This is a genomic window from Nocardia sp. NPDC003693, assembly GCF_053981095.1.
Genome location: NZ_JBSFNO010000004.1, coordinates 56168 through 113838, shown reverse-complemented (window position 1 = coordinate 113838; position 57671 = coordinate 56168). Strand labels below are relative to the sequence as shown.

The window sequence follows — 57671 nt, the reverse complement described above, 5'->3', positions numbered from 1 at the left end:
GGAACCGACTCGGTGACGACCTGTTCGAGTTCGGGCGTCGGCGCCAGCCGCGCCATCCCCTCGGTGCCGGTAATCGGGCCGGGGGCAACGGCGTTCACCCGCACCCCCGCCGCTCCCCACTCCAGCGCGCACACCCTGGTCACCATGTCCACGCCCGCTTTGGCCGCACAGGCGTGCGCCTGCCACTCCATCGCGATACTCGATTGTGGCGCGGAGATGTTGATGACGGCCGCACCGGGTTTGCGCAGATGCTCGTAGGCGGCGCGCAGCACGTTGTAGGTGCCCTTGAGGTCGATATCCACCACGGCCGCGAAGGCCCGCGCCGACATATCCGCGGCGGCGGCGGGAAAGTTCCCGGCCGCCCCGGAGACCAGGACGTCGATGTAGCCGAATTGCTCGCGCGCGGCGGTCAGGGCGGCGGCCACCGCCTCGTAGTCGCGCACGTCCGCGGCGAAACCCATGGCCCAGCCGCCGTGTTCGGCCAACTCCTCCACCGCGGCGTCGACCCTGTCGCGGTTGCGGGACAGCACCGCCACACTCGCTCCGGCGCGGGCGAAGGCCCGCGCCACCTCCAGATTGATGCCGCTGGTGCCACCGGCCACGAAAACAGTGCGGCCCGAGTAGTCGAATAGCTCTGTCATCCAGCCATTTTCCGGCCGGCAAACACACCTCGCGGCGATTCGCCCCGAACCGCTCGAACGAAACGCCCGGACGGGCCCGCCACCCGGCCGCACCGGGAGAACCCGCGATCACGCTCGCCCGCACCGCGCGAAGACCTCCGCACTGTGCGGCGACGGGCCGTCATCCGCACGACGAACGGGTGACGGATACGACGATGGCCCGCGGGAAATCTCCCGCGGGCCATCGTCGATCACCGCTACAGGGACGCGCTGCCGCTCGCCGCGCTGAGCAGGGTCGAAACGATGTTGGCGAGAACCGCGAGCAACTCCATGGAAAAACCTCATCAAGTGGTAGCCGTGTCGTCCCGAAAGTGGGACACCGCACTCTTACCGGCGCGAGTGTCCGGCAGGTGTCGCGGAGATGAAGACGGGCGGTCGATGTGCGCATAGTCGGCAAATGTCCGAAGTGACCGAATTTGTGTAATGCAGGTCACACCTCACTGCTACCGTGGCGATAACCCGCCGCCGGGCGCGCGGCGGAACATCTTCCGGAGGTGGTCCCCATGGCCTCGGTCCTGCACTCCGCACGCGAGCGCGTCACCCATGCCGCCGAGGCGGTGCGCGGACTCGGACGGCTCCGCGAACTGGGGCTGAGCAATCCACGCGATCCGGTGGAGATGCTCCGAACCATCAGGGAGTCAAAGGTTTTCGGCCCGCCCGCGACGGCGGTGCGCCGCGCGGGCCGGCTCTTCCCCGAGCGTCCGGCGGTCGCCGACGAACGCGGGGAGCTGACCTACGGCGAACTCGACCGGCAGTCCGATGCCCTGGCCCGCGGCCTGCAGCGCATGGACGTCAAACCCGGCACCGTGGTCGGCGTCCTGGCCCGCGATCATCGCGGCCTACTGCTGACCATGGCCGCGCTCGGCAAACTGGGCGCGCGGCTGGCCCTGATGAACACCGGATTCGCCAAGCCGCAGTTCGCGGCGGTATGCGAACGCGAGAACGTCAAGGTCGTGCTGCACGACTCCGAGTTCCTGGGCCTGCTCGACGCCCTGCCGCCGGAGCTGCCGCGGGTGCTGACCTGGGTCGACGAGGGTGACGAAATCCCCTCGGGGGCAACCACTCTCGACGCACTGATCGGCGCCAACGCGCAGACGCCGCTGCCCGCGCCCAAGAAGCCCGGCGGCTTCATCATCCTCACCAGCGGCACCACCGGCCTGCCCAAGGGCGCCCCGCGCGATCGCACCGGGCCGCTGTCCACCGTGCAGATGGTCGACCGGATCGACTTCCCGCAGGGCGGGACCATGATCATCGTCTCGCCCATCTTCCACTCCACCGGCTTCGGGACCTGGCTGGTCGGGGTGGCCTTCGGGAACAAGGTGGTCACCAGCCGCCGCTTCGACGCCGAGCGCACGCTGCGCCTGATCGCCGAACATCGGGCCGACTTCATGGTCGCGGTGCCGACCATGCTCCATCGCATGGTGGAACTCGATCCCGCGATTCGCGCGAAGTACGACACCTCCTCGCTGAAAGGCATCGTCATCGCGGGGTCCGCGCTGTCCCCGGAGCTGAGCGTGCGCACCGCCGAGGTGTTCGGCCCGGTGCTCTACAACCTGTACGGGTCCACCGAATGCGCGGTCGCCACCGTCGCGCGCCCGGAGGAATTGGCCGTGGCGCCGGGCACCGCGGGGCGCTCCCCCACCACCTGCGAGGTGGTGCTCTTCGACGACGCGGGCAAGCGCGTGCTGGCCAAGAATGTCAAGGGCCGCATATTCATTCGCTCCGGATCACCGTTCAAGGGTTATACCGACGGGCGGCACAAGGAGATCATAGACGGCTATATGTCCAGCGGGGACGTCGGGCATTTCGACGACAACGGCCTGCTGTTCGTGGACGGGCGCGACGACGACATGATCGTGTCCGGCGGCGAGAACGTCTTCCCCCAGGAAGTGGAGAATCTGCTGCTGGAGCGCGCCGATGTCTTCGACGCGGCGGTGGTCGGGGTCGACGACGTGGAATTCGGCAAGCGGCTGCGCGCGTTCATCGTTCCGGAGCCGGGCGAGAAACCCGACGCCGACGAGATCAAGCTGCACGTCAAGAACACCCTGGCTCGCTACAAGGTGCCCAGGGACGTGGTTTTTCTCGATGAACTGCCGCGCAATGCCACCGGCAAACTGCTGCGCAAGACATTGATCGAGTACCAGATCTGAATCCGGCGATCACGCTCACGGCGTAATCCCGGCCACGGTCCCGGGCAGAATATTCGATACCTTAAGTAACAGAGACCTCGGACACATCGAGACGCTCACTGCTTGCTAGGGTTAGCACGTACTGGATATCGAGGTTGCGCTCCGACTGCCGACTCGTCCGGCAGGGGATCGCGGAAGGTTGTACCCATGTCATCAGCCCTATCGGCAGGCACGGTTTTCCGGAAGGCGGGGGACGCGGCGCTGAGCATCAACGCCATGGTCCGCGGCGGATTGGTCAATCCATTGCGCCTGGATCACGCGGTGAAATCGGCCCTCAATATCGCCAAGTTCGGACCCTTCGCCGGTGCGCTGATCCACGGCGCGACGACCAACCCGAAGTCCGCGGCGATCGTCGACGAGCGCGGGGAGATGACCTTCGAGCAGCTGGACAAGCAGTCCAGCGCGATCGCCCGCGGCCTGGCCGCGCGCGGCATCGAGCCCGGCGACGTGATCGGCGTGCTGGCTCGTGATCACCGCGGCATGGTGCTGACCCTGGTCGCCGCCGGCAAGCTGGGCGTGCGCACGGTGCTCATGAACACCGGTTTCGCCAAGCCGCAGTTCGCCGACGTGACCGCGCGCGAGAAGGTCAAGGCGGTGCTGCACGACAGCGAGTTCTTCGACCTCATGAGCGCGATTCCGGAGGAGATCCCGCGCGTCCTGACCTGGGTCGACGAGAAGGACAACGCCGATCCCGCCATTCCGACCCTGGAGTCGCTGGCGCAGGGGCAGTCCACCGCGCCGCTGACCCCGCCCGAGAAGCCGGGCGGCATGGTCATTCTGACCTCCGGCACCACCGGCACCCCCAAGGGCGCGCCGCGTGACAAGGTGAGCCCGTTCATCACCGCGCAGTTCCTGGACCGGATTCCGCTGCCGCGCAACAGCACCGTCGTCATGGCCGCGCCGATCTTCCACGCCACCGGCCTGTCGCAGTTCACCATCTCCATCGCCCTGGGTAACCGAGTGGTGTTCCAGCAGCGGCGTTTCGACCCCGAGGCCACGCTGGCCAACATCCAGAAGTACCGCGCCCAGGGTCTGACCGTGGTGCCGACCATGATCCAGCGCATCCTGGACCTGCCGCCGGAGACCCTCGCCAAGTACAAGCCGTCCGAGACCCTGCGCGTGCTGTTCGCCGCCGGCTCCTCCATCCCGCCGGACGTGGTGACCCGCGCGCTGGACTACTTCGGCGACTCGCTCTACAACCTGTACGGCTCCACCGAGTGCGCGGTCATCACCGTGGCCACCCCGAAGGAGCTGCGCAAGAATCCGACCACCGCGGGCCGTTCCCCGGTCGGCATCCGCCTCGCGCTCTACGACGAGAACCGCAAGCGCATCACCGCGCCGAACGTGACCGGCACGATCTTCATCGAGAACAGCCACTCGTTCAAGCAGTACACCGACGGCCGCACCAAGGAGAGCGTCGACGGGCTCATCTCCAGCGGCGACGTCGGGCATTTCGACGACGAGGGCCTGCTGTTCATCGACGGCCGCGATGACGACATGATCGTCTCCGGCGGCGAGAACGTCTTCCCGCAGGAGGTGGAGAACCTGATCTCCAACCGCCCGGACGTGTTCGAGGCCGCAGTGGTCGGCGTCGACGACCGCGAGTTCGGCAAGCGGTTGCGGGCGATCGTGGTGCCGGGTCCGGATTCCACCCGCGACGCCCAGGAGATCAAGGAGTACGTGAAGGCGAACCTGGCGCGCTACAAGGTGCCGCGCGAGGTGATCTTCCTCGATGAGCTGCCGCGCAACGCGACCGGAAAGTTGCTGCGCAAGCCCCTGATCGAAATGTCCGTCCCCGCCGAATGATCTGACCGCCACTCCGCGAATTCGAGCCGGGCTCAGGCGCGACGAAGGTTGCGTCGGCCGCCGGCGGCCGAGCGGTGATTCGGTTGGCCCGTCCCCGACGAGTTACCCGGATCTCGCGAAATCAGTTGCCGCGTCGAGCCCGGGTTGAATCGAACAAAGGCTGGGATTTCGGCGGTCGAGTCTCGGTTATCATCAGCACGTGAGTTTCGTGTCCGGCCGGTCCTCGGCGCATATCCGCAGTGATGCGGCGATGTTGCGCGGTGGATCGGCCGGTTCGATTTCCGGGGCGCTCGCGGTCGCCGCGCACGGCTGGATCTCGGGGGCCGCGCCCCTGGAATCGGGTGCGCTGAGCTTGCTGGTCGCCGCCTCCGCCGCGGTGGGTGCACTGGTCGCCGGGATCGGCGTGCTGCGCACCACGCGGCTCGGGCTCGTCGTGGCGCTGCTGGGCGGGCAACTGCTCGGGCACTTCGCCATGCTGTGGGGTTCGCCGGGTAGCGGCGGGCACCACTCCCATCACCAGGCATCGGTCTGGAGTCCGGCCATGCTGGCCGCGCACCTGAGCGCCGCCTGCGTCGCGGCGGTGGCGATTCTGGGCGCGGAGGCCGCGTACCGGATCGTCAGCACCGTATTGCACTGGGCGCTGCCGGTTCCGATCGCACTGCCCGTGTTGTCCGGACCGGCCGCGCTGCCCATCGCACATCGCGACCGGGTCGTGCTGCGGGTGCTCGCGGCCGATGCCTTCCGCACGCGCGGACCACCCGCCTTCGTTCGAGGCTGATTCCTTTTCCGGGGCTCACCGAGTCCCCGTTCCCCCGTACGCACGGTTCTGTATTCCGTGCGGCGTCGCCGTATTCGGCGACGGCCGGCGTCGTATTCGGCGACCCCGGGGGCTTTCCTCGAACGAAAGACCGCTCGTGACAATCACAGAAAGCGGTGTCGATTCCTCGGCATCGCCACCCTCCCCTGCTCGAAAGCCGGAGGCGGCGGAATCAACGCCGTCGACCGGCTCCACCAAACGCGGCGCGGGCAACGCCTTTCAGGCGCTCATGCTGCGACTGCATTTCTATGCCGGTGTCTTCGTGGCGCCGTTCATTCTGATCGCGGTGATCACCGGTGCGCTGTACGCGATCGCGCCGCAGATCGAGAATTTCGTCGATCGCGGGCTGCTGCACACCGATTCGACCGGTACGCCCAAGCCGCTCGCCGAGCAGATCGCGGCGGCCACCGCGCAGGTTCCGGACCTGTCGCTGGCGGCGGTCGCGCCCGCGCAGAACGTCGGCGACACCACGCGGGTGATCTTCACCGATCCCTCGCTCGGCGAGTCCGAGCGGCGCGCGGTGTTCGTGGATCCGGTGACCGCGCAGCCGCAGGGCGTGAGCGTGGTCTACGGCAGTTCGGGTCAGTTGCCCACGCGCACCTGGATCGACACCCTGCACCGCAATCTGCACCTGGGTGATGTCGGGCGCTACTACAGCGAGATCGCCGCGTCGTGGTTGTGGCTCATCGCGCTGGCCGGTCTGGTGCTCTGGTACCGCCGGGTGCGGGCGCGTCGCGAACGCCGGTCCGCGGGCTGGCTGCTGCGGGTCGACCGCTCCAAGCCGCGGGCGCGCACGCTGAATTGGCACGCGGTCGTGGGGCTCTGGGTCCTGCCGGTGGTGCTGCTGCTCTCGGCGACGGGTATGACCTGGTCCAAGTACGCCGGTGAGAACGTGGGCGATCTCCGCAAGGAACTGAGCTGGATGACGCCGGCGATCGACCAGAAGTTGCCCGGGACAACGGGTCCGGTCGCGGCCGCCGGTGGCGATCACGCCGATCACGGCGGTAAGCCGGCCGCGCCCAAGCCGGCGGCGAACAAGGCCGCGCAGGCCGACACCGCCTACGCGGTGGCGCGGGCCAACGGGCTCGAGGGGCCGTTGGAGATCAGCATTCCGGCGGCGGACAACACCGCGTTCGTGGCCAAGGAACTGCGGCGGCCCTTCGTCTACACGCAGGATTCGGTCGCGGTGAACGGCGAGACCGGCGTGGTCACCGACGTGCTGCGGTTCTCGGACTGGCCGCTCATGGCCCAGGCCACGAACCTCGGCATCGGGCTGCACATGGGCGTCACGTTCGGGCTGATCAATCAGCTGGTGCTGCTGGTGGCCATGCTCGCGCTGCTGACCGTGGTCGTGCGCGGCTACCTCATGTGGTGGCGGCGCCGGCCGACCAAGGAGACCGCGCTGGGCGCCGGTAAGGCGCCGCGGCGCGGGGCCATGCGGCAGACGCCACTGGTCGTGCTGGTTCCGTTCGTGGCCGCGGCCGCGGTCGTGGGCTGGTTCGCGCCGCTGCTCGGCATTCCGCTGCTGGGGTTCCTGGCGCTCGACGTGCTGGTCGGCCTGGCAGCCCGCCGGCGCGCTGCCGCCTGATCCCGTTCCCCTGATCCGCTGCCCGGCAGCGGTTTTCACACACTCACAACCGAATCCGTCCCAGCGACACCGCCTTCCGGCCGTGCCGCCGGATTCGGACGCCCTGTCACGATCCGGCGCGCTGGATCGTCACCACTGCACCGCGGCACCCGACCGCACACGACGCGAGGAATAACCCTGATGAAGATCAAGATGTTCGCCCTGTCCGCCGCCGCCGTCTCGAGCGTGCTGGCCGTCAGCGCGGGCGCCGCGCACGCGGCCCCCGCTGCCGAGGCGAACACGGACGGCGCGATCAACTACGCCGTCACCACCACCGAGACGCACACCGTCATCAACACCGACGCCGGTTCGCTGGTCGTCGAGGACGGCGTGTTCAAGGTCAAGGCCGCCAACGGCGATACCGTCGCGGGCACCGAGTTGAGCGTCCAGGTGGACGATTTCGTCTTCCCGATCGCCGCCGAGATCACCGGCCGCACCGCGACCCTGACCCCCCGGCTCGACATGGCGCACGCGGTCTACAAGCCGGTCGCCCTCCCGTTCGAGAACTCCGCACCCTGGAAGTCCGAGTACGACCGCGAGGTGGCCGCCTGGTCCCGCATGACCAGCACCATCTCCCTCGGCGCCAGCATCGCCACCCTGGTGGGCGGCATCGGCGGCGCGGCCCTGGGCTGCGTGGCCGGCGGTATCGCCGGCGCGGCCCTGACCGGCCCCCTGGCCCTGATGTTCGGCGCCGGCCCCGTAGGCGGCTGCCTGATCGGCGCCGCCGCGACCGGCTTCCTCGGCACCCTGGCCGGCCAGATCTTCATCACCGCTCCCGTGGCGATCCTGGCCGCCGCCCAGTACTTCACCACGATCAACCAGCCCTTCACGGCCCCGGCGAAGTAGGACCCGAAACCCGAAGCGGTGCGGTGGATCCGACGGTCCACCGCCCGGCTCGGGCCTCGACGGATCCGAGCCATTCACGCCCCACGCACGGTTGCTGTCACACCGATCGTGTTACCCGAAGCTGACCGGGCGTCTCCCACTCTCCCTGCACTGGCGTGTCCGACGTCTTCGACGTGTCTCCGCCCCTTGAGGCCTCGGGAGAAGCCCGCAGCTCATCGAACAGTTTGTCAGCCTCGACCTGGGCTCGTTCTCGTGCGACGTTGTGGCACTGCATGATCGCGTTGGCGAGCCGTGCCGGATCCACCGACATCGCGGATGGCGCGATCGTCAGTGCGGTGATCCCGCCATCCAGATCGGACTCCACCACCACTGCGCCGCCCGAGGTTTCGGCCCGTCCTCGAACCCGTGCGACCGCTGCGCGGATTCGATCACTGTGCGCGGCTCTATCACCTGGATCAGAATGCACCGACTGCCCCCCTGGTTCGTATGACGTGCATCATCGATCTTGCCAGACGGACACCCACCACGAGGCCGTCGACGATCGGCGTCAAACCTGGCTCGGCCGAACCGGATTGAAGGCCGCCCATTCCGCAGCTAGCCTTGTGCGGAATCGGACAAACACGCCACATTGGTTGATCGGTGTTCGAGACCGGGGGGATAGATGGTGGGGGAAACGCATGCCGAGCAACAGACTCTGCAGGTCACGCCACCTGAGCTGGTGGCTGCGGCGCAGGTGATACGCGAACTGCTGGAAGGCATTTCCAGGGAGTACCGATCACTAGACGCCGATGCCGACAGCCTCGCGCAGGGGTGGATCGGCTACCAGGGTGGGCTTTTCGCCGAGGGGTGGTCGGACATCCAAGCTGGACTCTCCGATCTCTTCGACGCGCTGGAACAAATGACGACGGCGCTCGACGACGGCGCCGAAAGCTACCTGGAGCAGGAGCAGATCAGCACCGAGGACATCGACTTCCTGCGCCTGTCACTGGAGCTGTGATGCGACATCGAGTTGACCTCGCACAGCTCGACGACTTCGTCGGCCGGGTAGCGAAGTTCGGCGCCTTCCTCTCCGACCAGATCACCGAATTGGACAGCGCTGTAACGTCATTGCAAACCGGCTGGGAAGGCAAAGCCGCAGACGCGCAGGCCACGGCGCATGCCGGCCTGATGAAGGCCGCAGCGGAGATTCGAGACGGTCTGCAGGATATCCACGACGCCGCGCAAGCAGCGCACACTCGCTACACCGAGGCGATGACGACGAACGTCCAGATGTGGCGGGGATGAGCGGTGACCGAACTCGATGTCGACCCGGAACTGTTCTACGAAGCGGCCGGGGCGTACAGCACCGCCAGCACCAAAGCATCCAATGCCCTGACCAAGCTCGACACCGACCTGCGGACCGCCATCGAGATGACGGGAGGAGACGATGGAGGCAGACAGTGGGGCGCAAAGTACTCCTTCGTGGGTCTCGAAGGAACTGTCAGCGCGAGTGTCACCACGCAGGTTCTGTTTCGGATGGCCGCGCTCATCCGGCAGAGCGGAGTGAACCACGATCAGTCCGAGGAGGCGGAGGAATACAACACCCCGGGCGGTCCGCTGCCCGACGCCGATCCCGGTGGCAAGACCTTTTTCGCGCGGCCACTGAAGAATCCCGCGGGCGGTAACCGCGCCGAGCCCTTCGGCTGGAAGATCGTCATGGAGGACGCCGAATGGCCCAATGGCGACACGACCAAACTTCAAGCGGCAGCGGATAGCTGGACTCTCCTGGCCAGCGCATACGGATCGCTGGACAACGATGTGAAGCCGAAGATGGACACGCTCTCCGTCGCGAAGACGACGGAGATGCCCGACATCACTTCGACCAACTCCAGCGTCAAAGATGCCGTGGAGCTACTCGCGGATGCGATGCGTCAGATCTCGGGCGCCCTGAGCGGCTATGCCGACGTCTTGAAGGCCGCGCAGGAGGGAGCCGAATGGGAATTACAGCTACAAGCCGTCACTCAGGCAATCAATACGATCAATGCCGCTACCCTGGGCCGTCCGATTACCAAGGCGATCCGGAAGGTCGCCGAGCTCGAGATCTCGTACAGTCGCGACCGGATCAAAGTGATGTTGGCGGGTCTGGATACCGCTCGAACGGTGACGACGTCGGCTCTCGATGGCGCATCCACCGTTCTGACCACTGCTGTCAACACCAAGCTGAACCCTGTCCTGCAGAAGCAGTTGCTACGTCCACCCGAACCGACGAAATCCCAAACCGCGCGCGAGAACAAGGCCCGCGGCGCGCGGGCCGAAACCCGAGCGGGAATTGATCCGACCACCAAGAAGACCTCGATCCCCTCGACGAACGGCACCGCCAAGCGCCGGATCCCGGACGAGCTCGATACAGGGAATAAGATCCTGACCGAGGTGAAGAACGTCGACTACCAGGCCTACACCGACCAGATCAAGGATTTCGAGGCGTACACCCAGAACAATCACTACACGTTCCGCCTGGTAGTCGATAACCGCACTCAGCTGGCACCGGAGATCCAGACGCTGGCGAGTCAAGGAAAGGTCACGATAGTCAGAATGGATCTGAACAGTTGACGAATAGTCCAGCAGAGCAGTTGATCAGCGACTATCGGGCAGCGGGCGGCTACGCGATGGAACTGGGCGACATCTCACGCGCGGTCAAACAACCCGCCGCCGCCGTCACAATACTCGCGACCTGGCTTTCCGAGCTGGAAACGCGTTGGCCGGGGCCGGAAGACGACGGCCGAGACACGGCGCGGCTGGTCCTCATCCAGGCGCTCAACAGTCGAGAGTCTCGAAAGTCCGCTGCCATCCCCGCCCTCATCGGACAGTTCGACCGGGCCAAACCCATCCTCGACAACGCACGGTGGAGCGCGGGGAACGCCCTGTACGACATCCCGGCCGGCGACGCGTATTTCGACGACCTCGCACACATCGCGGCGAATCGGGAGTTGGGCAGCACTCGGCAGATGGTGGTGAACTGGCTGGGTAAGTCCAAGAGGCCCGAAGCGATCGATGTCGCGGTGAGCCAGCTGGACGACGAAGCCGTGCAGGGCCATGCGCTCGAAGCCTTGGCCAAGCTGCGGGCGCAAGGTGTACGAGCAGCGGTCGAACCCTTCGCGGCCTCGAAGAACAAGTGGCACCGCAGAACCGCCGAGCGAATCCTGCGATACCTCGAAACCTGATTCGACCGAGCCGCGAGAAGTCCGGCTACAGCCAGATTTTGCGATCCACGCCGAACGCTCGCAACGGCTCCGTCGACAGGCGACCGTCGACGATGCGATACGGCTCCATCACGTTGATCGCCGTCCCCTCCGAATGTTCGAGGAACAGATCGGCCGCGTCCCCGCCGCTGCCGGGTATCCGCACGTCGGTGACAACGGCGGCCGCGCGGAACTCGCTTCGACGCTCACGAAGATTCTGATAGATGACGCCTTGCGCGTGCTGAGCCGAATCCGCCATGACAGCGATGACCTCGGTCTGCCCGGCACCATCGATGCCCAATCCGAACGGATAGAACTCACCGCGTTCTGCCAGCCTGCTCTCGGCCAGATCCAGTGCCGCGTCCAGCAGCGCATCGAGATCTGATTGAGCTGTAGCGGAAGCATTCTCGCGCCAAGACGCCACGATTCCCCACATCCTTCCGCCCGAGCGACCGCAGCACCGTGTGCCCGGCCGCCCCGCGAAGATACCGCAGCACCGCGCTCCGGGCAGTGAGCTAGTCGGTCGTTTCCTCGTCGGCGGGGACCGGGGAGCCGGTCAGGGGTTGGACGGGGCGGAGGCGGACCCAGGCGAAGAACAGGACCGCGGCGGCGGTCATTCCTATTCCTGCCCAGAGGTTTATGTCTATGCCGCCGGTCTTCGCTCGCTGGTACTGGGTGTCGTAGCTGAGGGCGACGACTATCAGGATCACGCCGTAGCAGGCGAGCAGCCCGCCGACGATGGTGCGGATATCGAACAGCATTGACGCGCCTTTCCTATCCGATGAAAACGTTGAGGGCGATGACGATTACGAGGGCGATCCCGGCCAGCACGGCCGGGCGCTGGTACCACGGCAGGGTGTCCGCGTCCGGATCGGTGCGGGCCGCGGCGGGGGTCTCGGAGTAGACCAGGCCCACCAGTTCGGCGGCGGGCTTGGGGCGGGTCACCTGGGTGACCGCGACGCTGACGACTATGTCGACGGCGAAGGCCACCCCGGCGGCCACGAAACTCGCGCCCTGGCCGGACAATTCGAAGACGCCCGCCTTGTTCGCGAGGAAGACCGCGATGGCCGCGCCGGTACCGCTCACCAGGCCGATCCAGCCCGCGGCGGGGGTCATCCGCTTCCAGAACATGCCCAGGATGAAGGTGGCGAACAGCGGGGCGTTGAAGAAGCTGAACAGCGTTTGCAGGTAGTCCATCATGTTGGAGAAATTGCCCGCGATGAACGCGGTGCCGATCGCGGCCACGGTCGCGCCGACCGTGGCCAGGCGGCCGACCTTCAGGTAGTAGCCGTCCTCGCGATCCTTGACCGCGTACCGCTGCCACAGGTCGTAGCTGAAGACGGTATTGAACGCCGAGATGTTCGCCGCCATACCGGCCATGAACGCCGCGAGCAGCCCGGCCAGCCCCACCCCGAGCAACCCGTTCGGCAGCACGTCCTTCATGAGATAGAGCAGCGCCTGGTTGTAGGTGACATCGCCCTCGTAGTCGGGATTCGCCGCCACCTGAGCCTTGAACTCCGCGATCTGCGGCACCAGCACCGCGCTGATCATGCCGGGGATGACCACGATGAAGGGGATGAACATCTTCGGGTACGCGCCGATGATCGGCGTACGCCGCGCGGCGGAGATGGAATGCGTGGCCAGCGCCCGCTGCACCTCCACGAAATTGGTTGTCCAGTAACCGAAGGAGAGCACGAACCCGAGCCCGAACACGATCCCGATGACCGAGGCGATGTTGCTGGTGAACCCGGTGAGCTCGTTGCCCGGCCACGCCTGCAACTGCTCGGCCCCGCCCGGACCCTCGATCACCTTGCCGCGCAGCCCATCCCAGCCGCCCACCTTGTGCAGGCCGACCAGCGTGAGCGGCAGCAGCGCCGCCACGATGACGAAGAACTGCAGCACCTCGTTGTAGATGGCCGCCGAGAGCCCGCCCAGGGTGATGTAGGACAGCACGATCACCGCGGCCACCACCACCGACACCCACAAGGGCCAGCCCAGCAGCACGTTCACGATGGAACCGAGCAGATACAGGTTCACCCCGGCGATGAGCACCTGCGCGACCGCGAAACTCAGCGCGTTCACCAGGTGCGCGCCGGGCCCGAACCGCCGCAGCATGAACTCCGGCACGCTGCGCACCTTGGAGCCGTAGTAGAACGGCATCATCACGATGCCCAGGAACAGCATCGCCGGCACCGCGCCGATCCAGAAGTAGTGCATGGTCGGCATGCCGTATTCCGCGCCGTTGGCGGACATACCCATGATCTCGACCGCGCCCAGGTTGGCGGAGATGAACGCCAGGCCCGTCACCCACGCGGGCAGCGAGCGCCCGGACAGGAAGAAGTCCAGGCTCGAGGACACCTGCCGGCGCGCCAGCCAGCCGATGGCCAGCACGAAGCCGAAATACAGTGCGATCAGCGCGTAATCGATCGGGTCGGCATCCAGGCGCAGTCCGCTGCCCGCCGCGGCGACGGCATCGGCGTACGCGTGTACGTCGACGGGCACACTGGCGTCGAACGGCATACGTTCTCCTGTCGAAACACTGCTCGAAATGACGCGGGCACGACTGTGGTCTGACGCGAGCACGACTGTTGCTCGAAGGTCCCCGGCCGACGATCCGGACCGTGACGGGCAATACTAGCGGCGAGTTCGCTATTGCCGGGGAGGATCGCCGACACCATGCAGGGCTATCGGAAAGCGCCTGGTAAACAAGGTAGCCAGGCGTCAAAGATGTAGTTGCTCGCCAGTTTCCGTTGTGAAATGGGTGCGCCGCGCGGCGCCGAACTACGGACAGTCCATGGCTCGCTCGTTCCTGGATCGCGAGTGGATGGTTCCCGTTTCAGGTTAAGCCCTCGCCGCCGCGCACGCGGCCTATTCGAGCCGGTGCGCACCCGGGGCCGGGGTGACCTCGAACGTGCGCGGTGCGTCGAATCCCATGCGCGCGAACGCGTCTCGCACCGAATCGGCGACCACCGCGGACCGCTCCCGATCGACCAGGGCGATCACGCTGCCGCCGAAGCCGCCGCCGACCATGCGCGCACCGTGCGCCCCGCTCCGCAGCGCGGCGTCCACCGCGGTGTCCAGTTCGGGCGTGGAGACCTCGAAATCGTCACGCAGCGAGACGTGCCCGGCCGTCAGGATCGGGCCCGTGACGCGCGGATCGGCGCCACCGCGCAATTTTTCGGCTACCAGCAGTACGCGTGCGTTCTCACTGACCACGTGCCGCGCGCGCCGGCGCAGAAGCGGATCCGCCAGGCGCTCGACCACCGCGAGATCGGTGACGTCCCGCAAAAACCGAACGTCCAGTTCCTCAGCGGCGGCGGCACATTCGGCCCGCCGCGCGGCGTACTCGCCGTCCACCAGCCGGTGCGGGCTCCCGGTATCGAACACCAGCAGTTCGAGCCCGAACCGCTCGAGCTCGAACGGAATCTGTTCGTACCCCTGGGTGCGCACGTCCAGGAAGAGCAGGTGCCCGGCGGTGCACAGCATCGAAGCGGACTGATCGAGCACGCCCGTCGGGACCCCGGCGTAGACGTTCTCGGCGGTGCGCGCGATATCGATGATCTCCGCGGCGGGCACATCGGGCGCGAACAGATCGCGCAGGGTGATGGCCACCGCGCAGGACAGCGCCGCGGAGGAGGACAGCCCCGCGCCCATCGGCACGGTCCCGTCGAGGTCGATCTCGATCCCGCGCACCTCGTGCCCGCGCCGCTCGAACTCGCGGACGACACCGAGCGGATAGTGTGCCCAGGTGGGCAATTCGGACCAGCCCCCGGTACCGAGATCCCCCAGCGTCACATCGATGTCGTCGCACGGCGCCTGACGCGAGCGCAACCGCACCACCCGTTCCGGCAGCAGCGTGGCGGTGCAGGTCACCCCGAGCGGCAGCGCCATCGGCAGGACGTAGCCGTCGTTGTAATCGGTGTGCTCGCCGATGAGATTGACCCGCCCGGGCGCGTGCCACCGCCCCGCCGCTGTCCCCACAGTGCCCTCCGCTCCGCTTCGGGTTGGTCCGGCGGCCCGCGGAGCCGTCCACGGAGTCGTGCAGGCCGTTCGGTTCGATTGGCAGGCAGCATAGCGAGTCTCGCGAACCGCGATCCTGCGGGTTCGGCGGACTCGCCTACAGAGCGCGGGTTTTCGTGTAATGATCGACGCGGTTGCCCAGATCTCGATGGCAGCGCTCCCTCCCCCGTGGACACGGCCGCCGTCGGCTGGCACCTATGCTCGTACAGCACCACTCGGTTATCGGTCGCCGAGGCCCCTCGAGCACCGCTCGGTACGTCCGCGAGCACGCTCGATGAGTTCGACGGTCGTTGCCCTGGTGTGCAAGATGCTGATCTACAGGTGGCACGTTGCTGGGGACGGAGCGGAACGAGGGGGGCTGGTGACACCAGAAGGAGAACCGGCCGGTCAGTCCGGACTGCGGCACCGGATCTGCTGGCGCACGATGGGACTCGGCTGCGGACTGTTGATCCTGCTCCTGCCACTGGTCAGCGACTCCCGGCCCCTCGCGCTCGGGACCCTGTTCGCCTCGGTCACCCTCAGCCTCATCATGATCGGCGCGGGCGTGCACAGATTCAGACCCCGCCACCCGCTGCCCTGGTATCTCCTGTCCGCCTCGGCCGTGCAGTTCACCGTCGGCACCGCGCTGCGCACCCTCACCGACTGGCAGCGGCACCCCTTCGACGATCTGTTCCTGCTCAGCGGCTACTGCCTGATCGGCGCCGCCGCGGTGCTGTGGCTGCGCCCCCGCCAGAACAGCACCGATCACGATCTGCTGCTGGACTCCGGCCTGATCGGCCTGGGCGCGCTGCTGCTGTCGTGGACCTTCCTCATCTCCCCCATCCTGCACGCCGCGGGCGGGCTCACCCTGACCTCGCTCACCGCCTGCGTCTATCCGGTGGTCGACGCGCTGCTGCTCACGGTGGTGGCGCACTCGGTGGCGACCTCCGCGCGCTCGGAAACCTCACTGCGCCTTGTGTATCTGGCCCTGCTCGCGATTCTCGCCGGCGATCTCGGCTACAACCTGGAAGCGGCCGGTTCGGCCGATCCCAGCCGCCAGATGCTGCTCATGCCATTGCAATTGGCCTACACGCTCATCGGCGCGGCGGCGCTGCACCCGAGCATGGTCGTACTGGGCGGCCCGCGCGACATCCACGCCCATCGTTCCCGCCAGCGCGCCAGCATCATCGCCATCACCATGATCGTGGCGGCGCTCGTGCCGGTGGTCGGGTCCAGCCTGGACATGATGGACCGCGTCGTCGTCTCGTCGCTGTTCGCGCTGTTGCTGTCCGGTGTGCTGCTACGCAGTGAACGCGCCATCGAACGCAGCGCCCGGAGCGAACGGCGCGCGCAGTACCAGGCCGATCACGACATGCTGACCGGGCTCCTGAACCGCGCCGCCCTGCTCCGGGCGTTGCATCGTAATCGGGACAGATGGGGTGACCAGCCGCTGGCGTTGCTGTTCATCGATCTGGACGGCTTCAAACGCGTCAACGACAACTGGGGTCACGCGGTCGGCGACGAACTCATCGCCAACGCCGCCGCGCGCATCCGGCGCATCATTCGCCGCGACGACGCCGCCGCCCGGTACGGCGGTGACGAGTTCGTCGTGCTGGCCCCGCTGGGACGCCAGCAGGCACTGCTGCTGGCCGAACGGCTGCTGGCCGCACTGGGCGAACCGTTCGAACTCAGTGCGGCCGAGGTCCGCATCGCCGCCAGCATCGGCATCGCCTGCAGCGGCCCGCGCGGCGCCGACACCACCGTGTACGAGCTTCTGCGCGAAGCGGATTCGGCGATGTACCACGCGAAGGAATACTCGCTGGGGTACGTTTTCCATGCCGATCTCAGGCACGGTCATCCGGAGTCCGGCCCGCGCACCTGGCGCCGGGAGTCCGCGGTCTGACATCGCGATCGCTGTCACCGCACGGATATTCGGGTCAACCATGCACTTTCGCTCATCCACCGCGCGCTCCGCGCGCCCCGGACTCTCGAGGCTCACCGCCGCCCTGGCCTGCGCGACCGCCCTGGCTTGCGCGGGCGCGGGCGGCACGGCGGCCGCGCCGCTGGAGCTCGAAACCCCCACGCTCCCCGCGCAAGTCGCGGCCGGCGCCGGGGATATCGCCGTCGGCACCGGCTCGGCGTCGCTCTCGGCCGATCCGGGGTCCGCGAGCGGGTCGAGCAGAAGCGGTTCGGGCGCAGGCGGTTTCGGCGGACTGCCGCCGGGCACCTGGCCGGGGTCCGGCCCCGGGCCCTACGGCACCGGATCGGGCGGGCGACTCGGCCAGCTGGGACCGAACATCGCCGAGGGCATCGATTCGTTCATGCGCGGCCTGGGATTCCGGCCCGGCAACTACCCGAGTTGCGCCGAGATCGAACGGGCCGGACTGGCCCCGCTGCTGCGCGGCGCACCGGGATTCAGCGACCTGCTCGATCCCGACGGCAACGGCGTCGCCTGTGATTGACGGGCGTCGAGTGTGATCGATCCGGGCGCGTACGAGGCCCGGAAACACGAAATCCCCACCGCGCGCGGCTCGGTCCCGAGCCCCGATCGCGTGATGGGGAATGCGTGCGGCGGAACTCGCTCAGCCGGCTAAATCGTCGAGCAGGCGACGGGCGTTCTCCAGCTCGGCCTGCAGGGCTTCGACCTTGGCGCGCTGGGCCAGCCGGACCGCCTCCAGGATCCCGTCGACCACCTCGGCGACCTCGGGGTGCAGCAGTTTGGCGGCCTGCGAGACCGACGAACTCGGGACCGAGAGGCCCTTGATCGTGCGCTTCTTGCCGTTGACCACGTCGAGGGTCCACTCACCGTCGGCGGTGCCGCTCAGGGTGACCGTCACCTCCGGCGCCTTGGGCTTGCGGGCGGCGGCCGCGCTGCCCGCGGTGTTGCGCGCCGGCTTGGGCGCCGCCGGCTTCTTGGCCTCGGCGCCGGAGCCCGCCGCGGCGGTATCCGCGCCGTCCTGCGGCAGATCGGGTTTCGCGGCGGGCGGCGTGCTCGGAACGCTCTGGACACTCGGAACGCTCGGCGGGGTGGCGGTCGCGCTCACCGTCGACGGCATCGTCACTGTGGGGTCCTTCCTGGTTGCCGTTTTCTGTTTCACACCGGCGGCGGCTTGGGGCCGGGCCGGTTTGGTCAGGGTCACCTCGGTGGGGCCGAAGGACAGCACGTCCTTCGAGCCGGTCGGCTTCACTTGCAGGAAATCTCCCTCGGACGGATCACCGAGCGAGATCACCTTTCCGGAACGGCCTTCCGGTACGCCGACAGCCACCGCCGTGAACCACACCATCGGCGGACGGCCGGCATCGATCTGCTCGCCGATCTGCCGAATCTCGGTCTCCGACAAGGGCTGTGGTTTCGTGCTACGGGACGACATGGGGCTCTCCGGGCGGACGATTGGACATCTGCGTGCACAGAGCATGCCCCATGGCACCGACAAATCCACATCCGGAGAACCCGCACCGCTACCAACGCACCGGTTGGTGAACGTTCAGCAATTGCGATTCGGTCGGCCCACCGAGCATGGCCGGCGGGTCCGATCGTAGGCGCTGTGCGCTGCCCGCGCGCAACTTTCCGCGACGGCGACCCCGGGCGATCGATGGCGCCGCCCCGGTTGTCGCGACCGGTCGTGCGCTGGTCAGAGCTGTTCGACACCGCGCAGGACGCAGCGCAGCGACTGCGGCCTGGTGACCGGATCGAGCCGGGTCTCGGTGATGAGTTCGTGAGTCGCGCCCGCCGGTACGGTGACCTCGGTGCTGGTGCGGTCCAATACCGTCGACTCCGGTGTCATGAAACTGATCACCACGAGATATCGGTGCTCGACCTCGTCCCGGTTGCTCACCACCGCGGTCGCCTGCCAGCCCGCCGACGTGCCACCGCACCCGGTGACGAACGCGCTGCGCTGCATTTCGGATTTATCTCTGTGAGACTCGGGCATATCGGCCACTTCGGCCTCAACCCTCCCCACATCGGTGTGACCGGACCGGGCACAACCCGCCAGGACAGCAGCCAGTCCACACACCACACCGACGAGCCTCAGGCAGGGGGCGATCATGAATCTCCCTTTCCACCGCGCACTTCCGCCCCCCGCACTGCTGTTGCCGCTAATTAGCCGCGCGCAGAGACTACCCCACCGACACAGCGTGTCGTGGAATACAGATCCAGGCGTGTCGTACAGGAAGATTCGTTGTTCACTCTTCCGGCGCGCGCTGTTCAGCGGTATCGCCTCCACCTTTCCACTCACCGTCGGCAGTCCGCCGTCTCCTGTTTCGCAGCACCGAAATCATCCTCCTGTATGCAATCACGACAACGCCCGGCGTGCGTGCGCGTCGTCACAAATCACGGCGGCGGCGGGAGATTCGCGTACCCCGGCCGTGGTGGACAATGGCCGGGGTGACCATGGCCCCGCTGAATCGCCACAACGCGGAGTTCGCGGACGCGACCGCGATTGCCGCCGGGGTGCGGAACGGCGCCGGCACCGCGGTGGCCGCGGTGACGAACGCGCGCGAGTTCGCCGAACTCTCGGGCAACGCCTTCCTCTCCTGCGATTGGGACCGGGCCGTCGCGACGGCGACCGCCATCGATGCCCGCCGAGCGCGCGGCGAACGGCTCGGCGCGCTCGCGGGCGTGCCGCTCGCCGTCGTGGATCTGATCGCGGTGGCGGGACTGCCCGCCACCCTGGGGTCGCGGGCATGGGCCGGTGATCGTGACCGGCCCGGCAACATCCCCACCGTCACCGCGCCCGCGGTGCGGCGGCTGCTGGACGCGGACGCGGTGCCGGTGGGCAAGACCAACTGCCCGGAGTTCGGTTTCGGCGGCATCTGCGCCGGACCGGTCATCGGGGCGACGGAGAACCCCCGGTATCCGGCGGCGACGCCGGGCGACTCGGCCGGCGGCATCGCGGCCGCGCTGGCCGCGGGCAGCGCGGCGCTCGGCCTCGGGGTCGATCTCGGTGGCGAGCTGCGCTGGTCCGCGCAGTGCACGGGCCTGACGGCGCTGCGGACGACGCCGGGGATCGTGCCCGCTCCGGGTCAATTGCCCGGCGCCGCAGGCGATCTGGGTCACACGCCGGGTGCGCGCCCGACCGGGATGCGCGCGCTGCTGCAGACCATCGGGCCGATGGCGCGCTCGGCCCGCGATCTGCGGCTCGCGTTCGATCTGCTGTCCGGGACCGTCGACGACGAGCGCTGCCGGATTCGGGTGCTGCGTTACGCCTGGAGCGACGGCAGCCATCTGGGTCCGGTGTGCTCGGCGACGAAGCTGCTGATGGTCGAGCTCGCCACGCGGCTCCTCCGATGCGGCGGCCAGGTCACGAATACGCCGGGCATCTTCGACCACCTCCCCGACTACGAACGCCTGCGGGCCGCCGACCCGCTGATCGACCACTTGGCCGCCACGGCGGGTGTCGAAGATCTGGTCGAGCCCGGGAGCCTGCGCGTCATCCGGGACTCGCTGCGGACGAGCCCGGCCGCGGTGGCGGCCGCCCGCGGTGCGGCGGAATACGCACGCGCACGGGCACTCCGAGTGTTCGAGGAGTTCGACGTCGTCCTGCTCCCGGTCGCCGCCGGCCCCGCCGCCGACCCGGACGGCCTGCTGCTGGTGGGCGACCGGCTGCTGGAAGCCGACGACCTGCCGAACCACTGCCGCGCGGTCACCATGACCGGCTGCCCGGTCGTGTCCATCCCCGTCGGGCTGTCCGATGACGCACTGCCGCTGTCGATTCAGGTGATCGCCGCACCGGGCAACGAGCGCCTGGCGCTGATGGCGGCCACCGAGGTCGAGGCGGTACTGCAGCGGTAGGGGTCAGCCTTCGGCCAGCGCCTCGAGGACGCGGCGGGCCTGGTAGTCGGCGCCGAGCTGATTGGGATGGAACGGGACCGCGAGACCGAAGGGGCTGCCGGAGAAGGGCACCAGACCCTCCACCCAGCGGGTGCCGACGGGTTGGCAGGCGTCGTGACCGGAGCTGCCCTCGTAGGTGTTCACGAACTGCACATCGGTGGCGGCGGCGACGCGGGCGAGCATGGCGTCGATCTCCAGGAGCTTGGTACCGAGCCAGATCGCGTCCGCGTCCGAGATGGGTATCTCCGGGAAGCAGCCGCCCTCGAGGCCGATGCCTTCGAAGTAGTCGAGCAGCAGGATGCGGGCGTGCGGGGCGCGTTCGCGAATCCCGTGGATGGTGGCCGTGACCCGCGGTTCGGCGGCGGCGATATTGATCGACATCTGGTCGACGCCGTTGACCACCAGGGTGTTCAGGCACGGCGAGACGGCCGGATTCAGGGTGACGCAATCGGTCACGGTCTCGGCCAGCCCGGCGTCGTTGCCGCCGATGCCGATGGTGACCAGGTCGGTGGTGGGGGTCAGCCGGTCGAACTGCGGTGGATTGCCCGACTGCGGGGCGGTCATGTTGTGGGTGGTCGCGCCGCCGCAGGTGGCGTCGCGAAAGACCGGGACGGCCAGCGCGGCGGCGACCTGTTTGGCGTAGTTGCGGGCGCTCTGGACGCAGTTCAACGGCGTGAACACCGTGGTGATCTGACTCAGGGTGGCATCGGCCGCCCACGAATCACCCAGTGCCACATACTCGTTGAAGGCCGGACCGGTCTCGCCCGGCGCGGCGGCGGCTCCCCCCGACGAGAACGGAACCGCCGCGGTGAGCAGAACCGCGAGCAGCGGCACGACGCGTGAGAATTTCATCGGCTGTCTCCCCTGACTGCCCGGCACGAAGCAAACTGGACTTGCGTCCAGCGCCGAACCTAACAGCGGGCCCGCACCCGTGCCCCGCAAAACGCGAAAACAACCGGGGTGGTGCGGCGTTGATCCGCACGCACCACCCCACCGCTACACGTGATCCACGACCTCGCGGCGCTCGTAGCCGAGCTGCACGTCGTGCGCGACCGCGCCGTCCACCACCGTCACCCGGCTGAAGACCGGCGGATACCCGCGCGCCATGATCGTGTACCGGCCGTCGGCCAGGTCGGGCACCACGTAGTGCCCGGTGTCGTCGGTGCGCGTCACAGCGATGAGATCGCCCGCCTCGTCCAGCACGGTGATCTGCGCGTCGGAGATCGACTGCCCGCTCTCGGTGCTGGCCGAGCCCGCCAGCACCGCCCGCGGCAGCAATTCCACGTCGTGGTGCAGCATTCCGCTCTCGGGCACGCTCAGCGTCGCCGCGCACGGGCGCATGTGCTCGGCCACCGCCACCAGCGTGTACGTCCCGGCGAGCACGCCGCGGCAGCCGTACGCGCCGTCGGCTTCGGTGACGTCCGAGCCGACCACGTCGCCGTGGACATCGGTGAGGGTCACCGTCGCGCCCGCGACCGGGCCGCCGCGAACGGCCGAGCGCACGATCCCGCCCACCTCACCGGAACCGGACAGCGCGATGTCGAGCATGTGCGGGCGGCGCCCGACCGTGATGCTCACCGCCGCGGGCTGATATCCGTTCGCGGAGACGATGAGCACGTAGTCCCCCGCGCGCGGCACCCCGATGGCGTAGATGCCGTCCGATTCCCCGATGGCGCGCGAAACCTGATGTCCGCGTTGATTGATCAGCGTCAGTACCGCGTCGGGCACCGCCGGCCCGTCCTCGCGGTGCACACACCCCGAGACCGACAGGAAGCCGGCGGTGCCGATGTGCACCTCGTCCCGCGGTTCGGGTTCGGGCTCGGGCATCGGCAGCGGCTCCGGTTCGGGTTCGGGCTCCGGTTCGGCGACCGGCGCTTCGGCGATTGTCTTCGGCATGTCCTGCAGCGGAACTTCTTTCATGAACATGAGCACCGCGGCCGCCACCACCGCCGCGGCGGCGGCCACGTAGAACACCCCGCCCATGGCGTCGGTGAAGCCGATCAGGATGGGGTCGCGCAGGTGCTCGGGCAGCTCCGCGATCCCGGTGGTGTTGCTCTGGATCTGACCGAGTTGCCCGGCGCCGAACTCCGGCGGCAGCGAACCGCCGAACGCGGCGATGATGCGGTCCGGCAGCAGATTGAAAAGGATCGTCAGGAAGATGGCGACGCCGAGTGTGCCGCCCATCTGCCGGAAGAAGGTGGCGGCGGCGGTGGACACACCCATATCCGCACGCGGAGAAGCGTTCTGGGCCGCGATGATCAGCGTCTGCATGCAGCAGCCGAGCCCGAATCCGATGACGCCGCAGAACACCAGCGGCTGCCACAGCGGGCTGTCGTAGTGCACGAGCGCGAACAGCACCGAGCCCGCGGCGATGATCAGCGAACCCAGGACCGGCAGGAACTTGTAGCGGCCGGTGAATTTGGTGATGAGCCCGGCCAACTGCGCGCCGATCATGATGCCGACCACCAGCGGCAGCATCATGAGTCCGGCCTTGGTCGGCGAATACCCGCGCACCACTTGGAAATACAGCGGCACGAGCACGATCGCGCCGAACATGGCGATGCCGACGATGAAGCCGCCGACGATGGCGATGCTGAAGGTGGCGCTGGAGAACAGGCGCATGGGGATCAGCGCGGCGTCGCGCATGAGCAGTTCCACGATGACGAACAGCAGCAGGCCGACCACGGCGATGCCGTAGCAGAGCAGGGCGCGATCCGAGCCCCAGCCCCATTCGCGGCCCTGTTCGGCGATGAGCAGCAGCGGCACCGTACCCATGGTCAGGGTGATCGCACCCAGCCAGTCGGTGCGCTGCCGCTGTCTGTGAAAGGGGACCTCGAGCACCTTGGCGACCACGAACAGGGCGAGCAGCCCGACGGGCACGTTCACCAGGAAGACCCAGCGCCAGCCCTCCAGCCCCAGCAGCCGATCGGCGTTGGAGAACCAGCCGCCCAGCACCGGGCCCAGCACCGTGGCGATGCCGAAGACCATCATGAAATAGCCCTGGTAGCGCACTCTTTCCCGGACCGGGACGATATCGCCGATGATGGTGAAGGCCAGCGACATCAGACCGCCGGCGCCCAGGCCCTGCACCGCGCGGAAACCCGCGAGCTGGTACATGGTGGTGGCGAAGGTGCAGGCTACCGAGCCGAGGACGAAGATCCCGATGGCGATGAGATAGCAGGGTTTTCGGCCGTAGATGTCGGCCAGTTTGCCGTAGAGCGGTGTGCTGATGGTGGCGGTGATGAGATACGCCGTGGTGGCCCAGGCTTGTTCATCGAAGCCGTGCAGACTATTCGCGATGCGAACGATGGCAACGCTCACAATATTCTGATCCAGGGCAGCCAGGAATACGCCCAATAGCAGACCGGACATAATGGTCAGAATCTGCCTGTGCGACAGCTGCGTTCCCGTATCGGCATCCAAAGACATTGGAGCCGACGAAGACTCGATAGCGGTATTCGTCACGTTTGGGGCCCTTGTCGGATTTCGGGTGCGTAATGTGCCGTGCTACTCGAAAAGACCTCGCCATGAAGCAATTCGGGCAGCTTACCCCGGACCGACCGGACCTATCGCGACTAACCCCGCGATGAGGTAGTTACGCCTCCGCTTGTGCGTAGAGCGGAATTCCGGTGTGGAAGAAACGGATGAGCTGGCCGATGCGAACCGAGTGGTCCATGCAGCGGCCGTAGTGGTGCACCACCATCGCGGCGTCGATGGCCATGGCCGAACCGTGCGCCCAGCCCGGATCGGCCACCGCCTCGGCGATCTCCGCGCGCAGGCGATCGGCGGTCTCGTCCCGTGTCACCAGCACCTGGTCGCGCGGCGGATGCTGGGCCGCGATGACCCCGACGACCGCGTCGGCGACCACCACCGCGCCCCCGGCGACCTCGGTGATCATCGCGATGATCTCCTGCGTGGCAATGGGATTCGGGTACCGCCGCACCGCGACGTCGGCGACGCGACTGAGCGCGTTGCCGACGGCGAGCAGATCGTCGGCGATCTGGATCGCGGTGACCACGTGCCGCAGATCCCGGGCCACCGGAGCCTCGAGCGCCAGCAGGATGACCGAACGGTCCTCACACTTGGCGTGTTCGAGCTGTAGCTTCTCCTCGAGCGCGAACACCTCGTAGGCGGCGGTGAGATCGCTACCCGCCAGCGCCGCCGCGGCGCGTTCGGCCGCCTCCCGGGTCAATCGCGCCATATGCGCCAGCTCATCGGTCAACGCCATGAGCTCGATGGAGAATTTCGTCCGCACCCGCATAGTCTGTCCGCCCACAAGCACCCCTGCACACTATCGCGGCAAAACCCGTCCGGCCGAATGCCTCTCGGCCTGTCGCCGACGCGAAAAACCAACCGCCCAGCCTGTTATTTGGAATTCCGGTGCGTCGCATCGGGCAAACGGGCGCACCCGCGGTGACACTGAGCCGGTGTCCAACCGACCTCCAGCTTCCGAGCCGAGCGATGCATCCGGGGACCCCGCCGACGAGACCACCGACACCGGGCAGGCGCCGGTGCTCGCGCCGCCGGAGAGCCGCATGCCCGGCTGGCTCCCCCGCGCGATGGTGCTGGCACTGCTGCTGTTCGGGCTGTTCCAGCTCGGGGATTGGGCGGCGCACCGGCTGATCGGCATCGGCATCATGCTGGCGGTGGCCTTCTTCGTCTCCCTGGCCATGGAACCCGCCGTCGACTCGCTCGCGGGACGCGGTATCAATCGCGGCATCGCGACCGCCGTGGTGTTCGTGCTCGCCCTGGTGTGCACCGTCGGATTCGTGGCTACGGTGGGCATTCTGCTGGTCAAAACCGTGGGCGACGTGGTCCAGGAATTGCCGCGGGTGCTCGAGGAAACGGTGAACTGGGTCAACCGCACTTTTCATCAGGAATTCACCGTCACCGAACTCCGCGACCGGCTCTTCGCGGACTCCGACGTGATCAGCCAGTACGCCGAGCGCGCGGCCGGAAACGCCTGGGGCGTATCCAATACCGTGCTCGGCGGGTTCGCCAAGGTCGTCACGATCGCCCTGTTCAGCGTCTACATGACCGCCGACGGCCCCAAGCTACGGCGTTCGGTGTGCTCGCTGCTGCCCCCGGCGCGCCAGGGCGCGGTCCTGCACGCCTGGGACCTGGCCATCGAGAAGACCGGGGGCTACCTGTATTCCCGTGCCGTGCTCGCGGTGATCTCCGGCGTGGTGCACGGGCTGTTCCTGTGGCTGCTCGGGCTGCCCAACGCCTTCGCGCTGGGTATCTGGTTCGGCGTGGTGGCCTCGTTCGTGCCGACCATCGGGACCTATCTGGCCGGCATCCTGCCGGTGCTGGTGGCGCTCACCGTTGATCCCCTCGACGCGGTCTGGCTGATCATCTTCGTGGTGGTCTACCAGTGGATCCAGGACTACGTGCTGCAGCCGCGGATCACCGCGCGCACGGTGGACGTGAATCCGGCGGTGGCGCTGCTAGCGGTCATGGTGGGCGCGGCCCTGCTCGGCGCGGTGGGCGCGCTGCTCGCGATACCGGCGACCGCGACCGTGCAGGCGTTCCTGAGCGAATACGTCAAACGCTATGCGGTGAACGAGGATCCGCGCATCGAGCGCACGGGCGGCCGTCGCGCCGTGCCGGGCGCGGCGCCCGGCGGCGGCTAGTCAGTCGAACCACTCCGGATCGCCCTCGGCGATCAACTCGGTCAGCACGGCGGGATCGTGGAACGCGCCGTGCAGCACCGTCCCCAGGCGGCGCAGCGCCGCCACGTCCTGCCCGTAGCCGACGAACATCCCCGCCTCGGGATCGAACTTCACGTGCTCGGCGATCTCGGGCAGCCGATTGCGCACCGCGGACTCGGCCACGCCGGTCCAGCCGTACCCGTTGCCCTCGTACCCCGCCGCCGCGAAGGTCTCCTCCCGCTCCACCATAAAACGGTCCGAAAGCATGAGGCAGTAGTTGCCGGGCCGGTGTTCGTACTCGAACAGGATCAGCGGCGCGTAGGTTTCCCGATCTTCGATCACGCGGCGAACCCTATACGCGCCGTCCGACAGCCGGCGGACACGCCGGAATCACGAGTGACTCGGGACGCGTGCCGGGAGAACTAGAGTCCGGGAACATGCCGATACCGGACGTCGAACCCGCCGAACCGCAGCCGAGCGCGGCGGAAGCCGGGCGCGCCGCGCGCAAGCGGGTGCCGCGATCCGGGCTGGCCGCCTGGGAGCCGGGCCCGGATCGGGCCGACCCGATCGAGATCCTCGAGCGCCAGGCCGCCACCCGGGTGCCCGAGCTGGTACGAATCCGCTACGCGCGCATGGCGGCCGGGCAGTTCCCGTACTACCGGGGCGCGCCCGCCATCATGGCCGCGGACCTGGCGCGGGGGCCGAACACGGGGCTGACCGTGCAACTCTGCGGCGACGCCCACCTGTCCAATTTCGGGCTGTTCGCCTCGCCCGAGCGCACACTCGTGTTCGACCTCAACGATTTCGACGAGACCCTGCCCGGCCCGTTCGAATGGGATGTCAAGCGGCTGGCCGCCAGCGTGGTGGTGGCCGCGCGCGCCAACGGCTGCACCGACGCCGAGGCCGCGGCCGGTGCGGGCGCGGCCGCCCGGGCGTACCGCGAGGCGATGACCCGGCTGGCCGGAATCGGCGAGACCGAGGTCTGGTACGAGAAGGTCGACGCCGACCGGGTGGCCGCACTGGTCGGGCCGGACGCCCGCAAGGCCACCACCAAGGTCATCGACAAGGCCCGCTCGCGCACCAGCCTGCAGGCCCTGGAGAAGCTGACCGAACCCGGCCCGGACGGCGCACCGTGCATCCGCCACGATCCGCCCCTGATCATGCCGATCTCGACGATCGAAGCCGCGCACGTGGATTCGGTGCTGGGCGACTACCGCGCGAGCCTGCCCGAGGAGCGCCGGGTGCTGCTGGACCGCTACTCGCTCCGCGAGGTCGCCATGAAGGTGGTCGGGGTCGGCAGCGTCGGCACGCGCTGTTTCATCGCGCTGTTCATCGGGCGGACGACCGGGGACCCGCTCTTCCTCCAGGTCAAGCAGGCCGAGGAATCGGTGCTGACGCCGCACACGCGCTCCAGCGTCTTCCGGCATCAGGGCCACCGGGTGGTGCACGGCCAGCGCCTGACCCAGACCGCCGGGGACATCTTCCTGGGCTGGGCCACCGGCCCCGACGGCCGCCACTACTACTGGCGGCAGCTGCGCGACATGAAGGGCTCGGCGAGCATCGAGAACATGACCGCACCGGGTCTGCAGCAGTACGCGGCGCTGTGCGGGCACACCCTGGCTCGCGGGCACGCCCGCTCCGGCGACCGGGTCGCGATCGCGTCCTACCTGGGTTCGGGCACCGGATTCGACCGCGCCATCACCGATTTCGCCCTCGCCTACGCCGACCAGACCGCCGCCGACTACGCCACTCTGCTGGCCGCCATCGAGTCCGGGCGCTTGGACGCGGCCGCACCCGAACCCGCCTAGCGCACCCACCGACCCGCGGATGCCACCGATGCGCCGGGGCGGTCCGAATACGCCAAAACCGCTGTCCGCCAACGGCGGCGCGCATCCGCTCACCGCGAAGCGGTAGGGTGCGAGAGGTTTTGCGGTGTGAGGGGTCTGATGGTGCGCGTTGGCGAGGAATTCGCCGGATACCGGATCGAGCGCAAGCTCGGCGGCGGCGGTATGGGGGTGGTGTATCTCGCCCGGCATCCCCGGCTGCCCCGATTGGTCGCGATCAAGGTGCTCGCCCGGGAACTGGCCTCGGACAACCAGACCCGGGCCCGCTTCGAGCGGGAGGCCGAACTGGTGGCCCGGCTCGATCATCCCAACATCGTCACCGTGCACGACCGCGGTGTGGCGGACGGGCGGCTGTGGATCGCCATGCAGTACGTCGACGGCGGGGACGCCGCCGCCCTCGACGCGGCCGCGCTCACGCCCCGGGACGCGGTCCGGGTGATCACCGAAACCGCCAAGGCCCTGGACTACGCGCATTCCATGGGTGTCATCCACCGCGACGTGAAACCGGCGAACATTCTGCTCACCCGCGCCACCCCGGACTGGGAACAGCGAATCCTGCTGACCGACTTCGGGATCGGACGGCTGCGTGACGATTCCGCACAGCTGACCCGGACCGGCATGCTGGCCGCGACCATCACGTACGCCTCGCCGGAACAGCTGTCCGGCGGACCGCTGGACGAGCGCTCGGACCAGTATTCGCTGGCGTGCACGTTCTTCCGGCTGCTGACCGGCGCGACCCCGTTCCAGGCCGAGACCGCCGCCGCGGTGATCGCGGGCCACCTGCACCATCCGCCGCCGCTGGTCACCGACCGCCGCCCCGAACTCCCGGCCGCCCTCGACGAAGTGATCGTGCGCGGTCTGGCCAAGCGGCCCGAGCAGCGGTACGAGTCGTGCCGTGAGTTCGCCGACGCCGCGGCGCAGGCGCTGTCGATGTTCTCCGATTCCGCCGCGCCGCCCATCATCTTCGGCGACGCCGCGCTGGCGGCGTTCGGGCGGGCGAGCGCCGACACCGTGCTCACGACCGACACCGACACCGCGGACCACGCCACCACGGTGCTCCCGGTGCTGCACGACCTGCCGCCGATCACCCCGGACGAACCGCCCGCCGCACCCGCGCGCCGCGGGCGACGAGTCGCGGCCGGGGTCGGCGGTCTGGTCGCCGCCCTCGCGGCCGGTGCGGGAATTCTTTGGGGTGCACAGGATTCCGAGGCCACGGGTGAGCAGGATCCGCCCCCGGCCTCGATCCGCACACCCGCGCCCGTGTATCCCGGCTTCGTCCCGCTCACCCGCATCGACGCACAGGGCCGGCCGGTGGCCGCGCCGGTCTCGGTCCAGGATCCGGCGAACGACGGCAGGCTGCCGTGCGAACCGGTCTCGATCGCGGCGGCGCTGCCGCTCTCGGGCGAGAACGCCGCGCTGGGCCGCACCATCCTGGGCTCGGTGCGACTGGCGGTGGCCGAACTGGTGCGCGGCGGGAACAACACGTGCGCGGTCACCGTGCGCGAGTTCGACACCGCGGGCCAGCAGCGCACGGCCGCGCAGGTGGCGGCGAGCATCGCCCAGGACGAGTCGATCGTGGCGGTGATCGGCCCCGCGCTCTCCGGCGAGGTCATCGCGACCGGCCGGATCTTCGAGGCGGCCGGACTGGCGTTCCTGACCCCGTCCGCGTCCAATCCGGTACTGGCGCAGTCCGGTTGGACCGGCTTCTTCCGCGGCCTGGCCAACGACAACGCCCAGGGGCCGGCGGTGGGCCGGTACCTGGCGGGCACCGCGGGCTACTCCCGGGTATGTGTGGTTCGGGACAGCGGCGGCGGGTTCGGCGACGAACTCGCCGACATGGTGACCGAGGGCCTGGGCGCGGCCGCGACCTGCGAGGTCGGTCTCACCGAGAAGGCCGAGGACCGGGCGGTGACCGCCATCGCCGCCGCGCGCCCGGACGCGGTCTACTACTCCGGGCACGCGACGGTCGCGGCCGATCTGCTGACCCGGCTCCGGAGAGCCGGTGTCACGGTGCCTTTCATCGTCGGCGACGGCGGCTACGATCCGACGCTGCGCACCTCCGGCGGCACGCCCGCCACCGGGACCCTGGTGGCCTGCCAGTGCGGTCCGGCGACCGAGCGCTTCCGCACCGACTATCGCGCGGCCACCGGAACGGATCCGGCGGCGCACACCGTCGAGGCCTACGACCTCACCGCGATCGTGTTGCGCGGCATCGTGTCCGGCCACACCGCCCGGACCGATCTGCGCCGCTTCCTGCACGACTACACCGGCGACGGGATCGCGCAGACCTACGGCTGGTCCGCCGCGGGCGAACTCACCGAGCCGCGAATCTGGCTGTACCGGATCGATTGACCGGCGGCGCTGTCGGATCCGCGGGTCGTATCAGGCCGGGGCGGCGCCGATGTCGAGCACCATCGCCGTGGTGTTGTCGGTGCCCCCGGCCGCCAGCGCGGCGGAGACCAGCGCCTCGGCGGCCTCGGCGGGTGTATTCGGTTCGGCCAGCAGCGCTTTGATGTCGGCGAGTTCGAGGCGCTTGGACACCCCGTCGGTGCACAGCAGCAGCCGGCCCAGGCTGGTGCCGGTGGCCGCGGACCCGATGTCCTCCGCGTGCGCGGTGCGCGCGGAGGTGGTCACCAGATGTCCCATCCCGGGCAGCGGCTGATGACCGCGCGCCCGGAAGTACTCGGCGACAGTGTGATCGGTGGTGATCTGATGCAGGATGCGGCCGTTCCAGCGGTAGGCGCGGCAGTCGCCGACCCACGCGATGTCGATGGGGCCGTCGTGGTGTCCCTCGGCGGGCAGCACCGCGACGACGAGCACGCTGTCGGCGGCGGCCTCGGGTAGCTCGCGCAGCAGTTCCTCCTGCGCCGCAAGGATTCCGGCGTGCGCACCCTCGGAGAGGGCGATCCTGGCCGCTGTCCGGGCGACCAGGCGGGCGGCCCGGGCGGCGGCGAGATGGTCGCCGACGCCGTCCGCGACCGCGAACGCGGTGCGGCCCAGCGCGCTATCCGTCACGGTGGCGAAGGAGTCGGCGTTGAGCTTGCGACCCCCAACCCGGCTCACCGCCGAGCCGCTCACCCGGCCGAGCCGGGCGCCCTCACCCGGTTCGCTGAGCACGACACCGATCTCGACAGCTGCGTTCTGCATGCCCCGACCTCCTGAGCCTTTCCGGTGCCGCATCCATCAGCACTCCCCCATTCAACGGGCCGAAACCGTGCGATGCTCCCGAAAATACCTGTGCGATTGCTGTGGAAAACATATCGTGACCTGCGCGTGACCTGAAATTCAGCATGCCGTCCGGGCCACGGTGAAAATCCGGCGGAACGGCAGCCAGGTGGTGCCGTCGGGGTGGCGCGGATAGGCCTCGCTCAGCAGCGGCGCCAGCTGCCGCCGGAACTCGGGCCAGTCACCGTCGTCGTCGCCGTCGTCCAGCACGGTGCGCACCGGGGTGAGGGCGGTGCCGCTCACCCATTCGAGCACCGGATCCTCGCCCTCGAGTCGCTGCAGATACGTTGTCTCCCAGGCATCGACCGTGCAGCCGGCGGTGGTCAGCAGGGCGGCGTAGCCCTCGGGGTCCAGCACCGCGCGAGGTTCGAGCAGACCGGCCGGGGCCAGCCGTTCCCGCCACTGCTCGCGGCCCGCGAGTTCGCGGATGGCGCGGTGCGAGGGGGCGTCGAAATTGCCCGGCACCTGGAACGCGATCCAGGCTCCCGCCGGTAGCTCCCGCGCCCAGCCCACCAGCAGCTCGCGATGCTCGGGCACCCACTGCAGGACCGCGTTGGACACCACCACGTCGGTGTCCGCGCTCGGCCGCCAGTCCGCCACGTCCCCGATCTTGGCGTCGATCCCGCGCTCGCGGGCCGCCGCGACCATCTCGGGCGAGGAGTCCAGCGCCTCGAGCGTGGCCTCGGGCCAGCGCTGGGCCAGCGTCGCGGTCAGGTTGCCCGGGCCGCAGCCCACATCGACCACCCGGCGCGGGTTTTCGGCCCGCACCCGGGCGAGGAGATCGAAGAACGGCCGTGCGCGATGATCGTCGAAAGCCAGATACTGCTGTGGATCCCACATGGCTGCTCCATCTCTGGTCACCCACCGTGCAAACGAATCAGGCCGGAGAATCATCGATTCTCCGGCCTGAGCTACGTAGTAGCGGGGACAGGATTTGAACCTGCGACCTCTGGGTTATGAGCCCAGCGAGCTACCGAGCTGCTCCACCCCGCGTCGGTGAATACAACCCTACACAGGGCGAGGCGAAGCAGCCTAATCGTGTGGTCGGAGCGGGTTTTTCGGGCAGTGGGCCGCCCGGGGAGCCGGTTCGGGGTCAGCCGCGACGGATGCCGCGGCGGGCCAGGCCCGAGCGGACCGCCGCTAGGCTGGCGTTGAGCTGTTCGGCGATCCGGGCCGTCGACTCACCGTCCCGATAGAGGGCCACGGCCCGGCTGATCTCGCCGTCGCTGAGTTGACGGCCGGGGTTGGGGCGGTTGTTCGGGGTGTAGATGACCGTGGTGCCCGTACCCTGCGCGGGCCGCAGCGCGGCCACCTCGGTGCGCAGCGCCGCCAGTTCGTTGAGAATCGTTGCCAGGGTGGCGTCTTCGTCCGCGTTCTCCTGCTCGTGCCGTTCGCGGTTCTCGTCCTCGCGCACGTCGTCCGCCGCGCTGACCATGACGGCGAGGAAGAGATTCAGGACCACGAAGGTGGACAGCAGGATGTAGCAGAGGAAGAAGATCCAGGCGAACGGCTTCTCCGCCATGACTTCCCGGGCGATGTCCGGCCACGCCTCACCGGTCATGATCTGGAACAGCGTCCACATGGAGGTGCCGAGACTGCCGAAGTAGTCGGGGGTCACCCCGCCGAACAGCTTGGTGGCCATGACCGCGGCGACGTAGAGCACCAGCGCCAGCAGGCCGAGGATCGAGCCCATCCCCGGCAGCGCGGCCAGCAGATTGGTCACCACCTTGCGCATGCTCGGCGTGGCCGAGACCAGGCGCAGCGCGCGCAGGATGCGGAAGGCCCGCAGCACCGACAATCCGCCGGAGGAGGGCAGCAGCGCCACACCCACGACGACGAAATCGAAACAGTTCCACGGATCGCGGAAGTAGCCGAACCGGTAGACGTACAACTTCAACAGCATTTCCACGACGAAAATGACCAGCGCCGCGGTGTCGACGAACGAAATGAACCCGCCCGCAAGGGACATCAGCGTCTCGGAGGTCTCCGCCCCGAGCGAGACGGCGTTGACGAGAATTACCGCGACGACGAACTTCTGAAATCGCGGGGAATCAACCAGCTTTCGTGCACGTTCGCGTAGCAAAACAGACCGCCTCCTGTTTCAGCACTATGCAATTGGGTAACACCGGAATTCGAGCGGATCAGCATTGTTTCGGCCGGAATTCTACGATGCCCGGCCGGTCGGCTCCGGCGGATTCGGCGCAATGAACGGGGCGATACGGGCGGGCCGTCCTACGGCGCGATGAGGCGCGCGGCCGCGCGCACGGTGGACGCACGGCGATCCGCGACCTCGGGGGCCGCGGCGTCGAGGGCGTGCAGGGCCGAGGTACGCGCGAGATCGGTGAGCAGGGTGAGCAGCGTCAGCGGGTGAAAGGCGTCGGTGATCAGACCGGCGCGCTGGCCGCGCCGGAGCTCGGCGAGCTTGGGGGCCACAGCGCGCGCAATCGCCGCGTCGGCCTCGGGGATGGCGGTGCGCTCGAGCTCGGCCCAGGTCTGCAGGCGGGCGTTGTCGGGGTGGGCCAGGTAGTGGTCGAAGAGCCGTCCGGCGTAGGCGGGCAGATCGCCGGCGTCCAGCGCGGTGACCCGGGAGGTCTCGGTGACCCACTGGTCGGTGACCGCGGCGTACAGCTCGTTCTTCCCCGTGAAGTAGGCGTAGAGCCGGTCCTTGCTGGCCTGGGCGGCCGAGGCGATGCGATTGATCCGGGCGCCGGCGATGCCGTATTCGGCGAATTCGGCCTTGGCGGCGGCGAGAATCCGATCCCTCGTGGCGTGTCCGGCTGCGCGCATGCCGGAATCCTATCTTGCCGAACCAAACGGTTCGGGTGTAGGTTTCCCGAACTGAATGGTTCGGGAAACTGGAGGCGTCATGGCGGACACGATCGAACGGTGGCGGGAGCTGGCGGCACTGTCCGAGGGGGTGTCGCCCGCCGAGCTGGACGAGCTCTGGGCCGGGCTGGAAACCGTTCGCGCACAAGACATCCTGGGCGAGTGGAAGGGCGCTGCCTTCCGCACCGGCCACCCGCTGTGCCGGGCGCTGGACCGCAGCCGCTGGTACGGCAAGAACTTCCGCTCCCTGGCCGACGCCGAACCGCTCATCTGCCGGGCCGAGGACGGTTCCCTGTTCTCGAACGTGGAGCTCGGCGGCGGCCTGGCCGGGCTGTGGAACGTCGAGTTCCGCGGCGAGGTCACCGCGACCATGGTCTACGACGGGCGCCCGGTGTTCGACCACTTCAAGCGGCTCGACGACCGCACCCTGATGGGCATCATGAACGGCCGCGCCGAACAGGTGCTGGCCGACGGCGAGCACTTCTACTTCCTGCTCGAGCGGGTCTGACCGTGCCCGCCACCACCGCCGCCCTCTCCCGGGACCCGCGCGCCGGATTCCACATCGAACCCGTCCTGGTGGACGAGCCGCGGGCGGACGAGATCCTCGTGCGCGTCGAGGCCGCCGGCATATGCCACACCGACCTGGTCTCCCGCGCCGCCGGCAGTCACGAGCGACCGGTGCTGCTCGGGCACGAGGGCGCCGGAACCGTTGCGGCGGTGGGCGCCGGGGTGACGGGGGTGCGGCCCGGCGACCGGGTCGTGCTGACCTTCCGGCACTGCGGCGCCTGCCGCAACTGCCGGATCGGCCGCCCGGCCTATTGCGCGCAATCGGTGCGACTCAACCAGTTCGGCGCGCGCCCGGATCGCACACCCCGGGTGACGGCGGCGGGAAAACCGGTGCGGGACGGCTTCTTCGGCCAATCCAGTCTCGCCGGGTACGCGCTGAGCACACCGGACAACACCGTCGTGGTGCCGCCCGCGACCGACCTCACCGTCGCCGCGCCACTGGGCTGCGGATTCCAGACCGGCGCCGGCGCGGTACTCAACGTGCTTCGCCCGGAACCCGATTCGACACTGGTGATCTTCGGCGCGGGCGCCGTCGGCCTGGCCGGACTGCTGGCGGCGCGGACCCTGCCGGACACCCGCGTCATCGTCGTCGAGACCACCGCCGAGCGCCGGGCCACGGCCCTCGAACTCGGTGCGGTCGCCGCCCTGGATCCGGCGACGGACAATGTGGCGGAGGCGATTCGCGACCTCACCGGCGGCGGTGCGACACACGCCCTGGACACCACCGGCAGGCCCGATGTGCTGGCCACCGCGGTGAGCGCGCTCGGGGTCGGCGGAGCGGTGGCCGCGGTCGGGCTCGGCGCGGGCGTTCCGCCGATCGACGTCCGCGATCTGGTCCTGACGGGCAAGTCCGTGCACGGCTGCCTGGAGGGGGATTCGGTTCCCGCCCGGTTCATTCCGGAATTGCTCGCACTGCACGCCGCCGGCAGGCTGCCGCTGGAGCGGCTGGTGCGGTCTTACCCGCACACCGACATCGACCGCGCCCTGGCCGACCAGCGTGCCGGGCAGGTCGTCAAACCGGTGCTCACCTGGGAGTAGGTCAGGGCTTGCGGCCGACAGCGCAGTAGCACGACACCTTGCGGTCGAAGGTCGGGGAGATGTCCATGGTCTGCGCCAGCCCCCAGCGATGCGGGGGCACCACGCCCGGTTCGACGAGTTCCAGGTCGGCGAACCAGGATTCGAGCTCGGCGTGGGTGCGGACCTGGGCGGGCAGTTTGCGGATCCGGTAGACCTCCTGCGCGGCCTCGACCTGTTCGGGCGCGAAATCCGCGGTGATGGTGCAGATGACCAGGAACGAGCCGGGCGCCAGCGCGTCCATGAAGGTTCGGACTATGCGGTGGATATCGTCCTCGACGAAATGCAGCAGCGCGATCATGCTGACGCCGACCGGCTCGGACATATCGAACATCTCGACGAGTTCCGGTGCGCGCAGTATGGATTCGGGATCGGTCACGTCGCCGTGGATGTAGGTGGTCGCGCCGGATTCACCGTCCGCCATCAGGGCGCGGGCATGCGCCAGCACCAGGCGGTCGTTGTCGACGTAGACCACCCGGGCGTCCGGGGTCGTCTCCTGGGCGATCTGGTGCAGATTGGGTTCGGTGGGGATGCCGGTCCCGATGTCGAGGAACTGCCGGATGCCGGCTTCGGCCAGGAATCGCGTACTGCGGTGCATGAACTGGCGGTTCACCCGGGCCGCGATGCGGATGTCCGGCCACACCTTCAGGATTTCCTGGGCGGCACGCCGGTCGGCTTCGTAGTTGTCCTTGCCGCCGAGAAAGTAGTCGTAGACGCGCGAGGTGTGCGGCACCTCCAGCGAGAACTCCCCATTCATTTCCCAGCACCGTTCAATCGACCGATCGAGCGCAAACCCTTGGCACAGGCTAGTCGGCGCAGCGGTCCAACCGTGAGGTTTCGTGCCCGGGATTTTGCTCGCAATATTCGCCGGGTAACGGGGTATGACGTCACCGTACCGAGCCGCACCCGCCGGCAGTATTCGACAGTTCCGGAAGAGGACCCATGCGACGCCACCTGATCGCCGCCTGCATGTGCGCGGCGGCCCTGACGATTCCGGCCTGCGATTACGTCGGCGGCGACAACGGCGCGACACCGTCCGCGCTGTCGACGAGTCCGGGCGAGGCCGCCCTGACCACCTCGAAAAACCTGCTGCCGCCGGAGAATACGCGATCGGTCTCGGTGCCCTCGGGTATCGCGCCCGGCGTGCTGCGCCGCGAGACCTGCGAGAAGTTCGCCGAACGGTTCGAGACGATTCGCCGCGACTCCGGTCAGGAGGGCGTCGATCGGGCCGTCGCGCAGGCGCTGGACGAGTTTCCCGGAACCCCCGACTGGCAGGTCTTCACCGAGGAGCAGCGGCAGGCTTCCCTCGATGGCGTGCGGGACGCCGGGGCCGACACATGCGAGTGACGCGCGTAACCGCCCGCCCAGTTAATAGCTACGACATGTAACAGATACCATCTGGTTCGTGGCCAAATTGAAGGTTTCCGTAGATGTCCCGATCCCGCCCGATCAGGCCTGGGCGCACGCCTCCGACCTGGCCGAACTGGATAAGTGGCTGACGCTGCACGAGGGGTGGCGCGGACCGGTGCCCGAGGGGCTGACCCCCGGAACCAAGCTCGTCGGCGTCGCGACCGTCAAAGGTTTCCGCAATCGCGTCACCTGGACGGTCAAGACCGCCGAACCGCCAAACCGGCTGGTCCTGACCGGTGCGGGCATCGGCGGCACCAAATTCGGGATCGAGCTGAGCGTCAAGCCCTCTCGTACCGGGTCGGACGTGACCGCCAATTTCGAACTCGGTGGCGCGCCGCTGTTCGGGCCGATCGGCTCGGCCGTGGCGCGGGCCCTGCGCGGGGACGTGGAACGGTCCCTGGACAAGTTCGTCGAGCTCTACGGGCGCTAGGAATCCCGGGTGCGTCCGCCCCGCGGCGATACGTCTCGCCGCGGGGCGGACTCACCTCTCAGCCCTGCCGCTGCCGGGCCGCGGATCGGTTCAGCTTCGCGAACGCCTGCCGCAGCTGGATGATTCGGATGCTGCCCGCCACCGCCATCACCAGCAGACCCGCCACCGCCGCCACCAGGATCGCCACGCCGATCGGCAGGGTGAAGTGCCAGCCGAGGAAGCCCAGGCGCACGCTCTCGGTGTTCTGCACGACGAAGATCAGCAGGGCGACACCGAACAGGCCGCCAGCGGTAAGCCCCACCCAGACGCTGCCCGCGCGCGTGCGGCGCATGCGGGGTTGCGGGGGTTCGGGTTTCGGCTCGACGGACGGCGGCGGCGCGGGCGGCTGCACCGGTGGCTGCGTCGGCGGCGCCTGGGGCGGCTGCGCCGCCTGCGGCTCGTGCGGTGGCTGCTGCGGCGCGCCCGGCCTCGACACCACGGGGATGTCCCGTGTCGGCCGGTCGGGCGGAACGCTCTGTTCTCCGGGTTTCACAATGACCTCCTCCGGTCTCTCGCGACCGGCGGGTTCGCATGCGTCCCAGCGCCGGTCCGACACTGAGGAAATGCCCGAATATCGGCCGGTGAATCGGCGGGCATGCCATACGGACGCGGGTGCTCGGCGCAGGAGCCGGCTGAGCGGCTACTTCGCCGCCACACGAAACGGCCGGGCAGCCCGCCGGAGCGCACGGTTCGAGGGACCGCCCTCCCGGCCGGCGTGCCGGGCGAGCCCCCGCACGGCATCACCGGCGGACGCGACCGCAGCACCGGCGGCCGGGCACTCGGCGGCCACCCGCGGATGCGCCACCGGTTCCCGGCGGGAGCACGTCGAGCGACCCGCTTCCCGAGCGGCGAATTGTCGCCGGGGCTAGGCGACCCCCACCGGTGCTGCGTCGGTGCGCGGGAGATCCTTCGGGGCCGCGGAGTTCAGGACCTCGCGCAGCGTGCGGGCTTCGGCGGCGAGGCGGGTGGTCCCGCGACGGTCGGCCAGGGGATGCAGGGCCGGGTAGTCGGCGGTGGCGCCGCAGCGGCGGGCGCAGTCGGCGGCGACCGCGAGCACGTCGGCGAGGCCGTTGGTGCCGCCCTCCCCGAGCAGGACGGGCAGGAAGGCGTCGATGATCGGCCACGCGCGGTGCGGGCCCAGCGCCGACACCGCTTCGCGCAGCGAACCCGCCAGGCGCTTGTTGGGCGTCTCGGGGCGCAGGCACTTGACCAGCAGGTGTGGTTGCAGCTCGCCGGCGGCGGCCAGGCTGACCAGGGCGTCGACGCCCGCGGTCCGGTACCGCGCGTCATCGCCGCCGAGCGCGCGCATGACCTGATCGTGCACGGCCTTACCCTTCTGCCCGGGCAGCTCCGCCAGCAGCAGCACGACGTAGGGCACGCTCGAATCCCAGAAGTCCCAGCGGGCAAGCACTTCCGGATCCGGGTACTCGATCGCGGCGATGGCCAGGAAGTCCCACCTGCGCTTGGGACCGCGGCGCGCGGCGCGCAGCGGCTCCGGGAGGTCGGTGGGCGGCTGCCCGGCCAGGACCGCCGCCAGCTCGCGGGCCTCGGGCGTGCCGAGCGCCGTGGCCGCGGCGCGGGTCGCGGCGTCGGCGCCCGGCGCGACGCGTACCAGGGCCTGTGCGAATTCGATGGGGCCGGGCCGGATTCCGGCGGCGTGGAACAGACGCAGGCGCTCGAGCAACTCGGCGGCGTCGAGCTGTCCGTTGTCGTAGGTCGGGGTGGCGAGCGCGCACGGCGGCAGCGGCGCTTTCGACAGCACGATCTCGGCCCATTCGGCCATGCGCGCGCCCAGGACGGTGGCTCGCCGATCCAGCGACGGCCGGTAGGTGATGATGCCCAGCGCGATGGCCGCCGCGGTCAGCGGCCCCCACGGCTGCTGACCCCACCAGTTGCGCTGTCGCGGTGCGGATTCGATCGACCGCACGGTGCTCAGATCGGGGTCCAGCGCCGGGCGCAGGGCGGCGTCCAGGCCCGCGGGGTCGGCGTGCGCGAAGCGGACCAGGCCGTCGAAGAATCGTTCCCCGCCCCGGGCGTCGTCGCGCGAACGGGCGGAGAGCCAGCGGTAGACATCGGCCAGTTCGTCCGGGGTAGCGGGGATGTCGGCCAGCGGTGCGGGCGCCGGCGGAGACGGCAGGTCGAACGGCTCCTCGACTTCCGGCTCCGGCGCGACGGCGAGGTCCATCCGGGTGTCGTTGTCCGCCTTGGGCAGATAGCGGGTCACCAGTTTCTCGGCTCGGGTGCGGAGCGTGGCGTCGTCGATGGCGGCGGCCAGCTCGGCCCACAGCCGCACGGCCGCGGAGATGTGCTCGGGTTCGGCGCGCACGATGCGCTCGAGCCAGCTCAGTTGCGCGCGAACGAGTTTCTTCTCGGGCCGGGACAGCACTTCGCCGGAGAGCGCGACAGCATCGGCGGAGGAGTACAGCCCCGCGCCGTGCAGGGCGATCAGTACGCCCTGGGCGTGCCCGGCCACGGTCGAATGGCTCTCCACCAGCAGCCGCGAGTAGGTGTCGGCGCGGCTCGCGCATTCGGCGGGCTCGGCGGCCAGCCCGGCGAGCACACTCAACCGGCTCGCGGTGTCGGTGGTGCGGCCGTCGGCGCGCAGCAGGGCGTTCAGGGCACAGGTGTGCAGCTCTTCGCGATCGACGATGCCTTCGCGGGAGAACGTGTTCAACACGTGCGGCCAGGATTCCGCGGGCCGGTCCGGGTCGCTCATCAGATACAGGTCGTTGACCTCGACCAGCCGGCGCGCCAGGACGGGCAGGAACGGATCCGAGCGCAACCGGTCGATCAGTCTCGGCTCCGCCGACAGCTGATGCTCGCGCCAGCGCGGGGGCAGTTGGTCGCGGTCCGAGCGCGCGACCCAGGCGGAGACGAAGGCGTCCGTGGTGGGCACCGGTGCGCCCGAGGTTCGTACCAGGTGCACGATGAGCGGGAAGTAGGGCAGGCCGCGCCAGCCGTCCTCGCGCCCGGCGGCGAGCCGCGCGGCCAGGTCGGCGCGCCAGTCGTTGTCGCGTCCACCGGCCTCGAGGCAGGCCAGCAGCAATTCGGGCCGGGTGCCGACATGCCGGGTCACACCGGTGGACAACCACTGTGCCACGGCGGTGGGCGTCGACAGTGCGCCCAGACCCCACAGTTGCACCGCCGCATGGGATTCCGATTCCGCCTCCCACCAGCTCCGCCGGGGCAGCTTCGACCGCGCGCTCTTCAGCGCCGGGGACAGCGCTCGGCGTTCGGCCTCGGACATGGCCGCCAGCAGCACGGGGATGTGGGCGGGACGCGTGCGCGACAGGCGCTCGGCGTCGAAGATCTCGGTCATCAATACCCTTGGGAAGTCAGCGATTCGGCTATCGGAGCGCGGCGAGCGCGGAGTTGCGGGTGATGCGAACGGCCAGCGCGTGCCGGCACGGGCCGCGCCCGCCGCCGGTTTCGGCCCACCAGTCGCAGGTGCACCGGAAGGTACCGTCGGCGGCCAGCCGGACCCGGTGGACGAAGCCGCCGGAGACGACATCGGCCATCTCGCCGGCCTCGAGCCGCACCGCCCCGGCGGCGACCAGTTCGCGCGCCGCCTTCAAACGCGGGTTGTGCCGTTCGACTCGTCCTGCGGCATAGGGCAATTCGCGGTGGTAGTGCGCGGCCTCGGCGAGATCGTAGCCGATGCGGCCGTCGACGCCGAGGCGGGTGAGAGCGGCCCGGACCCGATCCACGGACAGGCCCGATTGCGCGGCGAGCGCGGCCGTCTCGATCCGGGGATCCCAGGCCAGCAGGACCGACAGCAGTTCGGCGTCCGCCTCGGTCTCGGGATCGGCGAGGGCGCTCAATACCGTTCCCTCACCCGAGAATCCGCGCCCGGTCTCGGGCGACAGCGTGAGCGTCAGGCGCATGCCCGGCAGCGCGATCTCCCACGCCGACGCCGCCAGCCCGCCGTCCGGGGCGGCGTCCGGGCCGTACAGTCGCAGCGAATCGGCATGGCGCAGTACCCGATGCAGGGTGGACAGCCGTTGCGGGCCGGGCAGGCAGACCGCGCCCGGCATCGGGCGCGAGGTCAGGCGCAGCCGCCCGTCGGCGGCCACCACCCACTGCCCGCCGCGGGCGGCGGTGCCGCCCGAGCGCGGCAGCGTCCGCAGGAAGCGCGTCGCCTCGGTGGCCGAGATCTCGGCGCGCAGCGTGAATCCGGCGGCGATGACCTGTGTTTCGGCGAATCCGCGCAGCCAGCGATCGGGCAGCGGGACCTTCTTCTCCACCACGCGATCACCGAGCGTGGCCACTGCCAACTCCTGCGGGCCCACGGTGAGATGCAGCGGATCACCCGCGGTGACGCCGTTGAGCGCGTCCCGCAGCGGGGTGTTCACGTCCACATTCGTTGTGCCGTGGCCGATGTCGCCGTCCAATCCGGCGTCGAGGACGTCGAGGCGGGCGTGCACCCCGCAGCAGGCCGAGAACGATTCGAACCGTAGCCGGTCGCCGTTGCCGGTCACCACCGGGTCCAGCAGCGACGATCCGGTCCGGCGCGGATCGTAGTACCGCGCCGCGGCCACGTCGGCGACCGCGAGCAGGCCCGCCGCCGCGAGCTCGGGGCGGGCCAGGAACCCTTGGAAGAACGTGGGATTCGCGACCTCGCCGGCGGGCGTGCGACCCCCGCTGGTCTGCAGGCCGAGCAGGTCCCGCCCACCCGAACGATCGAGGCCCGACGGCCGGAGGTAGGTGAGCGAATGCGTCGCTGTCGAACTCATGCGACGCACGGTAGAGCGGGGTACCGACAGCGAATCGCGCGTCAGGCCACGGGGGCGGCGGCCACTCCCCGCGTGGCGTTCGTCCGGCGGCGGGCGGCGGCGAGCCGCTTGCCGATCACGCCCTGTCGCGGCGCGAACAGGTAGACGAGGGTGAAGACCGCGCCCTGCACGACAACGATCATCGCGCCGGAGGCGGTGTCCAGGTGATAGCTCAGGTACAGGCCGGTCACCGCGCAGAGGGCCGAGACCGTGGGCGCGATCAGCAGCATGCGGCCGAAGCGATCGGTGAGCAGGTAGGCCGTGGCCCCGGGAATGATGAGCATCGCGACCACCAGGATCACCCCGACGGCCTGCAGCGCCAATACCGCCGTGAGAGCGAGCAATCCGAGCAGCGCGGTGCCGATCAGCTTGGGGTGCAGGCCGATCGCGTGCGCGTGGGTGGGATCGAAGGCGTAGAGGGTGAAGTCGCGGCGCTTGAGGTACAGCGCGGCCGCCACGATGACCGCCAGCACCGCGACCTGGATCAGTTCCGCCCGGCTCACGCCCAGCAGATTGCCGAAGATGATGTGGTTCAGGTCGGTTTGGCTCGGCGTCACCGAGATCAGCACCAGGCCCGAGGCGAACAGGGTGGAGAACACGATGCCGATGGCGGCGTCCTCCTTGACCCGGCTGGTGCTGCGCACCACGCCGATCAGGGCGACGGCCAGGAAGCCGAAGATGATCGCGCCGACGGCGAAGGGCGCGCCGACGATGTAGGCCAGCACCACGCCGGGCAGCACGGCGTGCGAGACCGCGTCACCCATGAGCGACCAGCCGATCAGCACCAGCCAGCAGGACAGCATGCCGCACACCACGGCGGTGATCACGCTGGTGAGCAGGGCCCGGGTCATGAACTCGTAACCCAGTGGGTCCAGCAACATTTCGGACAGGCTCATCTCAGCCCGCCTTCGGCAGCACGTCGCGGGCGGGCAGATCTCGCTCGGGCACGTCGCGGTCGAGCACGTCCATGCCGAAGGCCAGCGCGAGGTTCTCCGGGCGCAGCACCTCGCGCGGATCGCCGTGCGCCAGCACCCGCCGGTTGAGCAGGATGGCCTCGTCGGCGAGACCGGGCAGCGCGTGCAGATCATGGGTGGAGATGAGTACGGTGACCCCGTCCGCGGCGAGTTCGCGCAGCAGGGTGGTGATGGTCGCCTCGGACCGCTTGTCGACCCCGGCGAAGGGCTCGTCCAGCAGCAGAACCGTTGCGCCCTGGGCGATTCCGCGCGCGACGAAGGCGCGCTTGCGCTGTCCGCCGGACAGCTGGCCGATCTGCCTGCCCGCCAGGTCCGTCAGTTCGACCCGCTCCAGCGCGTGCGCGACGGCCTCCCGGTCCGCGCGCCGGGGTCTGCGGGTGAAGCCCATGTGGCCGTAGCGGCCGGTCATCACCACGTCGCCGACCGAGAGCGGGAAGCTCCAGTCCACGTCCTCGCTCTGCGGAACATAGCCCAGGACACCGGATTTGCGCGCGGCCGCCGGGGCGCCGCCGTTGATCAGCACGGTGCCGCGATCGGGGCGGACGAGTCCCATGATGGATTTGAAGAGCGTCGACTTGCCCGAGCCGTTCATGCCGACGAGTCCGCAGATCCGGCCGCTGCCCACGGTGACGGTGACGCCGTCCAGGGCGAGCAGGTCGCCGTAGTGCACGCTGACGTCGGCGACGTCGATCGCCGCGTTCATGACGCGCGCCCGGTCAGTGCGGTGCTGATGGTGGCCGCGTCGTGGCGGATGAGATCGAGGTAGGTGGGCACGGGACCATCACTCTCCGAGAGGGAATCGACGTAGAGGGTGCCGCCGAACTTGGCGCCGGTCGCCTCCACCACCCGCTGCATGGGCGCGTCGGAGACGGTCGATTCGCAGAACACCGCGGGCACCCTGTTGGCGCGCACGAAGTCGATGGCCGAGGTGATTTGCTGCGGAGTCGCCTGCTGCTCGGCATTGACCGCCCAGATGTACTTCTCGGTCAGCCCGGCGTCGCGGGCGAGGTAGGAGAAGGCGCCTTCACAGGTGACCAGCGCCCGCTCGTTGGCGGGCAGCCCGGACAGGGTGCCGACCAGATCGGTGTGCACCTGCTGCAGCTTCGCCTTGTAGGCGTCGGCGTTGGCGCGGAAGTCGGCGGCGTGCGCGGGCGCGAGCTTCTCGAACGCGCGAACCATGTTGTCCACGTAGATCTGCACGTTCAGCGGCGACATCCACGCGTGCGGGTTCGGCTTGCCCCGGTAGGCGTCCTCCCCGATCGCGATGGGCGTCACCCCGTCGGTGACCACCACGTGGTCGACCTTGACATCGGTGACGAACTGCCCGAACCACGCCTCGAGGTTCAGCCCGTTGTCGATGATCAGATCCGCCTTGGACGCCTTGCGGATATCCCCCGGCGTCGGCTCGTACCCGTGGATCTCGGCCCCGACCTTGGTGATCGACTCCACCGCCAGGTGCTCCCCCGCGACATTGCGCGCGATATCGGCCAGCACGGTGAACGTGGTGAGCACGGTGGGCTTGCCGTCCCGATCCGCACCGCCGCCGCACGCGGTGAGCGCGAGCGCGACCGCGCACACACCGCCGATCGATATCAGCGCGCGCAACGGCGAGCGCCCCGAGCGCAAGAGCCAGACCTTCATCACCTGAATATAAAGTTCGGTTCCCCTAACTTTCAAGACCGGGCGTTCGAATAACAGCTGGATCACAGTCCGAACATGCGCGTCGACCGGGCTTTCACCGGTCCGATCCACCCCTTCGCCACCCATCCACGAATGCGTTGCTGGATATTCGCCAGAACTCCCGAGTGCCGGTTCGAATATCGAGAAGCGCCCCAAAATCGGGCAGGTTGCACGGGTCGATCCCGACCCGGGAACGCGACGCGGATCGCTTCCCGCGCGGCCGGCAAACACCGCGCGACCGGGCGGTGGCCGAGATGTGACGTATGCCGCAGGAGCTATCCGCGGGCGACTTCTGAGGTTAGCCTATCCTCGCTTGAGGCTGGCTCGGTTGTCCTGTCGGTTCCGGCGCGGATGCCGGGCAGGCCGGGGCGAGCGTGCGCGGAGCCGGTGGGACGAGTGAACCATGCCGTTCGTTGGCGCGCCGTTCGCGGCGCCGGCTGAGGAGAACGCGTGTGATTGGACTGTACGACCCGGAGCAGGAGAAGAGCAGTTGTGGCGTCGGGTTCCTGACCCGCAAGGACGGCGTCCAGACACACGAGATCATCCACAAGCTGCACGAGGCGCTGTGCGCGGTGCCCCATCGCGGGGGCATGTCCTCCGAGGGCGTCGGTGACGGCGCGGGCGTGAATCTCGATCTGTCCCTGCGGTTCTTCGCCGAGCTCACGGGCCGGGCAGACCTGCGGCTCGGGGAGTTCGGGGTGGGGAACTTCTTCCTGCCCGCCGACCCCGAGCGCGCCGCCGAGGCCGAGACCGTCATCGAGAACGCGCTGCGCGCACAGGGATTCGAGATCCTGCTGGTCCGCGACGTGCCCACCGACGACAGCGCCGTTCGCCCGGCCGCGGTCCGCTACCAGCTCCCGGTGCGGCAGTGGGTCTTTCGGGCCAACTCCGACCGGCGCATCCACGACGCGCTCATGGCGATCGAGGCGGTCGCCTACACCCGGCCCGAACTGCGCGGGCTGTACCCGCTCTCGCTCAGCGCCCGCACCCAGGTGCTCAAGGGCAGGCTGAACTCGCACGAGGTGGTGCCCTACTTCCGGGACCTGAACGATCCGCGGATGCAGGTGCACTCGCTGTTCTTCCACACCCGGTTCTCCACCAACACCGCCCCCGATTCCACGATGGCGCAACCGTTCCGGTTCATGGCGCACAACGGTGAGCTCAACACCGACAAGAAGAACCGGCTCTCGGAGAACGCGCTCGCCCGCGCCCGCAGCCGGGCCATCGTGCGCCCGGCCGGCCAGTCCGACAGCTGCCGCCTGGACCAGACCCTGCAGAACCGGGTCATCGAGGACGACCTGGATCTGGTGACCGCGGTGGTCGCCATGATGCCGCCCGCCTGGGAGAACGACACGACCCTCTCGCCGCGGGTCACCGCCATGCTCGAGTACTTCAGCCTCTACGAGGAGAAGAACGACGGCCCGGCGGCACTGGTCTTCGGCGACGGCGTGATCATCGGCGCCCGGCTGGACCGGCTCGGCCTGCGCCCGCTGCGCACCGTCGAGACCACCGAGTACCTGGGGGTCATGTCCGAAGCGGGACAGGTGTACTTCCCGCCCGAACAGGTGCTGGTGCGCGGGCGCATCGAGGCCGGCGGCATGCTGTTCTTCGATCACGCGGCCGGGCGCGCGTACGGCACGACGGCCGCCCTGGAAATGCTGGCGGCCCGACACGACTACCCGGCCCTGCTGAGCGCCGCCCGGGTGAACATCGCCGATCTGCCGCCCGTCCCGCCCGAGAACCAGAGCGCCCCGGCGCGATACGACGGCGATCTCACCCGGCCGCAGCGCTACGTCGCCTACTCGCTCAATCAGGAGAGCTTCAAGTTCCTGATGGATCCCATGCTGGCCACCGGTCAGGAGAAGATCTCGGCGATGGGCTACGGCGCGGCCATCAACGCGCTCTCGGACCAGGAAGGCGGTGTGGCCAAGTACTTCTCGCAGCGCTTCGCGCAGGTCACCAACCCGCCGCTGGACAGCATCCGCGAGGCCGACGGCATGACCCTGCGGGTCGCGCTGGGCGCCAAGCCCAACAGCGGCGCGCAGGCCGCGCCGCAGATCGTGGTCCGCTCCCCCATCCTCAACCACCGGGACATGCTCAAGATCCGTGAGCAGGGCGATACGCCGGTGCGGCGCTTCGGTATGCGCTATCGCGCCGACCTGGCCGATCCGGCCGCCAACGCCGCGGCGCTGGTGCGCGCGGTGGACGAACTCTGCGACCAGGTACAGGAATTCGCCCGCGAGACCGGTGGCATCGCGATCATCACCGACCGGCACGTCTCGGCCGAGCGCGCCGCGCTGCCGCTCATCCTCGTCGTCTCGGCCATCAATCAGCGGCTCATCGAAGAGGGTCTGCGCCTGCGGGTTTCGGTGATCGCCGAGAGCGGTCAGCTGTGCTCCTCGCACCACGTGGCCGCGGTGCTGGGCTTCGGCGCCTCGGCGGTGTACGCGCTGTCGGTGCAGATGCGGGCCGAGGAGAAGTACGGCGACGACGCCGACAGCGCCTTCGCGCGGTTCGCCAAGGCGGCGGAGAAGTCGCTCATGAAGACCATGGGCCGCGTCGGGTTGTGCACCGCCGAAAGCTATATCGGCGGCGAGTTTTTCGAGCCCAACTACCTCGACACCGCGGATCCGGTGCTGCGCAGGTACTTCCCGAACGTGGTCTCCCCGGTGGCGGGGGTCGGATTCGCCACGCTCGCCGCGGCGGTGGCGGATTGGCACGCGCGGGCCCGCACGGTGCGCGGGGAGCAGGACATCCCGCTGCTGGGCCTGTTCAAGGAGCGCGCGGAAGGGGCCGGGCACTCCTACGGCACCACCGCGGTGCGCGGGTTCGTCGACATGACCGAGGAGGCCATCTCCTTCGACGACACCGCGCGCCCGCACAATCCGGCGATGGCCGACGCCACGCACCTGCGGCTGCTGCCCCTGAATCAGCTCGAGGGCGCGTTCGGGCTCGACGACAACGCCTACCGCAACACCAGTTTCGACGAACTGACCCCGCGCGCCATCGACAGCTTCGACATCACCGCGGGCTACCGCAATTTCGTGCGGGCCATGAACGCCGAACGCGCGCGGCGGCCCGCCGCGCTGCGCGACGTGCTCGCCCTGCCCGCCGATGTGAACTTCGTGCACACGGCCGACGAATTCCGCGGCGAGATGGGGCAGTTCGCGCGGTCGGGCAACAACTCCTTCCTGGTTCGCGGGTTGACGTGCGAGCGGGAAGGCGACGTGTTCACCCTGCGGCTGGCCCACACCCCGCACCGGCTCGCGGCGCTGGCGCAATCGCTGCGTGCCCGATTCGGCGCGGATATCGTCGAGGCCGAGGTCAGCGCCGAGGACCTGCGCGTACGCGCCACCGGTGCGGCCGCGGACTACCTCGCGGCGGTGGACACCGCGCCGGCCTCGATTCCGCTGGGAAAGGTCCAGCCCGCCAGCGAGATCACCGCGACCCTGGCCTCGGGCGCCATGAGCCACGGCGCGCTGGTCGCTCCGGCGCACGAGGCGGTGGCGCACGGCACCAATATGGTGGGCGGACTGTCGAATTGCGGTGAGGGCGGGGAACACATCACCCGCTACGGCACCATTCGCGGGTCGCGCATCAAGCAGTTCGCGTCGGGCCGTTTCGGGGTGTGGGCGGGCTACCTGGCCGATCCCATGCTGCGCGAACTGGAGATCAAGATCGGCCAGGGCGCCAAGCCCGGCGAGGGCGGGCAGCTGCCCGCGCCGAAGGTGACCGTCGAGATCGCCGCGGCGCGCGGAGGGACCCCGGGCGTCGAACTGGTTTCCCCGCCACCGCATCACGACACCTATTCGATCGAGGACCTGGCCCAGCTCATCCACGACTGCAAGGCCGCCCGGGTACGGGTCATCGTGAAACTGGTGTCCTCCGAGGGCATCGGCACCATCGCGGTTGGTGTCGCCAAGGCCGGCGCCGACGTCATCAATGTCGCGGGCAACACCGGCGGCACCGGCGCGGCCGCGGTCACCAGCCTGAAGTACGCGGGCCGCTCCGCGGAGATCGGCGTCGCCGAGGTGCACCAGGCGCTGTGCGCCAACGGTATTCGGCAGAAGGTCGTGCTGCGATGTTCGGGCGCGCATCAGACCGCGAGCGACGTGGTCAAGTCCGCGCTGCTCGGCGCGGACAGTTTCGAGTTCGGCACCACCGCGCTGATGATGCTGCGCTGCGTCATGGCGAAGAACTGCAACATCAAGTGCCCCGCCGGTCTCACCACCAATCCCGAAGTCTTCGAGGGTGATCCGCGCGCGCTGGCACAGTACCTGCTCAACATCGCGCACGAGGTCCGCGAGATCCTGGCCACGCTCGGCGTGCCGTCGCTGCGGGCGGCGCGCGGGCGCAGCGACCTGCTGCACCTGCTCGACCACCCCTCCTCCATCGGCCGCCTGGACCTGCGCCGAATGCTGGCCGTGGCACCGGAATTCGTCGTCGAGAACCCGATATACATGGAGAAGGACTACGCGATCGACGACTCCTTCCTCGCGGCGCTCACGCTGAACGGCGCGGTGCTGCCGCCCGTGGCGCTGACCAACCGGAACAAGGGCGTCGGCGGCCAGCTCGCCATCGACATCGAGCGCATGCTCAATCACGATGCGGCAGACGGTGACGTGGTCGTCACCGACGATCGCGGCCGCAGGCACCTGCAGCCCGGCAGCGTGCGGATCACCACCACCGGGTCGGCGGGCCAGAGCTACGGATTGTTCTGCAACGACGGAATCAGCCTGACCCACATCGGAACCTGCAACGACGGCGTCGGCAAGAGCGCCTGCGGCGGCGAGATCATCGTGCGATCCCCGGGCGGCGGTTCCACCGAGCCCGGAGGCAGCGTGCTCATCGGCAACTTCGCGCTGTTCGGGGCCTCGGGCGGGCGGCTGTTCGTCGACGGCGAGGCCGGTGACCGGTTCGCGGTGCGCAACTCCGGCGCCTCGGCGGTCGTGGAGGGCGTCGGCGAATTCCTGTGCGAGTACATGACCAACGGCGCGGTGCTCAACATCGGCGGCTTCGGCAAGGGCGTCGGCAACGGCATGAGCGGCGGCTTCCTCTACCAGTACGATCCGGACGGCGAGCTGGGCGCGAAGGTCAGCGCGGATTCGGTGCTGGTTCTTCCGGTCACGGACGCGCCGTTCCACGAACAGGCCGCGCGCACGCTGCTGGAGTGGCACGTCGAGGCGACCGGGTCGGCCCGGGGCACGGCGTTGCTCGCGGACTGGGAGACTACCCGCGCGCACCTGGTCTACGCCATGCCTCGCGCGCTGCTGCAGTACCAGGACGCGGACGCGATCCTGGCCGCCAAGACGCGCAAGGAACTGCTCGACGAACTCGCCACCGCGCTGTCCGGGCATCAGGTGCGCAAGTTCAAGCTGTCCTATCGCGACGCGCGCACGGTGCTCGGCGGCGCGGTGCCCGGGTACGGCGACACCGATACCGAGGAGATGTACGCGCTGCTCAACACCTACACGGTGCTGAACATGGCGCAGCAGCTCGCGATGTCGCGGATGCCGGAGGTCACCGCGGTGCAGGATCCGCGCATCGGGGCCGCGGTGCGCAATCTGGTGCTCACCGAGGACTTCTTCCTCATCCAGAAACTGCAGAAGTACGCCCGCGAGGCCATCGACGGATTCGGTGACGAGGATCTGGCGGTCATGGTCGCGGACAAACGACTCACCGACTACAAGCGGGCGCTGAGCGAGCGCAACGTGCGCTCGATGGACAGTCCCGGCACCTACGGCTGGATCCTCTACCAGAGCGCCAAGAACATCGACCGCATCGGTCGCCTGCCCTCCTTCGAGGAACTGTTCGCGCACAAGGCGATTCCGGTCGTCGCGCTGTCCGGTCCCTCCCTGCAGACCACCTGAAGAGCGAGTACATGAAGATCGCCTACATTCCCGAGGATGCTCCGTTCAACGAGGACCAGCGTGCCTGGCTCGCCGGATTTCTGGCCGGATTGCACTCCCGGCTCGCCATGGCCCCGGCCTCGGCTCCGGCGAACGCCGACACCGGCGCTCCGCGACCGTCCCTGCGCATCCTGTACGGCAGCCAGACCGGCAACGCCGAGGGCCTGGCGGCCGACACCGCCGCCGCGGCCACCGCGCAGGGGTTCGACGCGCGGGTGAGCGGACTCGACGAGATCAAGCTCGACGAGCTGGTCGGGTTCAAGTACGTGCTGGTCATCACCTCCACCTACGGGGAGGGCGAGATGCCAGACAACGCCGAATTGTTTTGGGAGGCATTGTCTTCGGAGACCGCGCCGCGGCTGGAGGGGCTCGCGTACGGCGTGCTCGCGCTCGGCGACACCGGGTACGACGGCTACTGCCAGGCAGGCAAGCTCATCGACACCCGGCTGGAGCAGCTCGGCGCGCACCGCGTGGTGGGGCGCACCGACTGCGACATCGACTACGAGACGCCCGCGGCCGAATGGGTGCGCGGCGCGGTCGCCACGCTGGTGACCCTCGCGGGGGCGGGCGGTACGCCCGGCACCCCGCCGCCCAGCACCGTCGCGCGGTCCGGCTGGACCCGCAAGAATCCCTATCCGGCGCAGCTGCCGGTGAACCGGCTGCTGTCGGGGCCCGAGTCGGGCAAGGAGATTCGGCACATCGAGTTCGCGCTGGCGGACAGCGGCATCGCGTACGAGGCGGGCGACGCGCTGGCGGTGTTCCCGGAGAACAATCCCGCGCTGGTGGCCGCCATCGCGGACCACTTCCGGGTGTCGCCGGACACCGTCGTGGACGGTGAGCCACTGCGCGCGGTGCTGGGCCATCGGTACGAAATCAGTACGCCCACCAAGGATCTGCTGAGCGAGGTGGAGAGCCGCGCGGAGAACGAGGAGCTCTCGCACGTGCTGCGCGGTGGCGTCAAGGACGTGCTCGACCGGTGGCTGTACGGCAAGGACATCCTCGACATCCTGCGCATCGGCGGCGACGTGCTCGCGCTGGAGGAGTTCATCGGGCTGCTCAAACCGCTCCAGCACCGGGCGTATTCGATCTCCTCGAGTTCACTGGCGCATCCCGATCGCATTCACCTCACCGTGGCCGGGGTCCGGTATCAGCACGCGGGGCGCGATCGCGGCGGTGTGTGCTCGACCTACCTGGCCGATCGGTGCGGTGACGCGCGAATCTTCCTGCAGCCCAACAAGTCCTTCCGCGTGCCGGGATCGGACGACGCGCCGATGATCATGGTGGGGCCGGGGACCGGGATCGCGCCCTTCCGGGCGTTCCTGCAGGAGCGGGAGCAGCGCGGGGCGGGCGGGCGCAACTGGCTGTTCTTCGGTGATCAGCATCGCGAGCACGACTACATCTACGCCGAGGAGCTGACCGGCTGGCACGAGTCGGGGCTGCTGAACCGGCTGGACCTGGCGTTCTCCCGGGATCAGGCGGACAAGGTCTACGTGCAGACCCGGATGCGCGAGCACGGCGCGGAGCTGTACGCCTGGCTGCAGGAGGGCGGGCACTTCTACGTGTGCGGTGACGCCACCCGCATGGCCAAGGACGTCGACCGGGCGCTGCACGAGATCGTCGGCGAGCACGGCGGATTCGACGCCGACGCCGCCGCCGACTACGTCAACACCCTCAAGCGCGAGAAGCGGTACGTCCGCGATGTGTACTGACGGCCGCCGCTGCGAACACTGCCCCGCCCGCCGCGTCGCCGGCGGGGCCCGGGTGGTCGCCCAGGCGCTGCCCGCGCTCGGCCTGACGGTCACCGCGACCGCGAACGCCGCGGCCCTGCTCAGCCACACCGGCGAGTACCTGCCGCCCGCGTTCCCGGGCGAGGCGCTGGCCTGCGGCCCCGAGGGCATCGCGCTGCGGCTGCATCCCGGCCGCATCACCGATATCCACCTCACCCCCCGCGCGCTGACCCTGGCCGACGCGTCGGGAACCCATCGCGCCTACTTCACCCCGCAGTCCGATCCGATGCTGATCGAGGCGATCGCGCTGGCGCCCGCCGCGCCGCCGGAGCCCGAGACGCCGCTGCGCTGGTCCGAGCTGGATTGGTGGGACACCGACCAGATCTCCCACCTGGACGCCCTGACGACCGACCGCTACCACGTCCTGCCGTTCACCGGCGCGCGCCGCGTGGAGCCCCGCGTGCTCCCGCACCTGCTGTCCCACCTGGCCGACCTGTCCCTGCCCTTCACCGTCGCCGTTCCCGGCGGCGGCTGCCTGCAACTCCATCGCGACCGCGCCGCCCTGGTCGAACACGAACCCGACCACGTGTCGGTGGTCTTCGGCGCCGCCCGCTACGCGATGAGCCCCCCGCACATCCGCGAGTGCTGGCTGACCCACTCACACGGCCCGACCGGCGTCACCTCCGCCCTGGAGCTCTACGACCACGACAACCGCTGCGTGACGGTCCTGACCCAGACCGGCTCGATCTGCCCCCACCTGCACCAGGCCTGGGAGACGATCACGGCCTCCCTCCCAGATCCGGGCACGTAAGGGTGCACACCCACCCGCTCACATCGACAAGACCTGCGATACCAAAGGGCCTCGCCGATGAATGCTGCTCCAGTACCACGACCGGTATACAGATCGATATGAGCAAGCAGATCACCATCCTCCTGCCGGATGAGCTCGTCGATTTCGTCGATGCGCAGGTCGCGGCCCAGCATTGCGGCAGTCGAGCCGCCCTGATCGTCGCCGCCCTGGAGCACTATCGCGAACACACGATCGGGGAATCCATCGTCGCCGGTTACACCGCTGTCCCCGACGGCGACGACCTCGACGAGTTCCTGTCCGACGCGACCCGTTTCGAGTGGGGTGACGAGTCAGGCCGATCCACATCGCCCGACCGGGCACAAAACTCAGACCCGCGCCAGCGCGCGAGATAGCACCACGAGCCAGGACGGGGCCGGATATCCTGGGGGCGAACCGAACTCGGGCGGATGGGGACGTCGTGGAGCACGGGCGAGCGAGCCGGACAGCACTGTCGATGGCGCTGATCCGGGCGGCACACGGGGCGAGTGCGGGGGCAAGGCTTTTCGACGACCCGCTTGCCGCGCGCCTGTGCGGGCTCGAGGCGGGCGAGGTGTCGGTCGCGGCGGAGAACTGGATTCCGGAGGTGTTGCACCCGTGGATCCTGGTCCGGTTCCGGGTCGCCGAGGACGCCATCGGGGCGGCCGTCGGGGCGGGGGTTCGGCAGCTGGTGATCCTGGGGGCGGGGCTGGACACCTTCGGGTACCGGAACCCGTATCCGGGGCTGCGAGTGTTCGAGGTGGACCATCCTGACACGCAGGAATGGAAGCGAGAACGGTTGCGGGACGCGGGGATCGGCGTGCCCGAGTCGGTGGCGTTCGTGGCCGCGGACTTCGAGGGGGACGAGCTGGGCTACGCGCTCGGGGCGGCGGGGTTCGACCGTACGGCGCCGGCGATCTTCGTCTGCCTCGGGGTGGTGATGTATCTCAGCCGGGCTGCCACGCTGCGGCTGTTCGCCTTCGCGGCGGGGCTCGACGCGCACGCCGAACTCGTCGTCGACTATAACGATCCGGCCGCCACCCGATCCGCCGAACAGCGCGCGATGGGAGCGGACGTGCTGACCAGGGTCGCCGACCAGGGTGAGCCGTGGCAGACGTTCTTCGCACCCGCCGAGCTGGCCCGCGAACTCGAAGGTCTGGGCTTCGACCGCATCGCCGACACCTCCGTGCCGGAAACCCTGTCGCGCTACGGATTCGACCCGGACCCGAAGTACGACGTGTTCGCCGGGCGCATCGCGCACGCCGTCCGCGAGTAGCTCCATCGCTAACGCGAAAACCCCGGGCTCGAAGGGTTTCGAGCCCGGGGTTTCCATCGGGGTTGTTCCGGCGCGTCGCGAGCGATCACCGGACCGAGCCGATCAGCAGCTGGTCGGCACCGGATCGTTGCGGAAGCGCGCTTCCACGTAGTTCCACGCGTCCACGAAACCCGCTACGGCCGTGGTCATGTGCTCGGCGATGTCGTACGGCCGGAAGTCGACCGGGGCGCCGGCCTTGCAGTAGCGATCAGCCACCTCGGCCACCGGACCGAAGGAGGTCAGGGTGTCGAAACGGCCCTGCCACAGGTAGGTGGGCGCGGTGGGGATGCCCGGGTAGTGACGCAAGCTGTTCTCGCGCAACACCGCTCGCGCCTCCTGGCTGTCCATCAGGGACTTCGACGCCGCCAGCTGCTCGGCGTTGCGGAAGGCGCCGTGGAACAGCAGGAAGCGACGGCACGCGTCCTGGGTGAACTCCCGGAACCACAGGCCCTCGGGGTTCAGCTGGTCCGAGACCGGAAGCCGGTCCGGGTACTCGCGTTCCAGGCCCATGGCCGCGGCGAAGGCCAGGCCGAAGCCCGGGTGCGGCGCGAAGCCGAGCGAGAGGGCCATCTCCTCGAGATCGGCGGGGACGCCGCCCGCGACGACCGCCGCGATCTTCAGCTCGGGAGCGTAGGTGGGCGCCAGCGCGGCCGCCCACGCGGAAGCCATTCCGCCGCCGGAGTATCCGGCGATCGCCACCGGCGACTGGCCGAGGCCGAGTTCGGTGGCCTTCTGCACGGCCCGGACGCTGTCCAGCGTCATCATGCCGCTCAGCTTGGCCGCGCCGTACGCGGAGGTGGGACCGAGGTAGTCCGGCAGCGAGACCGCCCAGCCCCGGCCGATCGGCAGCATGGCGCCGGGCGCGTCCTGCAGTTCGCCGTTGAACAGCGACCGCGACGGATTGCACTGGGTGCCCAGGGAATTGATCAGCGCCTGGTACGACACCAGCGGCGGGTTCTGCACGCCGATGGGTAGCAGCACGGTCGTGACGCCCATGACCGGGTTGCCGAGGGAGTTGGTGGAACGGAAGGCGACCTGCCAGCCGTCGGTACCGACGTAGGGACCGGAGTCGATCTTGCGGGTCCGGACGACGTCGCCCGGCTTCAAGTTCGCGAGGTCGGCGGGCTGTGCGTAGAAGGCATCGGGATCGGGGGTCGGATACAGCGGGCTGGCGTGCGCGGGTGCGCTCACCAGTCCGAGCGACGCGACCGCACTCAACATCAGGACCGTGGCCCTGAAGGCAACTCTGAACAAGACTTTCCTCGTATGGTCAGCCGCCATCGAACGCTGACTCCTCGGCCCCGACACCTCGAACTCAGTGCGTCGGACGGACCGGCACTTCTCAACTGTGGCTCACACCGACTATTGCGTGCCCTGCGTCTACAGCACGAATCGAAAATGTGAATCTGTCAGTTTCACAATCTAGCCCAAGATCGTTTGGTCGGCTGCACAACCACTCTCGGGGCTTGCGTCCGCGTCCAGGATCGTCACGTCACCGGCCGGGAGTTCGGCGTCGGCGGACGTGTCCTTCAACTCGACGCCCGAGCGCCCGAGCCGCCGCGCACCCTCGATCAGACCGAGCGCCACCCGCGCCGCGCGCGCGTAGCCCAGCCCCTCCGGCGGATGGATGTTCGAGATGCAGTTGCGTTCGGAATCCGCCCGGCCCGGCCGCGGATCGTGGGTCAGGTAGATGCCGAGACTGTCGGCCACCGAGAGCCCGGGGCGTTCGCCGATGAGGACCAACAGCGTTCGCACGCCGAGAGCCTGCCCGATATGGTCGCCGAGCGCCACCCGGGCCTGGGTGGCGATCACCGGCGGCGCGAGGGTGTAGCGATCGCCCAGCGCCGCCGCGATCGCCGCCAGCATGGGCGCCCCGTGGGCGGTGAGCGCACGGGGCGACAGCCCGTCGGCCAGGACGACCCCCACATCCGCACCCGTGTGCGCGATGGCCGTGATCCCTTCTCCGGCAGCGCTTTCCGAGGGCAGTCGGCCCAGATCCGGCCGGCGCAGATACTGCGACCGGTCACCGGCCCGGCTGGCCACGTGCGACGGCTCCCCGAGTCCGAGCGCCCGCACCCGCACGGCCAGTTCGGATACCTCGAGCGGGCTGTGCACGGCGTCGCGGGCCGCCGCGTGCGCCGCGCGGAATTCCAGGACGTCCGCGGTCGGCAACGCGTCCCCGGTCCGTCCGAGGCCGATGCGGGCCTGGGTGCTGCGCCGCAGTTCGTCCCAGAATGCCTGTGCGGTAATCGATTCCGCGCCCCGCGCGGGGACTGCGCCGCTCATCCCGCGATCGCCAGCGCGTGCAGGGGCGAGGAGAGCGGCTCGATCGGCACCACGCGGCCGTGCGCGTCCAGCATGCCGAGCCGTTCCATCCAGGCGGCGAA

Annotated in this window: 50 protein-coding genes and 1 tRNA gene (2 of these 51 running past the window's edge); 24 read left to right on the top strand and 27 right to left on the bottom strand. The window is 69.1% G+C overall.

Annotated features, from left to right (window positions below; translation table 11 throughout):
• A protein-coding gene (locus ACWDOP_RS07370; RefSeq protein ID WP_456344370.1) for an SDR family oxidoreductase crosses the window boundary here: on the bottom strand, positions 1–641 show its 5' portion. Its footprint begins 172 nt before the window's first position; only the first 641 of its 813 coding nucleotides appear in the window; it begins with the start codon at positions 639–641; its stop codon lies off the left edge, out of view.
• Positions 642–1183: 542 nt separating this feature from the next.
• Here ACWDOP_RS07370 and ACWDOP_RS07365 point away from each other — a divergent pair.
• The 5 genes from ACWDOP_RS07365 to ACWDOP_RS07345 all read left to right on the top strand — a co-directional run bounded on the left by ACWDOP_RS07365 (position 1184) and on the right by ACWDOP_RS07345 (position 7965).
• A complete protein-coding gene (locus ACWDOP_RS07365) occupies positions 1184–2830 on the top strand; it encodes an acyl-CoA synthetase (protein ID WP_456344369.1) in 1647 nt (548 codons plus the stop codon).
• A 186-nt stretch (positions 2831–3016) separates the two neighbouring features.
• Positions 3017–4675 (top strand): acyl-CoA synthetase, encoded by a 1659-nt coding sequence (locus tag ACWDOP_RS07360; protein WP_456344368.1) that lies wholly within the window; start codon positions 3017–3019, stop codon positions 4673–4675.
• Positions 4676–4874: 199 nt separating this feature from the next.
• Entirely contained in the window at positions 4875–5453 is a 579-nt protein-coding gene (locus ACWDOP_RS07355; protein ID WP_456344367.1) for a hypothetical protein, read from the top strand.
• Between the two features lie 136 nt (positions 5454–5589).
• Positions 5590–7080: a PepSY-associated TM helix domain-containing protein gene (locus tag ACWDOP_RS07350; protein WP_456344366.1), complete on the top strand. Its 1491-nt coding sequence runs from the start codon at positions 5590–5592 to the stop codon at positions 7078–7080.
• A gap of 180 nt (positions 7081–7260) precedes the next feature.
• Positions 7261–7965 (top strand): hypothetical protein, encoded by a 705-nt coding sequence (locus tag ACWDOP_RS07345; RefSeq protein WP_456344365.1) that lies wholly within the window; start codon positions 7261–7263, stop codon positions 7963–7965.
• A gap of 97 nt (positions 7966–8062) precedes the next feature.
• Here ACWDOP_RS07345 and ACWDOP_RS07340 read toward each other — a convergent pair whose 3' ends face one another.
• Positions 8063–8431 (bottom strand): YbaB/EbfC family nucleoid-associated protein, encoded by a 369-nt coding sequence (locus tag ACWDOP_RS07340; RefSeq protein ID WP_456344364.1) that lies wholly within the window; start codon positions 8429–8431, stop codon positions 8063–8065.
• A gap of 195 nt (positions 8432–8626) precedes the next feature.
• On the opposite strand from ACWDOP_RS07340, the gene ACWDOP_RS07335 reads away from it, so the two are divergent.
• The 4 genes from ACWDOP_RS07335 to ACWDOP_RS07320 are packed head-to-tail and all read left to right on the top strand — an operon-like array spanning position 8627 to position 11165.
• Positions 8627–8962, top strand: a complete 336-nt coding sequence (locus ACWDOP_RS07335) for a WXG100 family type VII secretion target (protein WP_456344363.1) — start codon at positions 8627–8629, stop codon at positions 8960–8962.
• Positions 8962–9249 carry a WXG100 family type VII secretion target gene (locus tag ACWDOP_RS07330; protein WP_456344362.1) on the top strand — a complete coding sequence of 96 codons (288 nt, stop codon included), beginning with the start codon at positions 8962–8964 and terminating at the stop codon, positions 9247–9249. Before ACWDOP_RS07335 ends, ACWDOP_RS07330 begins: the two co-directional genes overlap by 1 nt.
• A gap of 3 nt (positions 9250–9252) precedes the next feature.
• Positions 9253–10554 (top strand): putative toxin, encoded by a 1302-nt coding sequence (locus tag ACWDOP_RS07325; protein ID WP_456344361.1) that lies wholly within the window; start codon positions 9253–9255, stop codon positions 10552–10554.
• A 20-nt stretch (positions 10555–10574) separates the two neighbouring features.
• The gene (locus tag ACWDOP_RS07320) at positions 10575–11165 is read left to right on the top strand and encodes a HEAT repeat domain-containing protein (protein WP_456344360.1); all 591 of its coding nucleotides are present in this window, start codon (positions 10575–10577) and stop codon (positions 11163–11165) included.
• A gap of 25 nt (positions 11166–11190) precedes the next feature.
• Here the strand turns inward: ACWDOP_RS07320 and ACWDOP_RS07315 are convergent, their stop codons facing one another.
• From ACWDOP_RS07315 to galK, 4 genes are all read right to left on the bottom strand, one after another.
• Complete coding sequence (locus ACWDOP_RS07315) at positions 11191–11607, bottom strand: hypothetical protein (RefSeq protein WP_456344359.1); 417 nt, start codon at positions 11605–11607, stop codon at positions 11191–11193.
• 91 nt (positions 11608–11698) lie between these two features.
• Entirely contained in the window at positions 11699–11944 is a 246-nt protein-coding gene (locus ACWDOP_RS07310; protein ID WP_454203425.1) for a hypothetical protein, read from the bottom strand.
• A gap of 13 nt (positions 11945–11957) precedes the next feature.
• Complete coding sequence (locus ACWDOP_RS07305; RefSeq protein ID WP_456344358.1) at positions 11958–13703, bottom strand: sodium:solute symporter family protein; 1746 nt, start codon at positions 13701–13703, stop codon at positions 11958–11960.
• A 348-nt stretch (positions 13704–14051) separates the two neighbouring features.
• On the bottom strand, positions 14052–15164 hold the full coding sequence (gene galK / locus ACWDOP_RS07300) for a galactokinase (protein WP_456344357.1): 1113 nt from the start codon (positions 15162–15164) through the stop codon (positions 14052–14054).
• A 400-nt stretch (positions 15165–15564) separates the two neighbouring features.
• Here galK and ACWDOP_RS07295 point away from each other — a divergent pair, with 400 nt between their 5' ends.
• Positions 15565–17085 (top strand): diguanylate cyclase domain-containing protein, encoded by a 1521-nt coding sequence (locus ACWDOP_RS07295; RefSeq protein ID WP_454203428.1) that lies wholly within the window; start codon positions 15565–15567, stop codon positions 17083–17085.
• A gap of 40 nt (positions 17086–17125) precedes the next feature.
• On the top strand, positions 17126–17644 hold the full coding sequence (locus ACWDOP_RS07290) for an excalibur calcium-binding domain-containing protein (RefSeq protein WP_456344356.1): 519 nt from the start codon (positions 17126–17128) through the stop codon (positions 17642–17644).
• Between the two features lie 120 nt (positions 17645–17764).
• Here the strand turns inward: ACWDOP_RS07290 and ACWDOP_RS07285 are convergent, their stop codons facing one another.
• Both ACWDOP_RS07285 and ACWDOP_RS07280 read right to left on the bottom strand, forming a co-directional pair.
• Positions 17765–18553 carry a DUF6319 family protein gene (locus ACWDOP_RS07285; protein ID WP_456344355.1) on the bottom strand — a complete coding sequence of 263 codons (789 nt, stop codon included), beginning with the start codon at positions 18551–18553 and terminating at the stop codon, positions 17765–17767.
• A gap of 261 nt (positions 18554–18814) precedes the next feature.
• Positions 18815–19084, bottom strand: coding sequence for a hypothetical protein (locus tag ACWDOP_RS07280; RefSeq protein ID WP_454203431.1), 270 nt, complete (start codon positions 19082–19084; stop codon positions 18815–18817).
• A 491-nt stretch (positions 19085–19575) separates the two neighbouring features.
• On the opposite strand from ACWDOP_RS07280, the gene ACWDOP_RS07275 reads away from it, so the two are divergent.
• A complete protein-coding gene (locus ACWDOP_RS07275; RefSeq protein ID WP_456344489.1) occupies positions 19576–20976 on the top strand; it encodes an amidase in 1401 nt (466 codons plus the stop codon).
• Between the two features lie 3 nt (positions 20977–20979).
• Here the strand turns inward: ACWDOP_RS07275 and ACWDOP_RS07270 are convergent, their stop codons facing one another.
• The 3 genes from ACWDOP_RS07270 to ACWDOP_RS07260 form a co-directional block, all read right to left on the bottom strand.
• Entirely contained in the window at positions 20980–21867 is an 888-nt protein-coding gene (locus ACWDOP_RS07270; protein WP_456344354.1) for an SGNH/GDSL hydrolase family protein, read from the bottom strand.
• 144 nt (positions 21868–22011) lie between these two features.
• A complete protein-coding gene (locus ACWDOP_RS07265) occupies positions 22012–24444 on the bottom strand; it encodes an MFS transporter (RefSeq protein WP_456344353.1) in 2433 nt (810 codons plus the stop codon).
• A 166-nt stretch (positions 24445–24610) separates the two neighbouring features.
• Positions 24611–25270 carry a PhoU domain-containing protein gene (locus ACWDOP_RS07260; RefSeq protein WP_456344352.1) on the bottom strand — a complete coding sequence of 220 codons (660 nt, stop codon included), beginning with the start codon at positions 25268–25270 and terminating at the stop codon, positions 24611–24613.
• 172 nt (positions 25271–25442) lie between these two features.
• On the opposite strand from ACWDOP_RS07260, the gene ACWDOP_RS07255 reads away from it, so the two are divergent.
• Positions 25443–26648: an AI-2E family transporter gene (locus ACWDOP_RS07255; RefSeq protein WP_456344351.1), complete on the top strand. Its 1206-nt coding sequence runs from the start codon at positions 25443–25445 to the stop codon at positions 26646–26648.
• On the opposite strand, the gene ACWDOP_RS07250 is transcribed toward ACWDOP_RS07255, so the two are convergent.
• Positions 26649–27008: an immunity 51 family protein gene (locus ACWDOP_RS07250; protein WP_454203436.1), complete on the bottom strand. Its 360-nt coding sequence runs from the start codon at positions 27006–27008 to the stop codon at positions 26649–26651.
• Positions 27009–27103: 95 nt separating this feature from the next.
• On the opposite strand from ACWDOP_RS07250, the gene ACWDOP_RS07245 reads away from it, so the two are divergent.
• Complete coding sequence (locus tag ACWDOP_RS07245) at positions 27104–28474, top strand: DUF2252 domain-containing protein (RefSeq protein ID WP_456344350.1); 1371 nt, start codon at positions 27104–27106, stop codon at positions 28472–28474.
• A 126-nt stretch (positions 28475–28600) separates the two neighbouring features.
• Entirely contained in the window at positions 28601–30862 is a 2262-nt protein-coding gene (locus tag ACWDOP_RS07240; protein ID WP_456344349.1) for a bifunctional serine/threonine-protein kinase/ABC transporter substrate-binding protein, read from the top strand.
• Positions 30863–30892: 30 nt separating this feature from the next.
• Here ACWDOP_RS07240 and ACWDOP_RS07235 read toward each other — a convergent pair whose 3' ends face one another.
• The 5 genes from ACWDOP_RS07235 to ACWDOP_RS07215 form a co-directional block, all read right to left on the bottom strand.
• The gene (locus ACWDOP_RS07235) at positions 30893–31657 is read right to left on the bottom strand and encodes a PP2C family protein-serine/threonine phosphatase (RefSeq protein ID WP_456344348.1); all 765 of its coding nucleotides are present in this window, start codon (positions 31655–31657) and stop codon (positions 30893–30895) included.
• A gap of 138 nt (positions 31658–31795) precedes the next feature.
• Complete coding sequence (locus tag ACWDOP_RS07230) at positions 31796–32575, bottom strand: trans-aconitate 2-methyltransferase (RefSeq protein WP_456344347.1); 780 nt, start codon at positions 32573–32575, stop codon at positions 31796–31798.
• A 79-nt stretch (positions 32576–32654) separates the two neighbouring features.
• Positions 32655–32728 (bottom strand) — tRNA-Met (locus tag ACWDOP_RS07225).
• A 100-nt stretch (positions 32729–32828) separates the two neighbouring features.
• Positions 32829–33818 (bottom strand): ion transporter, encoded by a 990-nt coding sequence (locus tag ACWDOP_RS07220; protein ID WP_456344346.1) that lies wholly within the window; start codon positions 33816–33818, stop codon positions 32829–32831.
• Positions 33819–33967: 149 nt separating this feature from the next.
• Entirely contained in the window at positions 33968–34522 is a 555-nt protein-coding gene (locus ACWDOP_RS07215) for a TetR family transcriptional regulator (RefSeq protein ID WP_456344345.1), read from the bottom strand.
• A 79-nt stretch (positions 34523–34601) separates the two neighbouring features.
• Here ACWDOP_RS07215 and ACWDOP_RS07210 point away from each other — a divergent pair, with 79 nt between their 5' ends.
• Both ACWDOP_RS07210 and ACWDOP_RS07205 read left to right on the top strand, forming a co-directional pair.
• Positions 34602–35069: a DUF4334 domain-containing protein gene (locus ACWDOP_RS07210; RefSeq protein WP_454203444.1), complete on the top strand. Its 468-nt coding sequence runs from the start codon at positions 34602–34604 to the stop codon at positions 35067–35069.
• A gap of 2 nt (positions 35070–35071) precedes the next feature.
• Entirely contained in the window at positions 35072–36166 is a 1095-nt protein-coding gene (locus ACWDOP_RS07205; protein ID WP_456344344.1) for an NAD(P)-dependent alcohol dehydrogenase, read from the top strand.
• Between the two features lies 1 nt (position 36167).
• On the opposite strand, the gene ACWDOP_RS07200 is transcribed toward ACWDOP_RS07205, so the two are convergent.
• Positions 36168–36959: an SAM-dependent methyltransferase gene (locus ACWDOP_RS07200; protein ID WP_454203446.1), complete on the bottom strand. Its 792-nt coding sequence runs from the start codon at positions 36957–36959 to the stop codon at positions 36168–36170.
• Between the two features lie 185 nt (positions 36960–37144).
• Here ACWDOP_RS07200 and ACWDOP_RS07195 point away from each other — a divergent pair, with 185 nt between their 5' ends.
• Both ACWDOP_RS07195 and ACWDOP_RS07190 read left to right on the top strand, forming a co-directional pair.
• Positions 37145–37549, top strand: coding sequence for a hypothetical protein (locus ACWDOP_RS07195; protein WP_456344343.1), 405 nt, complete (start codon positions 37145–37147; stop codon positions 37547–37549).
• A 58-nt stretch (positions 37550–37607) separates the two neighbouring features.
• Positions 37608–38042, top strand: coding sequence for a type II toxin-antitoxin system Rv0910 family toxin (locus tag ACWDOP_RS07190; RefSeq protein ID WP_379001917.1), 435 nt, complete (start codon positions 37608–37610; stop codon positions 38040–38042).
• A 58-nt stretch (positions 38043–38100) separates the two neighbouring features.
• On the opposite strand, the gene ACWDOP_RS07185 is transcribed toward ACWDOP_RS07190, so the two are convergent.
• From ACWDOP_RS07185 to ACWDOP_RS07160, 6 genes are all read right to left on the bottom strand, one after another.
• Entirely contained in the window at positions 38101–38574 is a 474-nt protein-coding gene (locus tag ACWDOP_RS07185) for a LapA family protein (protein WP_456344342.1), read from the bottom strand.
• A 372-nt stretch (positions 38575–38946) separates the two neighbouring features.
• Positions 38947–41400: a hypothetical protein gene (locus ACWDOP_RS07180; RefSeq protein ID WP_456344341.1), complete on the bottom strand. Its 2454-nt coding sequence runs from the start codon at positions 41398–41400 to the stop codon at positions 38947–38949.
• Between the two features lie 28 nt (positions 41401–41428).
• A complete protein-coding gene (locus ACWDOP_RS07175) occupies positions 41429–42814 on the bottom strand; it encodes an SWIM zinc finger family protein (RefSeq protein ID WP_456344340.1) in 1386 nt (461 codons plus the stop codon).
• 41 nt (positions 42815–42855) lie between these two features.
• Complete coding sequence (locus ACWDOP_RS07170) at positions 42856–43749, bottom strand: metal ABC transporter permease (RefSeq protein WP_456344339.1); 894 nt, start codon at positions 43747–43749, stop codon at positions 42856–42858.
• Between the two features lies 1 nt (position 43750).
• Positions 43751–44530 (bottom strand): metal ABC transporter ATP-binding protein, encoded by a 780-nt coding sequence (locus ACWDOP_RS07165; protein ID WP_454203452.1) that lies wholly within the window; start codon positions 44528–44530, stop codon positions 43751–43753.
• Positions 44527–45468 (bottom strand): metal ABC transporter substrate-binding protein, encoded by a 942-nt coding sequence (locus tag ACWDOP_RS07160; protein WP_454203453.1) that lies wholly within the window; start codon positions 45466–45468, stop codon positions 44527–44529. The genes ACWDOP_RS07165 and ACWDOP_RS07160 overlap by 4 nt, the downstream gene beginning before the upstream one ends.
• 491 nt (positions 45469–45959) lie before the next feature.
• On the opposite strand from ACWDOP_RS07160, the gene ACWDOP_RS07155 reads away from it, so the two are divergent.
• The 5 genes from ACWDOP_RS07155 to ACWDOP_RS07135 all read left to right on the top strand — a co-directional run bounded on the left by ACWDOP_RS07155 (position 45960) and on the right by ACWDOP_RS07135 (position 55245).
• Entirely contained in the window at positions 45960–51377 is a 5418-nt protein-coding gene (locus ACWDOP_RS07155) for a glutamate synthase-related protein (protein WP_456344338.1), read from the top strand.
• A gap of 11 nt (positions 51378–51388) precedes the next feature.
• Positions 51389–53125 (top strand): diflavin oxidoreductase, encoded by a 1737-nt coding sequence (locus ACWDOP_RS07150; protein ID WP_456344337.1) that lies wholly within the window; start codon positions 51389–51391, stop codon positions 53123–53125.
• A complete protein-coding gene (locus ACWDOP_RS07145) occupies positions 53115–53954 on the top strand; it encodes a hypothetical protein (protein WP_456344336.1) in 840 nt (279 codons plus the stop codon). Before ACWDOP_RS07150 ends, ACWDOP_RS07145 begins: the two co-directional genes overlap by 11 nt.
• Positions 53955–54052: 98 nt before the next feature.
• A complete protein-coding gene (locus ACWDOP_RS07140; protein ID WP_456344335.1) occupies positions 54053–54346 on the top strand; it encodes a ribbon-helix-helix domain-containing protein in 294 nt (97 codons plus the stop codon).
• Positions 54347–54411: 65 nt separating this feature from the next.
• Entirely contained in the window at positions 54412–55245 is an 834-nt protein-coding gene (locus tag ACWDOP_RS07135; protein ID WP_456344334.1) for a class I SAM-dependent methyltransferase, read from the top strand.
• Positions 55246–55347: 102 nt separating this feature from the next.
• Here the strand turns inward: ACWDOP_RS07135 and ACWDOP_RS07130 are convergent, their stop codons facing one another.
• The 3 genes from ACWDOP_RS07130 to ACWDOP_RS07120 form a co-directional block, all read right to left on the bottom strand.
• Entirely contained in the window at positions 55348–56505 is a 1158-nt protein-coding gene (locus tag ACWDOP_RS07130) for a lipase family protein (protein ID WP_454203656.1), read from the bottom strand.
• Positions 56506–56706: 201 nt separating this feature from the next.
• Positions 56707–57570 carry an ethanolamine ammonia-lyase subunit EutC gene (eutC, locus tag ACWDOP_RS07125; protein WP_456344333.1) on the bottom strand — a complete coding sequence of 288 codons (864 nt, stop codon included), beginning with the start codon at positions 57568–57570 and terminating at the stop codon, positions 56707–56709.
• On the bottom strand, positions 57567–57671 hold the end of the coding sequence (locus ACWDOP_RS07120; RefSeq protein ID WP_456344332.1) for an ethanolamine ammonia-lyase subunit EutB. It continues 1308 nt past the right edge of the window; the window shows 105 of its 1413 coding nt (coding positions 1309–1413); the start codon falls outside the window, past its right edge; the stop codon is at positions 57567–57569. Before ACWDOP_RS07120 ends, eutC begins: the two co-directional genes overlap by 4 nt.

What these genes read in the sequence shown, in the direction of transcription:
- ACWDOP_RS07365 (WP_456344369.1), top strand. Translation starts at nt 1,184, where the DNA reads ATGGCCTCGGTCCTGCACTCCGCACGCGAGCGCGTCACCCATGCCGCC.
- ACWDOP_RS07360 (WP_456344368.1), top strand. Translation starts at nt 3,017, where the DNA reads ATGTCATCAGCCCTATCGGCAGGCACGGTTTTCCGGAAGGCGGGGGAC.
- ACWDOP_RS07345 (WP_456344365.1), top strand. Translation starts at nt 7,261, where the DNA reads ATGAAGATCAAGATGTTCGCCCTGTCCGCCGCCGCCGTCTCGAGCGTG.
- ACWDOP_RS07335 (WP_456344363.1), top strand. Translation starts at nt 8,627, where the DNA reads ATGGTGGGGGAAACGCATGCCGAGCAACAGACTCTGCAGGTCACGCCA.
- ACWDOP_RS07330 (WP_456344362.1), top strand. Translation starts at nt 8,962, where the DNA reads ATGCGACATCGAGTTGACCTCGCACAGCTCGACGACTTCGTCGGCCGG.
- ACWDOP_RS07310 (WP_454203425.1), bottom strand. Translation starts at nt 11,944, where the DNA reads ATGCTGTTCGATATCCGCACCATCGTCGGCGGGCTGCTCGCCTGCTAC.
- ACWDOP_RS07305 (WP_456344358.1), bottom strand. Translation starts at nt 13,703, where the DNA reads ATGCCGTTCGACGCCAGTGTGCCCGTCGACGTACACGCGTACGCCGAT.
- ACWDOP_RS07290 (WP_456344356.1), top strand. Translation starts at nt 17,126, where the DNA reads ATGCACTTTCGCTCATCCACCGCGCGCTCCGCGCGCCCCGGACTCTCG.
- ACWDOP_RS07285 (WP_456344355.1), bottom strand. Translation starts at nt 18,553, where the DNA reads ATGTCGTCCCGTAGCACGAAACCACAGCCCTTGTCGGAGACCGAGATT.
- ACWDOP_RS07280 (WP_454203431.1), bottom strand. Translation starts at nt 19,084, where the DNA reads ATGCAGCGCAGCGCGTTCGTCACCGGGTGCGGTGGCACGTCGGCGGGC.
- ACWDOP_RS07275 (WP_456344489.1), top strand. Translation starts at nt 19,576, where the DNA reads ATGGCCCCGCTGAATCGCCACAACGCGGAGTTCGCGGACGCGACCGCG.
- ACWDOP_RS07270 (WP_456344354.1), bottom strand. Translation starts at nt 21,867, where the DNA reads ATGAAATTCTCACGCGTCGTGCCGCTGCTCGCGGTTCTGCTCACCGCG.
- ACWDOP_RS07265 (WP_456344353.1), bottom strand. Translation starts at nt 24,444, where the DNA reads ATGTCTTTGGATGCCGATACGGGAACGCAGCTGTCGCACAGGCAGATT.
- ACWDOP_RS07245 (WP_456344350.1), top strand. Translation starts at nt 27,104, where the DNA reads ATGCCGATACCGGACGTCGAACCCGCCGAACCGCAGCCGAGCGCGGCG.
- ACWDOP_RS07235 (WP_456344348.1), bottom strand. Translation starts at nt 31,657, where the DNA reads ATGCAGAACGCAGCTGTCGAGATCGGTGTCGTGCTCAGCGAACCGGGT.
- ACWDOP_RS07230 (WP_456344347.1), bottom strand. Translation starts at nt 32,575, where the DNA reads ATGTGGGATCCACAGCAGTATCTGGCTTTCGACGATCATCGCGCACGG.
- ACWDOP_RS07215 (WP_456344345.1), bottom strand. Translation starts at nt 34,522, where the DNA reads ATGCGCGCAGCCGGACACGCCACGAGGGATCGGATTCTCGCCGCCGCC.
- ACWDOP_RS07210 (WP_454203444.1), top strand. Translation starts at nt 34,602, where the DNA reads ATGGCGGACACGATCGAACGGTGGCGGGAGCTGGCGGCACTGTCCGAG.
- ACWDOP_RS07200 (WP_454203446.1), bottom strand. Translation starts at nt 36,959, where the DNA reads ATGAATGGGGAGTTCTCGCTGGAGGTGCCGCACACCTCGCGCGTCTAC.
- ACWDOP_RS07195 (WP_456344343.1), top strand. Translation starts at nt 37,145, where the DNA reads ATGCGACGCCACCTGATCGCCGCCTGCATGTGCGCGGCGGCCCTGACG.
- ACWDOP_RS07180 (WP_456344341.1), bottom strand. Translation starts at nt 41,400, where the DNA reads ATGACCGAGATCTTCGACGCCGAGCGCCTGTCGCGCACGCGTCCCGCC.
- ACWDOP_RS07175 (WP_456344340.1), bottom strand. Translation starts at nt 42,814, where the DNA reads ATGAGTTCGACAGCGACGCATTCGCTCACCTACCTCCGGCCGTCGGGC.
- ACWDOP_RS07170 (WP_456344339.1), bottom strand. Translation starts at nt 43,749, where the DNA reads ATGAGCCTGTCCGAAATGTTGCTGGACCCACTGGGTTACGAGTTCATG.
- ACWDOP_RS07165 (WP_454203452.1), bottom strand. Translation starts at nt 44,530, where the DNA reads ATGAACGCGGCGATCGACGTCGCCGACGTCAGCGTGCACTACGGCGAC.
- ACWDOP_RS07160 (WP_454203453.1), bottom strand. Translation starts at nt 45,468, where the DNA reads ATGAAGGTCTGGCTCTTGCGCTCGGGGCGCTCGCCGTTGCGCGCGCTG.
- ACWDOP_RS07150 (WP_456344337.1), top strand. Translation starts at nt 51,389, where the DNA reads ATGAAGATCGCCTACATTCCCGAGGATGCTCCGTTCAACGAGGACCAG.
- ACWDOP_RS07145 (WP_456344336.1), top strand. Translation starts at nt 53,115, where the DNA reads ATGTGTACTGACGGCCGCCGCTGCGAACACTGCCCCGCCCGCCGCGTC.
- ACWDOP_RS07140 (WP_456344335.1), top strand. Translation starts at nt 54,053, where the DNA reads ATGAGCAAGCAGATCACCATCCTCCTGCCGGATGAGCTCGTCGATTTC.
- ACWDOP_RS07130 (WP_454203656.1), bottom strand. Translation starts at nt 56,505, where the DNA reads ATGTTGAGTGCGGTCGCGTCGCTCGGACTGGTGAGCGCACCCGCGCAC.
- eutC (WP_456344333.1), bottom strand. Translation starts at nt 57,570, where the DNA reads ATGAGCGGCGCAGTCCCCGCGCGGGGCGCGGAATCGATTACCGCACAG.